Raw genomic sequence first — 55,125 nt, 5'->3', positions numbered from 1 at the left:
TTCGATATCATCCGCAACACCCCACCGGGCAAAGGCGGCGAGATCCAGATCACCGACGCACTGATGCAGCAGGCACAGAACGGCTGCGTGATTGCCTACAAGTTCAAGGGCCAGCGTTTCGACTGCGGCGGCGCCGAAGGCTACATCGACGCCACCAACTTCTGCTTCGAGAACTACTACAAGACCGGCAAGGCTTACTGATAAGCCCCTGCAGGTCGACGAGCCACCCTTCGGGGTGGCTTTTTTGTTTGTGGCGGCCAACGGCGGTATGCTGAGCGCCAGCCAAGGAGACTGAATACATGGCCTACGATTTTGATCTGTTCGTGATTGGTGCCGGGTCCGGTGGTGTGCGAGCGGCACGCTTCGCAGCGGGCTTTGGTGCAAAAGTGGCGGTGGCCGAGAGCCGCTACCTGGGTGGTACCTGCGTCAACGTCGGTTGCGTGCCCAAGAAGTTGCTGGTGTATGGCGCCCACGTCGCTGATGAGCTGGAGCAGGCTGCCGGCTACGGCTGGTCCCTGGAAGAGGGCCACTTCGACTGGGGTACCCTGATCGCCAACAAGAACCGCGAAATCGAGCGCCTCAACGGCATCTATCGCAACCTGCTGGTCAACAGCGGCGTGACCTTGCTGGAAGGCCATGCACGCATCACCGGCGCCAACGAAGTGGAAGTGCAAGGCCAGCGCTACAGCGCCGGGCACATCCTCATCGCCACCGGTGGCTGGCCACAGGTGCCGGACATCCCGGGCAAGGAACTGGCCATCACCTCCAACGAGGCGTTCTACCTCAAAGAACTGCCACGCCGGGTGCTGGTGGTGGGGGGCGGCTACATCGCGGTCGAGTTCGCCGGCATTTTCCAGGGCCTGGGCGCCGCCACCACGTTGCTTTACCGCGGCGAGATGTTCCTGCGCGGCTTCGACGGCTCGGTGCGTACCCACCTGAAGGAAGAACTGGAAAAACGCGGCATGGACTTGCAGTTCAATGCCGATATCCAGCGCATCGAGCAGCTTGAGGACGGCAGCCTGAAGGCCACGCTCAAGGATGGCCGCGAGATGCTCACCGATTGTGTGTTCTACGCCACCGGCCGACGCCCGATGCTCGACAACCTGGGCCTGGAGAACACCGGTGTGGAGTTGGACGCCCGCGGTTATATCCGCGTCGACGAGCAGTACCAGACCACCGCCCCGTCGATCCTGGCCATTGGCGATGTGATTGGCCGCGTGCAGCTCACCCCGGTCGCCCTGGCCGAAGGCATGGCCGTGGCGCGGCGCCTGTTCAAACCCGAGCAGTACCGCCCGGTGGATTACCAGAACATCCCCACCGCGGTGTTCAGCCAGCCACCGATCGGTACCGTGGGCCTGACTGAAGAGCAGGCGCTGGAAGCCGGGCACAAGGTGCAGGTCTTCGAGAGCCGCTTCCGCGCCATGAAGCTGACCCTCACCGACATCCAGGAAAAGACCCTGATGAAGCTGGTGGTGGACGCCGAGACCGACAAGGTGCTGGGCTGCCACATGGTCGGCCCTGATGCCGGCGAGATCATCCAGGGGTTGGGTGTTGCCCTGAAGGCAGGCGCTACCAAGCAGCAGTTCGACGAGACCATTGGCGTGCACCCGACGGCGGCGGAAGAGTTCGTCACCATGCGGACCGTTACGCGCTAAACCTCACGGACCCCATCGCCGGCAAGCCGGCTCTCACAGGTACGGCCCAGCTCTCAAGCTCGGCGCCGTACCTGTGTGTGCTGGTTTGCCAGCGATAAGGCTGTTGAATGCTTGCGCAATCCTTTGCTCAGCCCAATCCCTTCTATTAATAAACCTCGCTTATAGCCAAAACCAATCGCAAGCATGAGGTTTGCCAATGAGCCTTCGTGGCGACCAGCGGTTAGGATTCTCTCCGTCAACTGATTTCAACCCCATGAAGGAGCGTCTCTCATGCCTATCATCAACAGCCAGGTCAAACCGTTCAACGCCACCGCCTTCCACAACGGCGAATTCGTTCAGGTAAGCGAAGCCGACCTGAAGGGCAAGTGGTCTGTCGTGTTCTTCTACCCGGCCGACTTCACTTTCGTCTGCCCGACCGAGCTGGGTGACCTTGCTGACAACTACGCCGAGTTCCAGAAGCTGGGCGTGGAAATCTACGGTGTGTCCACCGACACCCACTTCACCCACAAAGCGTGGCACGACACTTCCGACACCATCAGCAAGATCAAGTACCCGCTGATCGGTGACCCGACCCATGTCATCTCGCGCAACTTCGACGTGCTGATCGAAGAAGCCGGTATGGCCGACCGCGGTACCTTCGTGATCAACCCGGAAGGCCAGATCAAGATCGTCGAAATCAACGACGGTGGTGTAGGCCGCGACGCCAGCGAGCTGCTGCGCAAGGTCAAGGCTGCCCAGTACATCGCCGCTCACCCAGGCGAAGTCTGCCCGGCCAAGTGGAAAGAAGGCGAAGCTACCCTCGCGCCATCCCTGGACCTGGTCGGCAAAATCTAAGACCGTGCGCCAGTCGTGGGCGGTGAGCAGCCGCCAAAGCTGAAGTACTCACTGCCCCGCCAAACGCCCGGGCGCTATTGCCTGGGCGTTTTTGTATCCGAAGATTGAAAAAGGAATCGCCCGTATGTTGGACGCCACGCTTAAATCGCAACTGAAAACCTACCTGGAGCGGGTCACCCAGCCGATCGAGATCGTTGCTTCCCTCGACGACGGCGCGAAGTCCCGCGAATTGCACGACCTGCTGGTGGAAATTGCCAGCCTGTCGAACCTCATTACCTTGAGCGCGGACGGTACTGACGCCCGTCGGCCGTCGTTCTCGCTCAACCGCCCGGGCGCTGACATCAGCCTGCGTTTTGCCGGCATCCCCATGGGCCACGAATTCACCTCCCTGGTGCTGGCGCTGCTGCAAGTCGGCGGCCACCCCTCCAAGGCCAGCGCCGAAGTGATCGAGCAGATCCAGGCCTTGGAAGGCGAGTTCACCTTCGAGACCTATTTCTCGCTGTCGTGCCAGAACTGCCCGGACGTGGTCCAGGCGCTGAACCTGATGGCGGTGCTCAACCCGAACGTACGCCACGTGGCCATCGACGGTGCGCTGTTCCAGGACGAAGTCGAGTCGCGCAAGATCATGGCCGTGCCCAGCATCTACCTGAACGGCGAAGTGTTCGGCCAGGGGCGCATGGGCCTTGAAGAAATCCTCGGCAAGATCGACACCAACGCCGGCGCCCGCCAGGCCGAGAAGATCAATGCCAAGGACGCCTTTGACGTGCTGGTGGTCGGCGGCGGCCCCGCCGGTGCTGCGGCTGCCATCTACGCAGCACGCAAAGGCATCCGTACCGGTGTCGCTGCCGAGCGTTTCGGCGGCCAGGTGCTCGATACCATGGCCATCGAGAACTTCATCTCGGTGCAGGAAACCGAAGGGCCGAAACTGGCAACTGCACTGGAAGAGCACGTCAAGCAGTACGACGTCGACATCATGAACCTGCAGCGCGGCGAAGCACTGATTCCGGCCACCGACGGCGGCCTGCACGAAGTACGCCTGGCCGGCGGCGCCTCGCTCAAAGCCAAGACCGTGATCCTCGCCACTGGCGCCCGCTGGCGCGAAATGAACGTGCCGGGTGAACAGGAATACCGCGCCCGTGGCGTGGCCTACTGCCCGCACTGCGATGGCCCGCTGTTCAAGGGCAAGCGTGTGGCGGTGATCGGTGGCGGCAACTCCGGCGTGGAAGCAGCCATTGACCTGGCTGGCATCGTCGCGCAGGTGACGTTGATCGAGTTCGACAGCCAGCTGCGTGCCGATGCCGTGCTGCAGCGCAAGCTTCACAGCATGCCGAACGTCAAGGTGATCACCAGCGCGCTGACCACCGAGGTGGTGGGCAATGGTGAGAAGGTGACCGGCTTGCGCTACAAGGTCCGCACCACCGACGAGCAGCATGAGCTGGCGCTGGAAGGTATCTTCGTGCAGATCGGCCTGTTGCCCAACACCGACTGGCTCAAGGGGACGATCGAGCTGTCGCCGCGTGGCGAGATCATCGTCGATGCCAAAGGTGCGACCAGCATCCCGGGCGTGTTCGCAGCCGGTGATGTGACCACCGTGCCGTACAAGCAGATCGTCATTGCGGTGGGTGAGGGTGCCAAGGCATCGCTGGCGGCCTTCGATCACCTGATCCGCACCTCGGCGCCGGCGTAAACCTGAAACCCGGGGGTGTCTATGCTTACTGCCGACACCCTCGGGAATTCAAGCCATGACCCTGATCAGCCGCGAACCCTGGTGGCTAGTGCCACCCCAGCCCGGGCAGCAGGAGCAGGACCTGCACTGGGGTTACCTGGAAATCTACGCAGACGGTCGTACCGTGTTCGTCGACCAGCGCCCCAGTGAGCGGGAAATGGCCGAGCGCAAAAGCTGCCGCAACTTCCCTGAACCGGAACACTGAGTGGCTTAGCCTTCAAGCTCGGCCAGGCGCGCCTCCAGCGCGGCAATCCGGGCCTCCAGGGCTTCGATCCTTTCTTCCGACACATTGCCGCCACTGTTGCGCGTCCCACCTTCCTGCTGGCGAGCGGCAAGAATCGCCTCGATTTCTGCCGGATCCCCCAGTGCATGGGTGTAGCGGTCTTCGCGCTGCCCGGCCTGGCGTGGCAGATGCAGTGCCAAACCACGCGAGATCAGGCGCTCCAGCTGGTGCTGGATCTGTTCGGTGTCATCGAAGTCGTGCAGGCGGTTGCTGCGCGTCAGCAGTTCGTTGAGGGTTTGCGGCCCGCGCAGGAACATCAGGCCCATCAGTATCAGCTGGGCCGGTACCAGCTCCAGGGCCTTGTCCACCCGGTGTTCCCAGCGGTCTGCGCGGCTGCCCATCTGCAGCCGGGTCATGCTCTGGCTTTCCAGGGCACGCAGCGCCTGGCCGACCTGGCCCTGGGACAGGTTCATCACCGGCTCACGGCTGGTCTTCTGGTTGCAGGCCAGCACCAGGGCATTGAGGGTCAGTGGGTAACTTTCAGGGCTGGTGGCCTGTTTTTCGATCAGCGCGCCGAGAATGCGGATCTCGGTACTGCTGAAGCGGCCTTCGTCTGCGGTTTGATTTTCTGACATGGCCAAGTCTCATTGCGAGGAAAAGGCCACTAGCGTAGGTAAAGCGCCTGGCTTAAGCAATCACTGCCCCATCGCCGGCAAGCCGGCGCCCACGATATGGATGGCGTCAAGGTTTGAAATCAAGCAACACAACCGCTTTCACGGGCACTGCACATGCCTTGAGTTCATGGCCAGTCTGTGGGCGCCGGCTTGCCGGCGAATGGGCCGCTACGCGGCCCTGGCTATCTCAAACACTACGGCGCTCTTGCGCCTGGCAGGCCGCCGCCGTGAACAGCACATCGGTCGAAGAATTCAGCGCAGTCTCTGCCGAATCCTGCAGCACGCCAATGATGAAGCCCACAGCAACCACCTGCATGGCAATCTCGCTTGGAATGCCGAACAGGCTGCATGCCAGCGGGATCAGCAGCAGCGAACCGCCAGCCACGCCCGACGCACCACAGGCGCAGACCGCCGCCACCATGCTCAGCAGCACCGCAGTAGGCAGGTCTACCGGGATGCCCAGCGTGTGCACGGCTGCCAGGGTCAGCACGGTGATTGTGATGGCCGCGCCCGCCATATTGATGGTCGCACCCAGCGGGATCGACACCGAGTAGGTGTCCTCATGCAGGCCCAGGCGCTCGGACAGTGCCAGGTTGACCGGAATGTTGGCCGCCGAGCTGCGGGTGAAGAAGGCCGTGATGCCACTTTCGCGCAGGCACAGCAGCGTCAATGGGTAAGGGTTGCGGCGGATCTTGCAGAACACGATCAGCGGGTTCATCACCAGCGCCACGAACAGCATGCAGCCGATCAGCACCCCCAGCAGGTGCAGGTAGCCAAGCAGGGCATCGAGGCCAGACTGGGCGAGTGTCGAACTGACCAGGCCGAAAATGCCCAGCGGGGCGAAGCGGATGACTACCCGCACGATCAGAGTTACGCCATTGGACAGGTCCTCGACCACGGTTCGGGTGGTTTCGCCGGCATGGCGCAGCGCCACGCCCAAACCAATGGCCCAGGTCAGCACACCAATGAAATTGGCGTTGAGCAGGGCGTTGATCGGGTTGTCGACGGCGCTCAGCACCAGGTTTTGCAGCACTTCACCAATGCCGCCAGGCGCGCTCAGGGTGACATCGCTGGCGCTCAGGGCAAGTTGCGAAGGGAACAGCATGCTGGCGACAACGGCCACCACCGCAGCCGAGAAGGTGCCCAGCAGGTACAGCCAGAGAATCGGGCGGATGTGGGTTTCCTGGCCATGGCGATGGTTGGCGATCGAGGCCATGACCAGAATGAACACCAGCACCGGCGCGACTGCTTTCAGGGCGCTGACGAACACCTTGCCGAGAAAGCCCAGGTCGAGGGCGATGGCTGGCGCAAGCAAGGCCAGGACAATACCGGCGATCAGGCCGATGACGATCTGGGTCACCAGGCTGGTGCGGTTGAGGACGCGAAGGAGGGGGGACATGTGCTGCGCTATCTCGGTATCTTGAAAGGGCGTGACTTTACCATAGACCTTGGTAGGGTCGTCCCGGCCTGTTTGCGCTCACCAATGGAACAGCTCCCGACGCGCCCCCTCGGTAATGGCCACGATCCCGGGGTGCTTGACCTTGCGCTCAACCGAAATGGCATAGAACGACTCGTGCACCGCCTCGGTCTGCCCGATCAGCTCCACCCCGTACTGGCGGCACACTTCCTCGGCAATCACACTGGGAGCCACGAAGATACCGCTGCCCGACTGGCCGAATGCCTGCATCAAGGCGCTGTCGTCGAATTCGCCGATTATCCGCGGTTGCACCTGCTGCTCGCCAAGCCAGCGCAGCAGCCGGCTGCGCACTACCGTTTCCTGGCCCGGGATCAGCAATGGTGCATCGTGCAGGCAGCCAGGAAAGACGCCAGCGTGGCGTTGGGCCAAGGCTTTTGTAGCAAAGAAGCTCAAGCCGCATTCCCCGAGCTTCTGGCTGTAACCCTTGATATCCAGGTGGTTGGGCATCGGGCTGTCGGATATCACCAGGTCCAGGCGCTGGATCGCCAGGTCTGCCAGCAGGCGTTCGAGTTTGTCCTCACGGCAGTTGATGCGCAGCACATCGTCCAGCTCCATGGTGGGCGCGAGCAGGCGATAGACGATCGATTTGGGCACCACGTCGGCAACCCCCACGCGAAACAGGATCTGCTCCTGCGGGCCGGCGCGCAGCATGGCCTCCAGTTCACCGCCGATCTGGAACATCTGCTCGGCGTAGATCAAGGTCTGGCGACCGGTTTCGGTCAGCTCCAGCTGCCGCCCGACCCGTTGGAACAGCTCAAGGCCGTAGGTCTGCTCGAACAGGCTGATCTGACCGCTGATGGTCTGCGGGGTCAGGTTCAGTTGCTCACTGGCGCGGGCGATGCTGCCGGTCTTGGCCACGGCCCAGAAATAGTGAAGCTGTCGATAGTTGAGCATCACCGCGTTCCCGATTCGTAAAAACCGAAGTATAACCGCTGAAAATACGAATTTTCCTGATGTATCGGCATCTTTAGAATTCGACGCCATCAGGCGCATTGCGCGCCGTCGGGATATCGACAAGCGAGGACCCCATGCTGCAATTCAAATCCATTGGCACACCCTTGGTGCTAGCCTTGGCACTGATGAGCCTGGCAGGCTGCGACCAGGCCGAGAAATCTGCCCAGCAGATGCTCGACCAGGCCGCCAAATCGGCCAAGCAGGCCATCGATGACACCAACGAAGCGGCGCAGCAGGCGCTGAGCGACGCTATCGGCACCGAAGGGCAGAAGCCCAAGGACGCCGACCAGCAAGACAAAACCCAGGACATCTGATCCAGAAACGTTGCAGGACTGAAAAATGGAATATTTGCTGGAACTCGCCGCAAGCCCCACCGCCTGGGTAGCCCTTGCCACACTGGTGGCCATGGAAGTCGTACTGGGCATCGATAACCTGATCTTCATCTCGATCCTGACCAACAAATTACCGGTCGAATACCGTTCCAAGGCACGCCGTATCGGTATCAGCATGGCCTTGATCATGCGTTTGGCGCTGCTCAGCACGGTGGCGTGGATCGTTCAGCTGACCGACCCGGTATTCGAAGTGTTCGGTAATGCCTTCTCCTGGAAGGACGTGATCCTGATTGCCGGTGGCCTGTTCCTGCTGTGGAAAGCGACCAAGGAAATCCACGAAAACGTCGACCCGCACGGCGCCAAGGAAGAAGCCAAGGTGTCCTCCACGGTTACCCTGGGCTTCGCGGCCGCGATCTTCCAGATCCTGCTGCTGGACATCGTGTTCTCGGTTGACAGCATCATCACCGCTGTGGGCATGACCGAGCACCTGCCGATCATGATCATTGCCGTGATCACTGCCGTGATCGTCATGATGGTGGCCGCTGACCCGTTGGCGAACTTCATCAACGACAACCCGACCGTGGTCATGTTGGCCCTGGGCTTCCTGATCATGATCGGCATGACCCTGATCGCCGAAGGTTTCGGTGCCCATGTGCCAAAAGGTTATGTGTATGCAGCGATGGCCTTCTCTACGGCGATCGAAGTGCTCAACATCCTGGCCCGCCGGGCACGGATGAAGCGCGAAGCGACCGAAGGCTGATTCATGGCGGGGGCGCTTTGCGCCCCATTCGCCGGCGGGCCCCTTCCAGGAAGGGGGCAACTGACGCTTACTGCGCTTCGACCTTGCGCGGCGCCATGAAGTACAACCACACCAGTGCAATGAAATACATCGCCGGGATCATGGTGAACAGCACTGCGTAGTTGTTATTGGTAACCGTCAGCACGGTGCCGACGATCTGCGTCATGAACATGCCGCCAATGGCCGCACACATGCTGCCAAAGCCGAACACCGTGCTTATCAGGTGCTTGGGCGTGTAATCCATCAGCAGGCTCCATATGTTCGCCGTCCAGGCCTGGTGCGCGCCGACCGCCACGGCAATGGCAAGCACCGCTACCCACAGGCCACTGGCGTTGGCGGCGAAGGTCACGCTGATCATGGTGCAGGCGAAGATCAGCATCGATATCAGGCGTGCCCGTATGGCGCGTACGCCACGGCCTATCAGCCAGGACGAAAGGATGCCGCCGCCAATGCTGCCGAAGTCGGCCGTGAGCCAGATCAGGATCAGCGGGATGCCCATCTGGGTCACGCTGATGCCCAGGTTGTACTGCTGGTTGAGAAAAGGTGGCAGCCAGTACAGGTAGAACCAGAACACCGGTGCGGTGATCGCGAATGCCACGGCGAAGGCCCAGGTGCCGCGCATGCGCAGGATGCGGCTGAAGGGCACACGTACCGCCTCAGGCTCGGCTTCGCGCTGGATGTACTCCAGTTCGCTCTGGCGCACAGTCGGGTGCTCTTCAGGGTTGAAGTATTTCAAGCCCCAGAACACCACCCAGACCAGGCCCAGGCAACCCATGGCGATAAAGGCGGCCTGCCAGCCCCAGGCCGCCAGGATCACTGGCAGCAGCGCCGGGGTGATCATCGCGCCAACGTTGGTACCGGCGTTGAACAGCCCCGTGGCAATGGCCCTTTCACCCGCGGGGAACCACAGTCGTGTGGTCTTCACACAAGCCGGATAATTGGCGGCTTCGGTCAGGCCGAGGATGAAGCGGCAGACCATGAAGCCTGCGGCCGATGTGGCCAGGCCATGGGCTCCGGTGGCCAGGCTCCAGAGCAGTACCGCCATGAAAAATGCACGTTTTACGCCGATTTTGTCGATCAACCGGCCCTGCAACAGGAAGCCGATGGCGTAACCCACCTGGAACCAGAAGTTGATGTTGGCGTAGTCCATCGCCGTCCAGCTCATGTCCTTGGCCAGCATGGGCTGCATGATGCCGAGGGCGGCGCGGTCGATGTAGTTCAGTGTGGTGGCGAAGAACACCAGGGCGAGCATGCCCCAGCGCGTCTTGCCGACAGCAAAGGCGTCGCGAATCTTGCTGCCCATGGAAGCATGGGGAATAGGAGGCATGGCCGATGTACCTGTTTCTTGAAATTGTAATGAGCTGCTGGATGCTTCTGGCCCGCGGGTTTGGCTCAAGGCAGTGAGCACCCGCAAGGCCGTGGCATGGTGAGCAGTGAAGCAAGGACGGTCAATGCCAGAAAACGCGCTACCGTTCGATAACCGAACGATTGCCGTCCGTCATTATTTTGCGTGAAAGACTCGATATCTCTACATAAAGTTGTACATGAAAATATACTTGTACAATATTTGAGTATTCCGGTCTCCAGAGTATGGCCATGCGAAGCACTGTCACAGCCCTCAACCTGTTCGTGCTTGCCGTTGCGCTTGCCGTCATGCCACCCGCCGTGGCGGACTGGCGGCCAGCGGTGCCCGAGGCGCGCAGCGTCGGCAGCGGTGAGTTCACCTGGTTTGGCCTGCGTGTCTACACCGCCCGTTTGTGGAGCGCAGGCTCGCCGCAGGGCTGGAGTGAGCCTTTTGCCCTGGACCTTCTCTACCACCGGAGGTTGTCACGCGAGGCGCTGGTGCAGGCCAGTCTGGATGAAATGCGTCGTCTGAGCGACCGCCCTTTGCCCGAGGCCACGCTTGAGCGTTGGGAGCAAGCGATGAACGAGGCGTTCGTCGATGTGCGCCCGGGCATGCGCATCACCGGGGTGTACCTGCCGGGGCAGGGCTCCCGGTTCTATGTTGATGGTCAACTGCGTCGCGAAATCGCCGACCCGGCGTTTGCCAGGGCATTTTTTGCCATCTGGCTGGACCCGCGGGCCCGGGACCCCGAATTGCGCCAGCGCCTGCTCGGCCTGGCCGGTAATGATCAAGGAGATTGAACATGCGAAGAGTGTTGCTATTGGTCGGCTGCCTGCTGCTGGGCAGTTGCGGCAATGTCGAGGTCGACCATTACGCCCGTGAAAAGCCGGCGCTGGACCTGGTCACGTTCTTCTCCGTGCCGGTGCAGGCCTGGGGCATGTTCCAGAATCGCTCGGGGGAAGTGGTCAAACGCTTTGATGTGCGCATCGACAGCCGCCGCGAAGGTGACCGGCTGATTCTTGACGAGCACTTCGTGTACAGCGACGGTACGCGCCAGCGGCGCATCTGGACTCTGACCCCGGACGGCCCCGGGCGCTGGCGTGGTCGTGCGGGCGATGTGATCGGCGAAGCCCGCGGCGAGGTGGCGGGCAACGCCCTGCACTGGCGCTACCGCCTGGACCTGCCGGTCGACGGCCGGCATTGGGAAATGGACATCGATGACTGGATGTACCTGATGGATGAGGACACCCTGATCAACCGTTCGAGCATGCGCAAACTGGGTGTGGAGGTCGGGCAGATCACCCTGTTTTTCCGCCGCCTGCCAAAGGCCTTGCCGTGACTCAGGCCGCTCTCGCGAGCCGTAGCATCAACGGAAATGCCACCGCCCAGATCGGTGCCAGCAGCAGCGCGGTAGGCAGGGGACCCATTGGTAGTTCCACCCCGGCCAGCCGCGCCCCCGCCAGGTAGGCCAACGGCCCACCGAACAGTCCAAGCAGCCCTCCTAGCCACAGCGGGTGGGCAGCCCAGGCCAGGCTGTGGCGCAACCCGCTTGCCAGCACCAGCCACATCAGGGCCAGCCAGCCGGGCAGCGGCCATTGGGCAAAAGCAAATACCCCCAGTGCCCCCAGCAGGCTGTCCAGCAGACAACCTGCAAGCCCTATCGCCAGCAGCGCACGCAGTTCTGCGCGCCGCTCATGGCAATAACCCAGGTGCAGCGCCAAGCCTATCGGCACCAGGGCAAGCAGCCAGGGCGTGTGGGCGCCGAGTACACACACCCACCAGCCAGCCTGCAACCACACTGCATTGGCGATAAGCCAGGTACGTGACATGTTCAGGCACCTGGCAAAGGCGCCCGACGGGCTTGCGGCGCGGCCCACAGCAGTTGCGCCACGCCAATGGCACGTTCCTCGAAGCCGCCCTGGCAGTAACACAGGTAGAACTCCCACAGGCGCTGGAAGGTTTCGTCGTAACCCAGTTCCTTGAGTGCCGTGCGCGCCTGGCGCAGGTTATCGCGCCAATGGCGCAAGGTGCGCGCATAGTCCTGGCCAAAGTCCTCCATATGCACCAGGTTCAACCCGGTCTTGCGGCTGGCGGTGTCCAGCAGCACGCTCAGTGATGGCAGCGCACCGCCTGGGAATATGTAGCGCTGGATGAAATCCACCGAGCGCCGCGCCTGGGCGTAACGTTGATCGCGAATGGTGATGGCCTGCAGCAGCATCAGGCCATCCTCCTTGAGCAGTGCGGCACACTGGCGGAAGTAAGTGGGCAGGTAACGGTGGCCGACGGCCTCGATCATCTCGATCGAAACCAGCTTGTCGAAGCGCCCGCTCAGGTCGCGGTAGTCCTCGCGCAGCACCGTGATGCGTTGCGTAAGGCCCAGCGCTTGCACCCGTTGCAGGGTGTGGGCGTACTGCGCCTCGGACAGCGTCGTGGTGGTGACGCGGCAGCCATACCGGGTGGCAGCATGGATGGCCAGGCTGCCCCAGCCGGTGCCGATTTCCAGCAGGTGTTCGTGGGGTTTGAGCTCGAGCTTCTGGCAGATGCGTTCAAGCTTGTTCAGTTGCGCCTGCTCCAGGGTTTGCTCGGCGCTCTCGAACTGCGCCGCCGAGTACATCATGGTTGGGTCGAGCAGGCGTTCGAACAAGGCGTTGCCCAGGTCGTAATGGGCCAGGATGTTGCGCCGTGAACCGCGTCGGCTATTGCGGTTGAGCCGGTGCAGCAGGTGCAGGGCCGGGCGTGCCAGGCGTGCCAGCCCGCCCTCCATGGCATCGAGCACCTCAAGGTTGGCGACGAACACACGGGTGACTGCGGCCAGGTCGGGTGTGCGCCAGTAGCCATGGATATAGCCTTCCCCGGCGCCGATCGAGCCGTTACTGGCGACCAGGCTCCAGGCGGCCTCGTCAACGATTTCGACCTGGGCGTGCAGAGCACTGCCGGCTTCACCGAAGGTCCACTGACGATCGTTGCAGATCACCCGCAAACTGCCGCGGGCCAAGCGGCGCAACTGGGCCAGCACGGCCGTCCTGGCCAGGTTGCCAAGCAGTGGTGTCAGGCCGGTGGACTTGCTAACGCTCAGGGTGGGCTCGGTCATCATCTAACTCCTTGGAGGCGGCTTGGCCCAGGCTCAGGTTACCCAGGCTGGCGCTATGGTCGTGGATGGGCGTGCGCTTGAGCAGCAGCTGCAAGGCCTGCCAGTAGATGGCTGCTACGGTGCGCAGGCTCATCCAGGGGAAACTCAGGATATGGCGGTGCAGAGCGGCGCGATCCAGCGGCCCGCGTTGCAGCGCGAGGTCGGCATCGAACACCTTTTGCCCCTCGCGCCAGTTCTCCATGTGCACGTGTACGCGCCGCGCATCGAGCAGAAAACGCAGGCGGTACTCCATGTCCAGGGGCATGAACGGCGACACATGGAACGCCTTGGCCACGCAAAACCCGGTAGACAGGCCGTCTTGCACCGGCAACACGTAGTGAAAGCGCTCGCGCCATGGCGTGTTGCGCACCTCCAGCAGGATCGCCTGCAACTGGCCGGCGGGGTCGTGGCAGAAGTAGACACTCACCGGGTTGAACGAAAGGCCCCAGCAGCGCGGCTGGGTTAGCAGGTGCACGGCGCCTTCAGGCGTTTGCCCGGTGGCCTGGCCGACCAATTGCCGAGCGGCCTGGGCCAATGGCATGCCATTGCGGGTCAGCGCTGGCAGGTAATCGCTTTCGCGCCAGCTCAGCGGCGCCAGTCGCGACCGCCCCAGCCAGCGGCTGAGGCTGAGCAGGCGGGGTTGCTCGTCCAGGTCCAGGTAGAACATGCCGATCCGATAGCGGAAGGCATGCTGGCGCGGGGTCAGGCGCCTATGGCTGACCCAGCCGTGGCACAGGCTGCTGATCACAAGCTTTCCCCAAAAAACTCAGCCACTTTCAAGGCGCTGACCACGCCGTCCTCGTGGAAGCCGTTGGCCCAGTAGGCGCCGCAGAAGTAGCTGTGCTGTCGGCCCTGCAATTCAGCTTGTCTGGCCTGGGCTGCGAGGGCGACGAGGCTGTACTGCGGGTGCGCGTAGTTGAAGCGGGCGAGGATCTGCGTCGGGTCCACCAGTGCGGTCTGGTTCAGGCTCACGCAGAAGGTCACCGGCGCTTCGATACCTTGCAGGATGTTCATCGCGTAGGTCAGCGCGGCCGGTGCCTGCTGCGGGCCGCCGAGGCGGTAGTTCCAACTGGCCCAGGCTTTGCGCCGGGTTGGCAGCAGGCGGGTGTCGGTGTGCAGCACCACGTCGTTGCTGGCGTAGGTGATGGCGCCGAGTATTGCGCGCTCATCGGCACTGGGCGCCTCCAGCAAGGCCAAAGCCTGGTCGCTGTGGCAGGCGAACACCACATTATCGAAGCGCTCGCTGCCGGCCGCGCTGAACACGGTCACGCCGCCTTCGTCACGGCTGACACGGTCAACCGGGCAGTTGAGGCGGATGCGCTCGGCGAATGGCTTGCACAACGGCGCCAGGTAACTGCGTGAACCACCCTCGATCACCCGCCATTGCGGGCGGTTGCTCACCGAGAGAAGGCCGTGGTTACGGCAAAAGCGCACGAAGAACTGCAGCGGAAAACCGAGCATGTCGGCGCGTGACATCGACCAGATAGCCGAGCCCATCGGCACGATGTAGTGGTCGATGAAGCGCTGGCCATAGCCCTGCGTCTGCAGGTAGCCACCCAGGGTGGTGGCTTCGTCGATACGCTGGCTGTCCAGGTCGGCAAGGACCTTGCGGTTGAAGCGCAGGATATCGCGCAGCATGCCCCAGAAGCCTGGCGATAACAGGTTGCTGCGCTGGGCGAACAGCGTGTTGAGGTCATGGCCGTTGTATTCGAAACCGCTACGCGGGTCATGCACCGAAAAGCTCATTTCGGTGGGCCTGGAGGCCACCTTGAGCTGGTCGAGCAGGCGGATGAAGTGCGGGTAGGTCCAGTCGTTGAATACGATAAAACCGGTATCCACTGCGTACTGCCGGCCACCCCATTGGACATCGACGGTATGGGTGTGGCCACCGACCCAGTCGGCGGCCTCGAACACAGTGACTTCATGCCGCCGAGAGAGCAGATAGGCACAGGTGAGGCCGGCAATACCGCTGCCGATGATTGCGATGCGCATGTCTGTTTCAGTCCTGTTGCTTGCGTGCCAGGCGCTGGCCTAGCTTCAGTCGCCAGCGCACCGGCATTGCGCCCAGCAGGCGCAGTACCAGAGTGAATACGCCGGGGAAGTTGATTTCTAGCGGGCGCTTGGGCAAACGCACGGCAATGTGCCTGGCGGCGCGTTCTGCACTCCAGATCTGGGGCATGGGAAAGTCATTGCGGCGGGTCAATGGCGTATCGACAAAGCCAGGGCTGATTAGCGTGACATCGATGCCCTCGTTGACCAGATCGATGCGCAGCGACTCGATCAGGTAGCGCACGGCCGCTTTGGAGGCACCGTAGGCCCCGGCACGGGGCAGCGCCAGCCAGGACACCGAGCTGCCGATCACCACCAGGTGCGGGCGTTGGCCACGGCGCAGCAAGGGCAGGGCAGCGTGCAGGCAGTGACTGACGCCGATCAGGTTGGTGCGCACCACGCGCTCGACCAGCTCTGGGTCGAAATGACCCGGCTCCAGGTATTCACAGGTGCCTGCATTGAGAATCACCAGGTCGAGCGCGCCCCAGCTGCGTTCGATGTGCGCGGCAACATCAGCGACCTGCCGAGGGTCACTGATATCGCCGATGGCCAGCAACGTCTGCTGGGGAAACTGCGCAGTCAGCGGCGCCAGGTTTTCGGCCTGCCGGCCACCCAGCGCAACCTGATGCCCCTGTTCAAGCAGCTGTTGCGCCAGCGCGGCGCCGATGCCGCTGCTGGCACCGGTCAGCCAGCAGCGGCTCATGCCAGCCGCCCCTTGAGCCAACGCACAGCGCTGCCTACTACTGGCACATGCTCGTAAAGCAGTGCACCGACGTCGAAGTAGTCTTGATGAAAGTGCACGCGTTCGTGCCAGCGAAGGTGGCTGCAACCCTGCAGGCTGATCAGGCGCCCGTTGGCCAGGCGTGGGTGGCGAAAATGCAGGGTCCAGCGAATGTAACCGTGGCCCGGTTGGACCTCGTCGGTACCCTCGAAGGCGTAACGCACCTCCTGGGTGTTGGCGTAGAGCTCAGCGAAGTAGGCACGCAGGTCGCTCAGCCCGTCGATCTTGTGCAGTGGGTCGCGGAAGGTGACATCCTCGCTGTACAAGTCACCCAAGCGGTCGAGGTTGTCCGCATCGAGGCTGGCAAAGCGTTCGGCGAAAGTTTGCAGGTAGCTGGACATGCGCGGCCCTGTACAAAAATGGTTTCTTGTACAGGTATAGTCGATCCCGCTGCATAAAGCTATACAGGGTCATAATTTTGTACAGTTTTGCGCGGGGGTGTCAGCTGTCCCTGTCATCCAGTTGTCGCCGCAATTGGGCGACCTCCGCTTCCAGCTCTCGTACTCTCTCCTCGGCGAACACCTGGGCCGTGACATCACGCTGTATGCCAATGTAATACGTCAATTGATCGGCCTCGTTTCGTATCGGCGAAATCGACAGTTCATTCCAGAACAGGCTGCCGTCCTTGCGGTAATTGCGCAGCACCTGGCAGCACGGGCGCCCGTCCAGGATGGCCTGGCGAATGGCATCAAGCGCTTCCTGGTCATGGTCCTGGCCCTGCAGGAAGCGGCAATCCTGATAGAGGATGTCATCGGCCGCGTAGCCGGTCAGGCGCTCGAAGGCGGGGTTGACGTAGATGAGGATGCTGTCGTTTCCTTCCTGCTCGGCAATGACGATGCCGTCGTTGGACGCCTCGACCATCAATTGCAGGAGTTTTGCGTCGATCATGGGGCCTCCTCGAAGTGGTTGCGTATGCTTATGCGCAGCTTAGCCTGCATGCAGCTATAGGTTTAGTATGTGTAACCGTCCTGATGACCCGCCGCAATGAACGAAGCGACCTTCACCGACCTGTTGCCAATGCGTGACGTTGTCAGCCTGACCGGGGTCAACCCGGTGACCTTGCGTGCCTGGGAGCGTCGTCATGGCCTGATCCGCCCGCAGCGCACCGAGGGCGGCCATCGCCTGTACACCGCACAGGATGTCCAGCACATCCGCGACATACTGCGCTGGACCGCCAGTGGCCTGCCGATCGGCAAAGTCAGCGAAATGCTGGCCAGACGGCGAGACGCATACGAGCAAACGGTTGAACCGGCTGCTGATGGCTTTGCCGCGTGGCGTGCTGCCGTGCTACGTGCAACCCAGACGTTCGATGGCCAGGCGCTCGAGGGTATTCACGGGCAGCTGTTCACCCTGTTCCCCAAAACCACGGTGTTGCTCGACGTACTGATGCCTGTGTGGCGCACATTACAGTCGGGCAGCTCTTACGGCCAGCGTAGCCAGTGGCTGTTTCTCGATGCCTTTCTGCGCGCCCGGTTGCTGTTGCGCCTGCAGTTGAACCAGGCCAGCGCCCCGCGCGTGCTGTTGGCCGGTACCGGGGGCAGTGCTGAGCTTGAACTGCTGTGCCACGGCTTGCTGCTGAGCGGTGAGCAGCAGCGTATCGACGTGCTGAGCAGCGAACAACCACTTGAGGAGTTGCCACTGCTGTGTGCAGCCATTGCGCCTGCCGCGCTGGTGGTTCTGGTGCAGCCCCCAGTGAGCAGTGGCCTGGCAGATCGTCTGCGCGCCTTGCAGATGGATATCGCCTGCCCATTGGCGCTGCTGGGTGATGGCCTGGCCGAGTCGGCCACTGCACTGAAGGGAATTCCGCTGAGGCTGTTGGAGGGGCGGGGTGGCGAGGCAGGCGCGATGCTCAATGCCTTGCTCAGGGGGGCGCTGGAGCTCTCGACCACCCAGCCTGCAGAAGGGGAGCAAAGCGCTGAGCAACCCCTCTAGCCGGCTTTGGCTGCTTGCTGGCTCAGCCTGGCGCAGATCACATCGACCAATGCGGCTACTTTAGGAAGCGACTGCCGGCTTTTCAGCCATGCAACGTTGATAGGCAGGCCGATGGTGCTCAGCTCAGGCAGGATCTGGACCAGCGTGCCAGCGTCAAGATGTTCCTGCACCAGCCAGGAGGGCAATTGGGCCACCCCCAGCCCGGCCAGCACCATGGCAAGCTGGCCTTCTGCGTTGCCGATTGCAATACGGCCCGAGACCACGCGCTGCTCGCTGTCACTGGCATGAGCGCCCGGGAAGTGCAGCGGATACACACCGCCGTCGGTCCTGCCGTAAAGCACGCACCCGTGCTCATGAAGGTCCCGTTCGGTTTCAGGCACGCCCCGTCTTTGCAGATAACCTGGTGCTGCGCAAAAGATGTGCTGCTGGATGCCAATCAGCCGCCGCTCTACACCCTGGGGCCAGGTCTGCGGCCCGCCAATGCGCACCAGGATGTCGATGTCATGCTCGATGGGATCGACGAAGCGGTCCGTGAGCGTGATGTGTGGCATCAGCAGTTCATGCTCGGCAATGAACTCGATGAGTAGCGGTAGTACCCGCAGTTTGCCGTATGACGCCGGCAGGTCAATGCGCACCCGGCCGCAGGGCTCGGTCTGGGCACTGTGCATTTGCATTTCGGCCTCTTCCAGGCTGGCCAGGATCTGCTTGCAGGTCTGGTAGTAATTGGCCCCCGTATCGGTCAGTGCCAGGCGCCGTGTGGTGCGTGCGAAGAGCTTCATGTTCAGGCGCTGCTCCAGCCGCGCCACGCTTTTGCTGACTGCGGAGGTGGTCAGGCTCATGCGTTCGGCCGCAGCAGTGAAGCTTCCGGCCTCTGCCACGCAAATGAAAACCGCAATGCCCTTCAAGCGTTGTTCACTGAGCAATGGCGCCTCCAACTGTTGAATAAATTTCTTAAGTATCCTTGCTTAAATACCCAAGATGATAATTTTATTCCAGTATAACCTCCTGCTCCATTTTCCTGTTCTGGAGTATTCGCTCATGCATGCCAACCCTGCGTCCCTGTCGGGGGCAGCAGATGCCCGTGCAGGCACCAGCATTCTGATCCTCACGATGGCGGCGTTCGCGGTGCTGACCACCGAATTCATCATTCTCGGCATCTTGCCCGGGCTCGCCCGGGATCTGGGTATTACTGTGCCCAAAGCGGGTCAGTTGGTCACCGTGTTCGCCTTTACCGTGATGCTTGTCGGGCCGTTTCTCACCGCTGCGATATCCCACTGGGATCGCAAAAAGGTGTTTCTCGGGGTCCTGCTGATCTTCGCCGCATCCAATGCGCTGTCGGCGGTCGCTACTGACTTCTGGACCATGGCATTGTCGCGCATCCTGGCTGCTGCGACGCTTCCCGTGTTCTGGGGTACCGCCAGTGAATCGGCAGCCCAGCTGGCGGGTAAAGGCAATGAAGGCAAGGCGGTCGCCCGGGTCTATCTGGGCATCACGGCGGCGTTCGTGTTCGGCATTCCCTTGGGCACACTGGCAGCCGATGCGCTCGGCTGGCGGGGCACCTTCTGGTTGATCTCGGGCCTTTGCCTGGTCATTGCGCTGCTGATGTGGGTGTTCCTGCCACAGTTGCCAGAGGCCCCCACAAGGGCGGGCGGCGAACGCCAGACGGTCATCCTGCGGGATCCGAAGTTCGTCTTCCACGTCGCGCTCTCGGTGGTGGTGTTCACTGCCATGTTCAGCGCATACACCTACCTGGCTGACATGCTCGAGCGCCTTGCCCATGTGCCCAGCGCGCAGGTCGGCTGGTGGCTGATGGGCTTCGGTGCGGTGGGCATGATTGGCAATGCCATCGGCGGGCGGCTGGTCGACCGCAGCCCGCTTGGCGCGACCATCGTGTTGTTGACGGTGCTGGGCGCCGGCATGGCGGGTGCACCACCCGCGGTCGATACGCTGTGGTTGCTGGTTGTGGCCCTGGCCGCGTGGGGTATTGCGTATACCGCGTTGTTCCCTGTTTGCCAGGTGCGCGTGATGATCGCAGGCGCCAAAGCGCAGGCCCTCGCCGGCACGCTGAACGTCTCTGCGGCGAACGCGGGCATCGGGTTGGGCGCTGTGATTGGCGGCGTCACCATTGAGCAGTTGGGGCTGGCGGCGCTGGGCTGGGTGGGTGCGCTGATTGCAGTGCTGGCGGTGGGCTTGTCACTGCTGTTGTGGATGGCAAGCGATCGGTCCGGTAATGCTGCTAAACGCGCTCGCGCAACGGCACCCGCGCCAGTGAAAGAAAGCTGAGGTTGAACACGGTCTACTCAAGAGCATATCGATATACCCTTTAATTCTTTGTTTACTGAGCCCGCCTGCTTTCAACTAGCGCCTTTTTGAGCGAGCGATACTCAGTGGAGCACTGCGAAGTAGTCGTCATCGGGCTTGGTGCCATGGGGGCCGCCACCGTTTATCAATTGGCCAAGGCGGGCGTGGATGTGGTGGGGGTCGATCGCTACCACCCACCGCATACCTTTGGCTCGAGCCACGGTGATACGCGCATTACCCGGCTTTCCGTAGGCGAGGGTGCCCAGTATGTTCCCATCGTGAAGAGGGCTCAGCAAATCTGGCGTGAACTTGAGGCGCTGTCTGGCGAATCGTTGTTCGAGCAGTCCGGTTTGCTGGCACTGACCTCCAGTCCCGACTTCGATCTGGACGATATAAGCGATTTCACCCTGCGCACCATAGGCCTGGCCCAAGCCTACGGAATCGAGCACGAAGTGCTTGGCGCTGCACAGATCCGTCAGCGCTTCCCGCAATTTGCCAACGTGCGCGACGATGCGATCGGCTACTTCGAGCCCGGTGGCGGTTTCGTGCGCCCCGAACGGTGCATCGACGCGCAGTTGCGCCTGGCAGTGCAACACGGGGCAACGCTGCACACAGGTGAAACGGTTACTCAGATCAGCTCGGATGAAAGCGGCGTCACGGTCTGCACCAACCTGCGTACGTTAAAGGCCCGCAAACTGGTGTTCAGTGCCGGCAACTGGGCGGGTGGTTTGTTGGGCGAGCCGTTCGACCGTTTGCTGCGTGTCTACCGGCAGAAGCTTTTCTGGTTCGAGCTCGAAGCCGAGGCGGGCCTTGAGGGTGCATCGCCAACGTTCATCCTGACCCATGGGCGCGGGGACGACAAAATCAATTACGGTTTCCCTGCGCTGCCGGGTGAGGGCAGCCTGAAAATCGCCACGGCCCAATACCACACGGCATCGCTGCCCGACCTGCTGGACCGGACCGTGAGCGCGGCAGAAGAGCGCGAGATGTACGAGTTGCAAGTACAAGGCCGTATCGCCGGGGTGACCGACAAGGTCGTCAAGTCTGCCGTTTGTGCCTACACCGTCACTGCAGATCGCCACTTCATTATCGACGAACACCCTGCGCTGAAGCACACCTTGGTGGTGTCAGCGTGCTCTGGCCATGGTTTCAAACACTCCGCCGCCTTGGGCGAGGCATTCGCCCAGTGGTGCATCCGGGGCTCGACCGACCTCGATCTTTCATCGTTCACCCTCCAACGATTCCAAGGAAAACTCTCGTGAAGCGCATTGCACTTTCGCTGGCTCTGCTGGCTGCCACGCTCGGTACTGCACAGGCTGAAACGCTCAAGATCGCTGTGGTGCCTGTGCCTCACGCCGAGATTCTGGAGTTCCTCAAACCTGAGCTGGCCAAGCAGGGGGTCGAGCTGGATATAAAGGTCTTCACTGACTATATCCAGCCTGACCGCCAGGTAGACGAGGGCCGGCTGGATGCCAACTACTTCCAGAGCAAGCCCTACTACGAGGCGTACAAGAAAGACCGGCCCAATAGCGACCAGGTACCGGTTGTTGCTGTACACATCGAACCGTTCGGGGCCTACTCAAGCAAGGTCAAATCTGTGGCCGAGTTGCAGGACGGCGCCATCGTTGCAATTCCCAACGACCCCACCAACTCCGGGCGCGCACTGCTACTGATTGCCAAGCAGGGGCTGATCACGCTCAAGGACCCTGGCAATATCATGGCGACCGCCGCTGACATCACCAGCAATCCGAAGCATCTGAAGTTCAAGGAACTTGAAGCCGCCATGCTGCCGCGCGTCCTTGGTCAGGTGGACCTGGCGCTGATCAATGCCAACTACGCGCTGGAGGCCAAGCTTGAGCCGCACAAGGATGCGTTGTTCATCGAAAGCTCGGAATCGCCGTACGCCAACTACCTGTATGTACGCAGGGACAAGGCTAACGACCCGGCTGTACAGAAGCTTGGGGCATTGTTGAATTCGCCTCAGGTGAAGCAGTTCATCCTGGATCGCTACCACGGCGATGTTGTGCCGGCGTTCTGATTTTTGGCCTTTGGGGATTGCTGTGGCGTCCACCTCCCGATATCCCGCCCCCGGACAATCCGTTAAAAACCTGACTCTTGAGTAACCCCAACCGATCAACGGTTCGGCCACTTCTCCAGCAAAATGGAAACAAACTTCTCTGCCGCTGGTGAAAGCGAGGCCCCACGTCGATACACCAGCCCGAGCGTGCGTGTCACCTCGGGCTCCATCAGCGGAATGCTCACCAGCGTTGGATGGTCGGCAGCCGGCATGGCCAGGCTTGGCATGGCCGACACCCCCAGCCCGGCTTCGACCATGCCCAGCGAGGTGGAAAGGTGCTGCACCTCATAGAACCACTTCGGCCGCCAGCTAAGCCCGGACAGCGCATGGTCCAGCAACATGCGGTTGCCACTGAGGCGGCCGACGCCGATGAGCCGGTAATCGGCAAGCTCTGTCCAGGTGACCGAAGCGCGATCGGCCAGCTCGTGGTCGCGCCGGCAGGCCAGCACGAAACGCTCCTGCACCAGCGACACGAACTCGATATCCGGATGCTGGCCGCTCATCATGTTGATGCCGAAATCGGCTTCGCCGCGCAGCACCGCCTCCAGCCCCTCGTTGGCACTGAGGTCCAGCAGCCGAATACGGATTTTCGGGTACTGCTCGTTGTAGTCACGAATCACCGAGGGCAAGAAGTAGAACGCGGCGGTTGGGATGCAGGCCAGGGTCACCTGGCCGGTCTGGCGCTCTGCAAGTTCGCGAATGCTCAGGATCGAATCTTCAAAATCATCCAGCAGGCGCCTGGCCTTGGGCAGAAAATCGCGGCCGACGGTGGTCAGGCTCACGCGACGGGTGGTCCGCTCGAGCAGGGGCGTTCCCAGACCCTCCTCGAGCTTTTTTATCCGCCGGCTCAACGCAGGTTGCGAGAGGTGCAGCACCTCAGCCGCCTCGTGAAAGCTGCCAAGTTCGGCGATTTTCACGAAAGATCTTATGTCTTGCAGCTCATATTCCATGATGCGTTCCTAAGGGGATTCACCGCTTTATTGTTTTGTTAAACGCAATAATAGCTACGATATTTGCATTGGATCGATTTATCAATCTTTGTCACTCTTGTGTCCAGAACATCAATTTCCCCAATTGATCAACAAGAGTCAGTAGTCATGCAACGAATTCCTTGTGTGCTCATGCGCGGCGGTACCTCCAAAGGCCCGTTCTTTCATGCGTGGGATCTGCCAGCCAATGTGGTCGAGCGCGACGAGCTGCTGATCAACCTGATGGGCTCCGGTCACGAGCTTGAGATCGACGGCATCGGCGGTGGCAGCCCGCAGACGAGCAAGGTGGCCATCATCAGCCCTTCGCTGCATGCCGACGCCGACGTCGACTACCTGTTCGTGCAAGTGATGGTTGCCCAGCGCCGCGTCGATACCGCCCCCAACTGCGGCAACATGCTGTGTGCCGTCGGCCCTTTCGCCATCGAGCAAGGGCTGGTCAAGGGCAATGACGGCAAGACCCTGGTGCGTATCCGCAACCTCAACACCAACACTTTCGTCAATTCGCTGGTGGAGACACCCGGCGGCATCGTGCGCTACGAAGGGCGTACGGCGATCGACGGCGTGCCGGGCACTGCCGCCCCGGTTCACCTGACTTTCCTCGATGCCGTGGGTAGCAAGACCGGCAAGCTGTTCCCGACGGGGCAGGCCAAGGATGTGATCGACGGTATTCCCGTGACCTGCATCGACATGGCCATGCCCATGATGATCGTCGATGCCGCGCAACTGGGCGTAACGGGGTCGGAAACCCCAGCGCAACTGGATGCGAACACGGCCCTGCTGCAGCGCCTGGAAGCCCTGCGCCTGAAAGCGGGCAAGGCCATGGGCCTGGGCGACGTCAGCGGCATGGTGATCCCAAAGCCCGTGCTGATATCGGCACCACGCTTTGACGGTACGCTGCAGGTCCGGTATTTCATGCCGCACAACTGCCACCGGGCGCTGGCCATCACAGGGTCCATCGGGCTGGCAACTGCCTGCGTCAGCCCAGGCACTGTCGTGATGGACATGCTCGGTGATGCTGCCGAAGCACTCACCCAAGTACGCCTGGAACATCCCAGCGGCGGTATCGATGTCGCGCTTTCGCGCGGCGGCCCTGATGGCCAGACCATTCAGGCCTCGGTGGTACGAACTGCCCGCAGGCTGTTCTCCGGTTTTGTATACGCCCCTGGTTTTCAGCGTATGGCCGGTTGAAACCCGGCCTGGCGTCAAACCGTGGTAACCCAGGCAACAAAGCGCATCCGCACAATTTCAACAATGGGTGATGCCTCATGAAGATCGCAAAATCACTGTACTTCCAGATTCTCTGCGCCGTCGTGCTGGGCGTAGTGGTCGGACATTTCTGGGCGCAACAGGCCGTTGCGCTCAAACCGCTGGGCGATGCCTTCATCAAGCTGATCAAGATGATGATCGCGCCTGTCGTGTTCTGCACCATTGTCACCGGGATTGCCGGCATGACCGACAAGCGTTCGCTGGGGCGCTTGATGAGCAAGACCTTGCTCCTGTTCCTGGGGTTGACCGTTGTCAGCCTGATCATCGGCCTTGCGGCGGTCTACCTTTTCCGTCCCGGCGAGGGCATGAACATCGACCCCGCCACCCTCAGCACCGAGGGGCTCAGCCAGTATGCGGCGTCGGCGGCGAAACTGAGCGTGGTCGACTTTTTCATGCACATCATTCCCGATACCTTTATCGGCGCATTCAACAAAGGCGAAGTGCTGCCGGTGCTGTTCATCGCGGTACTCAGCGGTTTTGCCCTGTCCTCGATGGGTGAGAAGAGCAAGCCAGTGCTGGATGTGCTCGAATCCGCGTCGGCCATGGTGTTTCGCATTTTTGGCTACCTGATGCGCTTCGCGCCGATCGGTGCGTTCGGTGCCCTGGCCTTTACCGTAGGCCAGTACGGCATCAGCTCGCTTGGCGCCCTGGCGAAGCTGGTAGGCACCTTGTACATCGCCTGCGCCTTCTTCGTCATCGTCGTGCTCGGTGGCATCTGCCGCGCGCATGGTTTCAGCCTGTGGAAACTGCTGCGTTATTTCCGTGAGGAGTTTCTGGTGGTGCTCGGTACTTCTTCTACCGAGCCGGTGTTGCCGCGCATGCTGGAGAAACTGGAAAAACTGGGCTGCAAAAAAGGGGTGGTGGGGCTGGTGCTGCCCACCGGTTACTCCTTCAACCTGGACGGCACGGCGATCTACCTGTCACTGGCGGCCATCTTCATCGCCCAGGCGTGCAACATCGACCTGACCTTGGGGCAGACCATCACCATGCTCGCCATCATGCTGCTGTCTTCCAAGGGCGCTGCCGGTGTGACCGGGAGTGGCTTCGTAGCCCTTGCCTCGACCCTGACCGTCATCCACGACATCCCGTTGGCAGGCTTGGCGCTGCTGATCGGCGTCGATCGTTTCATGTCCGAGGCGCGCGCCCTGACCAGCCTGGCCAGCAATGCAGTTGCCACCGTGGTGGTCTCGCTTTCGGAAAATGCCTGTGAGCGGGATACCTTGATGCGCACCCTGAACGGAGAGCGTGAGCCGCTCGCCGGGCAGGCCGCGCCAACAGCGCCCAGTTGGCCTGCAGAGCCCCGTCATCACGGCTGATCATCACCCGTAACACCCTTCGTTGACTTGAACCCCGCTCAGCATCACTGTGATGCCGAGTGGGGCAGGGGGCCGCCTGCGCGCCAGATGGCCACGCCGTAGAATAAAAACAAGAGAACCCAATCATGCTCGCATTGCTTGGCCTGATCATGGTGGTGACCTTCACCTACCTCATCATGAGTAAACGGCTGTCGCCGATCGTTGCGCTCACCGTAGTCCCCATCGTGTTCGCCGTGATCGGCGGGTTTGCGCCGACAACCGGCAAGATGATGCTCGACGGCCTGAAGATGGTTGCCCCGTCGGCTGCACTGCTGTTGTTCGCCATTCTGTTCTTTGGCCTGATGATCGACGCAGGGCTGTTCGATCCGCTGATCCGCAAGATTCTCAAACGCGTCAATGGCGACCCGATCAAGATCGCCATCGGCACTGCACTGCTTTCGCTGCTGGTGGCGCTCGATGGTGATGGCACTACCACCTACATGATCACCTGTGCGGCCATGTTGCCGCTGTACAAGCGCATCGGCATGAACCCGATGATCCTGGCAACGGTGGCGATGCTTTCGCTGAGCATCATGAGTGGCCTGAGCCCATGGGGCGGGCCGGCGACACGGGCCATCGCCGCGCTGGGGCTCGATGCGACCGAGTACTTCATCCCGATGTTGCCGACCATGATCGGTGGGGCTGCCTGGGTAGTCTTCACCGCGTTCCTGCTGGGCCGTGCCGAACGCAAACGCATCGGCAACATCAAGCTCGAATCCGGTGGCGGCAATTGCTACATCAAGGCGATTCTCGAGGACACGCCGCACAAGCGTCCGCGGCTTGCCTACGTCAACCTGTTGCTGGTGGTGGCGGTGATGATCGCGCTGGTCCTGGGCGTGATGCACGCAGCGATCCTGTTCATGATCGGTTTTGTCGCTGCCTTGATGATCAACTACCCGCAACTCGAGGTGCAGAAAGAGCGCATCCTGGCCCACTCCGGCAACGCCATGACGGTCGTGCTGCTGGTGTTTGCCGCAGGGATTTTCGCCGGCATCTTCTCCGGCACGAAGATGGTCGATGCGCTGGCGCAGACACTGGTGGACTGGATTCCGCAGTCCTGGGGCCACTGGTTCCCGTTGGTGGTGGCGATCACCAGCATGCCGCTGACGTTCGTCCTGTCCAATGATGCCTACTACTTTGGCGTAGTCCCGATCCTGGCCAACGCGGCTGCCGCCTACGGCATCGACCCGGTCGAGATCGCCCGCGCTTCGGTGCTCGGCCAGCCGGTGCACCTGATGAGCCCTCTGGTGGCCTCGACCCTGTTGCTGGTGGGCATGGTCGACCGCGATATCGGCGACTTTCAGAAGGCCACCGTCAAATGGGCGGTGCTCACCTCGCTGGTGATCACCGCGCTGGCCCTGCTCACCGGTGCCTTGTCCTTCTTCGTCTGATTGGCCCTGGGCGCCGCCTGGCGCCCGCTTTCTACTCATTCAAAAACAACAACAGAGTACCGAACATGTCCCCAACTGCTCTGCGTGTGGCGGCCGCCTGTGGCCTGCTCTGCGGCTGCCTGCCTGTTGCCGGCGCTGCCGGTTTTGTCGATGACGGCAAGCTCAAACTGCAACTGCGCAACGTTTATTTCAACGAGAATTTCCGCGACGAGCAGGGTATGAGCGCCCGCGCCGCCGCCACCGCCAAAAGCGAGCGAACCGAGTGGGCGCAAGGCTTCCTGCTCGACTATCAGTCGGGCTTTACCCAAGGCACGCTGGGCCTGGGGCTCGATGCGATGGGGCTCTTGGGGGTCAGGCTGGACTCCGGCCGTGGCCGCAGCGGTACGGGCCTGTTGCCGGTGCATGACGACGGTCGCGCCGCCCAAGAGTTCGCCAGTGCCGGGGTAACGGCCAAGGCCCGCCTGGGTAGTACGGTAGTCAAGCACGGTACCTTGCTGCCCAAGACCCCCGTACTGGTCTACAACGATGCCCGAGTACTGCCGCAGACCTACCAGGGTACGCAGCTGACGAGTACCGATATCGAGGGGCTGACGCTCACTGCCGGGCATCTGGACCGGTTCAAGCAACGCGACTCGTCCAACAGTTCCGGCTTGTACCTGGACGGTTATGGCGGCGCCGAGTCTGGCGACTTCAGCTTCGCCGGCGCCGACTACGCGTTCAGCAAGCACTTGCGCTTGAGCTACTTCCACGGTCAGCTCGAGCATTTCTACCGCCAGGACTTTGCCGGCCTGGTACATGACCTTGCGCTGGCCGGCGGGGTGCTGACCACCGACCTGCGGTATTTCACCAGCCGTGACAGCGGCGCGGCGTACGGCGGCAGCATCGACAACGACATGTTCAGCGCACAGGTGTCCTACGCCCATTCAGGGCACACCTTCGGCGCCGGGTATCAGGTGCTGGACGGTGAAGCCGGCCTGCCGTACATCAGTGGTGCCACGGTGTATTCGTTCAGCAACGTTGGCATCGGCAAGTTCATCGAGGAAGAAGAAAAGACCTGGATGGCAAGCTATGCCTACAACTTTGCCGCCGCAGGCGTGCCTGGGCTGACCTTCATGACACGCTACCTGAGCGGCGACAACGGTCGCTCCGGGGCGCAGGGGTTGAGTGAATGGGAGCGTGACGCCGAGCTTGCGTATGTGGTGCAGGGCGGGGCACTCAAAGGGCTGGGGGTACGGCTGCGCAACTATGTCTACAGGTCTGACTATTCCCGCGGTCGGGACAGCAACCGCCTCTACCTGACCTATGACATTGCCATCTGGTGAAACTGGCCTGTAAACGCCAGTGCCTGGGGCAATGCACAAACGGTTTCCGGCGTTTGTCCGATGCCAGCCAAATTCGTTATGGCCGGCATCGGAAACTGGTATTACATCCGCCCGCGCCTGGCTGTTTAGCATCGTCGATGTCTTCCTGTCGACGAGAACAACAACGTGAACCTTGGAAAGATCATTACCCGCAGTGCCCGCTACTGGCCGGACCACACTGCCGTGGCAGACGGCCAGACGCGCCTGACCTATGCCCAGCTGGAACGGCGCAGCAACCGCCTGGCCTCGGGGCTGGGCGCACTGGGCGTTGCCAGCGGTGAACATGTGGCGATCCTGGCTGCCAACCGCGTGGAGCTGGTAGAGGCAGAGGTGGCGCTGTACAAGGCGGCGATGGTCAAGGTGCCGATCAACGCGCGGTTGTCGCTGGATGAAGTGGTACGGGTGCTGGAAGACTCCTGCAGCGTTGCGCTGATCACCGATGCCACCTTCGCCCAGGCGCTGGCTGAACGACGCGCGGCCTTGCCGATGTTGCGCCAGGTGATCGCGCTGGAAGGCGAGGGCGGTGACCTGGGTTATGCCGCGCTGCTTGAGCGCGGCAGCGAGGCACCGTGTAGCCTGGACCCTGCCGACGACGCCTTGGCAGTGCTGCATTACACCTCCGGCAGCTCCGGTGTACTCAAGGCGGCCATGTTGTCGTTTGGCAACCGCAAGGCGCTGGTCCGCAAGAGCATCGCCAGCCCCACGCGGCGTTCAGGCCCTGACGATGTGATGGCCCATGTGGGGCCGATCACCCATGCCAGCGGCATGCAGATCATGCCGCTGCTGGCGGTGGGCGCCTGCAACCTGCTGCTCGACCGCTACGACGATCGCCTGTTGCTGGAGGCCATCGAACGTGAGCGGGTGACGCGGCTGTTCCTGGTACCGGCCATGATCAACCGGCTGGTCAATTATCCCGACGTCGAGCGCTTCGACCTGTCCAGCCTCAAACTGGTCATGTATGGCGCCGCGCCCATGGCCCCGGCCCTGGTGAAAAAGGCCATCGAACTGTTCGGGCCGATTCTCGTGCAAGGTTATGGTGCCGGCGAAACCTGTTCGCTGGTCACGGTACTGACCGAGCAGGACCACCTGATCGAAGACGGCAACTACCAGCGCCTGGCCTCTTGCGGGCGCTGCTATTTCGAAACCGACCTGCGGGTGGTGAACGAGGCATTCGAGGATGTGGCACCGGGCGAGATCGGCGAAATCGTGGTCAAGGGGCCGGACATCATGCAGGGCTACTGGCGCGCGCCGGCGCTCACCGCCGAAGTCATGCGCGACGGCTACTACCTGACCGGCGACCTGGCCACGGTCGATGCGCAGGGTTACGTGTTCATCGTCGACCGCAAGAAGGAAATGATCATTTCCGGGGGCTTCAACGTGTACCCCAGCGAAGTGGAGCAGGTGATCTACGGCTTCCCTGAAGTGTTCGAGGTGGCAGTGGTCGGCGTGCCTGACGAGCAGTGGGGTGAAGCGGTGCGCGCTGTGGTGGTGCTCAAGCCCGGCGCACAGCTTGACGCCGCCGAGCTCATCGAGCGCTGCGGCCGCGCACTGGCCGGTTTCAAGAAGCCGCGCGGCGTGGATTTTGTCACCGAACTGCCGAAAAACCCCAATGGCAAGGTGGTCCGCCGCCTGGTCCGGGAAGCCTACTGGCAACACAGCGATCGTCGTATCTGATCAGGGAGCATGACCATGTATCAACCGAGTGCAAAAGCTGCGCAGATCATCGAAGCCATCGAAGGGTTCGTCCGCGACCAGGTTCGCCCGCTGGAGCAGGAAATGCAGCTGGACTGGGCGCGCCCACACCCTCAGGCGGTCTTGCGGCAAGTATGGAAACGCTCCAGCGAGCAGGGCCTTTACACCCTCATGCTGCCTGAGGCCATGGGTGGTGCAGGTTTGAGCGTGGCTGACCTGTGCGCCGTGAAGGAAGCCACGGTACTGACCGGCTCGATGCTGGCCCCGCATGTATTGGGTGAGCTGTCCGGGCCGCCGCGGGTGGGCCACCTGCTCAAAGTGGCCAGCCCCTATCAGGTGGAGCATTTCCTGCAGCCGGTGTGCCGCGCCGAGAAAGCCGTGTGCTTCGCCCTGACCGAGGCCGAGGCAGGTTCGGACGCCACTGCCATCCGCACCCAGGCGCGCCGCGACGGTGATCACTACGTGCTGAGCGGCAGCAAACGCTACATCTCTGGTGCCACTTACGCCGACCTGGCGGTGTTGCTGGCCGTGACCGGGCCCGGGCAGGGCGCGCAGGGCATTTCGGCGTTCTTCGTCGACCTCAAGGCGCCGGGCGTGCGTGTCGAAAGCGACTATGCGGTGATGTCCGGTGGTGGGGCTCATGGCGACATCGTGCTGGATGAGGTGCGCGTGCCAGCGGCCAACCTGATTGGCGAGGAGGGCCAAGGGTTCAAGCTGGCCATGGGGCGCATTACCCTCAACCGGCTGCTGCATTGCCCGACCTTGCTGGGCATGGCCGGCCTGGCCCTGAACCTGTCGATCGAGCATGCCCGTAGCCGCAAGCAGTTCGGCCAGCCGATCGCCATGTTCCAGGCGGTCAACCATATGATCGCCGACATGGCCACCGAGCTGCATGCAGCACGCAGTATGGTCTACGCCACGGCGCAGGTGAACGATGCTGGCGGCGATATCCGTACCCAGGCGCCGATGTGCAAGCTGTTCGTCTCCGAGGCCGCATTCCGCATTGCCGACAAGGCCGTGCAGGTGCATGGCGGTGCCGGGTTGATGCAGGGCCACCCGGTGGAATGGATTTTCCGTGCCACCCGAATGATGCGCATCCTGACCGGTACCAGTGAAATCCAGCGCAACACCATCGCCAAAGGCGTGCTGATGCCCGCGTGACCCTCGGGCCGCCGCTGCGGCGGCCTTTTGTTACATTCCACAACAATAACAAGAGTAATCGCCATGACTGTGGATGCTTCCCTGCCCAACCCCCGTACGGCCTGGATGGTGGCCGTGCTGCTGGCCTTGCTGATGCTGGTCAATTTTCTCGATAAGGTGGTGATCGGCCTGGTCGCGGTGCCGATGAGTGCCGAACTGGGCCTGACGGCGACCGAGTTCGGGCTCATTGGCGGTGCTTTGCACTGGTTTTTCGCCCTGTCCGCCGTGGTCGGAGGCTTCATGGCCAACCGGCGCCCCACTCGCACACTGCTATTGGGCATGGGCCTGTTCTGGGCGGTGATCCAGTTGCCGATGCTGTTCGCCACTTCACTGTGGGCCATCGTTGCCTGCCGCGTGCTGCTGGGCATCGGTGAGGGGCCGGCATCGCCGGTCGCCACCCATGCGCTGTACAAGTGGTTCCCCAATGACCGTCGCAACCTGCCTGTGGCGCTGCTGCATGCCGGTAGCGCCATGGGGCTGCTGGTGGCTGGCGCGATGATCCCCTGGGTCAGCCTGCACTACGGCTGGCGCACCAACTTCATCATCCTTTCGCTGATCGGCCTGGTGTGGTGCCTGTTGTGGTGGCGGCTGGGGCAGGAGGGCACCCTTGAGCGCCTGCGCGCCAGCCAGCTCAAGAGCGATGAGCAGGCCATACCGTATCGCAAGCTGCTGAGTGACCCCAGCGTGATGGGCAACTACCTCTGCCACTTCGCCGCCAACTGGTCGCTGGCCCTGACGCTGACCTGGGTGCCCAGTTATCTGCAGGTCGGCCTGGGCATCGACCCCCTGCAGACGGGGCGGATCTTCGTGATGTTCGTGGTGGTGACCACGCCGTTGAGCCTGTTGATGGCCTGGTTGTCACAACGCCTGATGCGCCGTGGCGTATCGTCGCGCGTGGCGCGCGGCGTATTCGTCTCGCTGTGCCTGATACTTGCCGGGCTGCTGTCTGCGTCGCTGGTGTTGCCAGGCCTGAGCACCGCCGTGCGGGTTGGCGCACTGACTTTAAGTGGCGGGCTGGCACTGGTCATGTACTCCGTGGGGCCGGCCATGCTCGCCGAGTTCACCCCGACGGCCCAGCGGGGCGGGGTGCTTGCGATCGGTAACGGTATCGCTTCGCTGGCCGGCCTGGCTGCGCCAGTGATAACCGGGGTGCTGGTGCAAGGCGCAGGCGCCGAGCACCCTGCAGGGTATGCCCAGGGCTTTCTGGTCTGTGGCGCCGTACTGGTCGTGGCCGGGCTGGCGGGCCTGGTGACCTTGAACCCGCAGCGCACCCTGAAGCGCCTGGGTGAACCGGTTGCGGTCGAGCATGGCGTGCCGGCGCGCTCTCAGACAGCCAGCTGAACCCCCGGCACCGACCCGAGCGGCGCGTCATCGCCGCCGATCAGCTCACCACGCCAACGGCCGCCGAGTACCAGTTCGATCAGCAGCCCGCGCACCAGGTCGTGCAAGCAGCCTGCGGCAAACGACAGGGGCTTGTGCCGTGAGTGCGCCAGGGCAATGGTGCGGCTGATGCGTGGCTCGACGATGAGCCGTGCCTGCGTAGGTTCCAGCAGCTCGCACAGCGGCGGCCAGTTGCTGATGGTCGCCGCTAGCCCTGCGCGCACCAGGCTGGCGATGCCGGGTGCCGACTGCTGCTCGTAGGCGGCCGCCAACGGCACGCCGGCTTCCATGGCCGCCTGTTCGATGCGCCGGCGCAGGTGCAGTGCCTTTGGTGGCAGCACCAGCCCCGTGGCGGCGGCTTCAGCCAGGGTAATGGTGTCGGCGGCGCCTGCTGCTGAAGGGCCGACCCAGTACAGCGCCTCGGTAAAGATCGCCTCGGCTTCGACATGTTCAAGCTCCTCGGCGTTGGGCACCACGCCGAAGTCAACCTTGCCCAGTTCGATGGCCTGGCCACCGTTGCGGCTCAGGCCATCCCACACGGTCAAGGTCACACCGGGGAAGCGCTGTTCGGCACGCTTGAGGATTTCCGGCAGCAGCAGGTCTGCGGCAGTGGCCGGAATGGAAATGGCGACATGCCCCTTGGGGTCACCGCGGCTTGATTTGAGCTCGTCCTTCACCGAATCGAGTTTCTGCACCACCTGGCGGGCCACCTCGTAAAGCTGCCGCCCGGCGTCGGTCAGAACGATGCCGTCGTGCTGGCGGTCGAGCAACTGCATTTCCAGTTCACTCTCCAGCAGGCCGATCTGCCTGCTTAGCGCCGGCTGGGCGATGTAGGCGCGACGCGCGGCCGAGGAGAAACTGCCGGCTTCGACGATTGCGATCAGGTAGCGGAGCTGTTTGAGGGTCATCGCAGCGGTTCCAAGGGTATGCCGAACTGATATGGCACGTATCCGAACACGTTATTTGTGGGGTTCGAAGCGTGGCTCCTAGTATCACCCGGAAAGGGCGTGCCAAGGCAAGCCCGCCCGGCCAGGTCAGCCAACAACAACAAGAGGCCAAACCCATGAAACCTGTCGCCCTGCTGCGAAGCATTCTGTTCGTCAATGCCAGCCTGCTGGCCCTTCACCTTGGCGCCACGCCACTCACGCCACTGCCCCCGCAGCTGACACCCGTGGGTGCCGAGCGTGCACCCAGCAGTGATGGCCGCATACCGGCCTGGAGCGGGGGGCTGCAACCGGGGCAGGTCTCGCTGGCGGTCAACGGCACGCCACTGGACCCCTACGCCGATGAGCAGCCGCTGTACACCATCACTGCGCAGAACTACCCGCACTATCGCGAGCAGCTCACGGCAGGCCAGGTGGCGCTGTTCGAGCGTTACCCCAGCTCTTTTCGCCTGCCGGTCTACCCGTCGCACCGCAGTGTCGCGGTGCCCGCTCGGGTGAGCGAGTGGGCCAGGCACAACGCCGCCAGCGCCCATCTGGTCAATGACGGCAACGGCGTGCAGGGTTTTGCCGGGGTACTGGCGTTTCCGCTGCCACGCAATGGCCTGCAGGTACTGTGGAACCACCTGACGCGGCCACGCAACGGCAGTTACAGCTTGGCGTCGGACAGCATCACCCCGCGTCGTGATGGTCGCTTCGTCATGTTCAGCGCGCAGCAAACCTTCGCCCGGCCCGATGTGCTGCCCGGCGGCCAGGCAAGCAACGTACTGTATTACCTGAGCTACCGCATGACCGCGCCATCGCGCCTGGCAGGTGATGCCTTGGTGTTGCACGAAACCCTCGACCAGGTCGCCCAGCCGCGCCTGTCGTGGTTGTACAGCAGCAGCCAGCGGCGCGTCAGGCGCGCGCCTGCAGTGGCCTATGACAACATCAGCCCGGGCACTGCCGGGCTGCGCACCGCCGACAGCCGCGACATGTTCAACGGTGCCCCCGACCTTTACCACTGGACCCTGGTCGGCAAAAAAAACCTGCACGTACCCTACAACAGTTATCGCCTGGCTTCGCCACAGCTCAGCTACACCGCGCTGATCGGCCAAGGCCACGTCAACCCGCAGCCAACACGCTACGAATTGCACCGGGTATGGGAGCTGGTCGGTACCCTCAAACCTGGGGCCGAGCACATCTATGCCAGCCGCCGCTATTACCTGGACGAGGACAGCTGGGCCATCGTCGAGGCAGACTTCTTCGACCACCAAGGGCGGCTGTGGCGCACGGCCCAGGCGCACAGTTACTACCATGTCACCGGGCAGGCACTGGTCAACGCCATGGAGGTGATCTACGACCTGCGCAGCGGGCGTTACCAACTGTCGGGCCTGACCAACGAGCAACCCAAGCCGTTCACCTTCGATCTGCGCACCAGCGCTTCGTACTTCTCACCTGGGGCGCTGCGCAGCCAAGGGCTGCGTTGAGCACCCAGGGCCACACACAGGACAGCCGATGAGTTCCGATCACCATTACAGCGCCTGGGAGCGCTGGTTGCTGGGGCCTGGCAAGCCACCTGACCCGCGCTTCACCCTGGCCAATGAACGCACCTTTCTGGCATGGCTACGCACCGCCCTGGCACTGCTGGGTGGTGCCATTGCCCTTGAAACCTTTGCCGCGCATGCCTGGCCACAGTCCGGGCGCCTGGCCATGGAGTTCGCGTTGCTGCTGGCGAGCCTGCTGGTAAGCCTGGGGGCTGGGTGGCGCTGGCTGGTGGTGGAACGCGCACTGCGTCGCGATGCGCCATTGCCGCTGCCACGGCTGGTACCGCTGCTGAGCGTGGCCTGCGCGCTGGCCTGCGCGGCACTGGTGCCGCTGTTATGGGGGCGTTGGCATGGCTGACGGCACTGTCGACACCGGTTTGCAGGCCGAGCGTACGGTGTTGGCCTGGCGACGAACACAGTTGTCTTTACTGGTGCTGGCTTGCCTGGCATGGCGCGGCGGCATGGAGGCTGTGGCGGGCGCGGCAGTGTTGTTGGCGCTGCTGGGCAGGGTACGCGAACGCGCCATCTACCGCCGCGGCCTGGCCATGTTGCGCAGCGAGCGCGGCTGGGCAGCTGCGCGCACCGTACCGCTGACTGCATTACTGGTGGCCGGGTTGGTGCTAGGGGTGTGGTTGCGCCGCACTGCTTAGCGCGGCGCTATTGCGTGCTCAGGGCGTGACGATATTGAAGCGCCCGTCAGGCTCATCCAGCCCAGCCATGAAGCGCATGAACTTCATGCGCTCACCGCTGATGTCGATACCTCCCGCTTTGGCTTCCTTGAGAAAACCGGTCTGCTTCAGGGCGATGCGGTCCAGGGTGGCCTTGCTCATGTTGATCTGCACATCCGCTTTGGCGTGTTGCGCGTGATCGCGGTGGGTGAGCACGCCGTTGCGCAGGGTAAGGGCGTAGGTTTCGTTCAGGTCGGTGAAGCGCCAGTTGATGGTCAGGTCCTGCTCTGCCGCCTTGGCTGCATCGACGCGCACACCCAGGTAGTCGAAGAACAGCGTCGGGGTCAGTGCGCGTACCAGGTCGTCGGCGCTGCCGCCTTTGCTGGCACCGGCCGCTACGCCGTTGCGCAGTTCCTGCGCACCGGTCAGGTAAGCGTTGCGCCAGGTGGCGTTCTCGCTCTGGTAGCCCAGTTGCTCCAGGGCATCGGCTTGCAGGTCACGTGCAGCGCTGTTGTCCGGCTGGGCGAACACCAGGTGCCGGGTGAGCTCCGCCACCCAGCGGTAGTCACCCTTGCCGTACGCCTCGCGCGCCAGTGTCAGCACCCGCTCGCTGCCGCCCAGCGCCGCCACGTAGCGCTGGCCTGCCTCGCTTGGCGGCAAGGGGTTTAGGGTCGCCGGGTTGCCGTCGTAGAAGCCCATGTAGCGCTGATACACCGCCCGCACGTTGTGACTGAGCGAGCCGTAGTAGTCGCGGCTGTACCATTTGCTGGCCAGCCGGGGTGGCAGCGAGGTCAGTTCGGCCGCAATCTCGGTAGGGGTCAGGCCGCGGTTGAGCAGGCGCAGCGTCTGGCTGTCGAGGAAGGCGTACATGTCGCGCTGATCGGCCAGGTACTCACGGATCGCCGCGCCGCCCCAGGTTGGCCAATGGTGCTGGGCGAACACCACCTCGGCCTGATCGCCGTAGCGCAGCAGCGACTGGTCCAGGTAGTGCGCCCAGACCTTGGCATCGCGCACCTGTGCGCCACGCAGGGTCAGTATGTTGTGCTGCACATGGGAGGCGTTTTCGGCCATGCACAGGGCTTTGAACGCAGGGAACCACAGGTTCATCTCGGCGGGTGCTTCAGTGCCGGGCGTGAGCTGGAACTCGATATCGACGCCGTCGATACGCAGGGTTTCGAACGGTTTTTCGATCAGCCGAGTCGGGGCGATAAGGCTGACTGTGGCATTGGCCGGCACACCCTTGCCCAGCCCCGCGTCAACCTGGCCGCGTGGCCCGCGTGGCAGCGGCGCACCATACATGTACTGCGCCCGGCGCTTCATCGCCGGCCCGGCCAGTACGTTCTCGCTGATGGCATGTTCGAAGAAACCTTGAGGGGCAATGACCTGGACCTTGCCGGCCTTTACGTCGGCCTCGTCGACCACCCCGCGCACGCCGCCGAAATGATCGACGTGTGGGTGGGTGTAGATCACCGCCACCACCGGGCGTTGCGGGCGATGCCTGAAGTACATGGCCAGCCCGGCCCGGGCGGTCTCGACCGACAGCAGCGGGTCCATCACGATCAGCCCGTGCTCGCCTTCGATCAAGGTCATGTTGGCCAGGTCCAGGCCGCGTACCTGGTAGATGCGGTCGGTGACCTTGAACAACCCGGCGATGGTATTGAGTTGGGCGATGCGCCACAGGCTGGGGTTGACCGTTGCCGGTGCCTCGCCCTTGAGGAAGGCGTAGCGCTGCAGGTCCCAGACCGTTTTGCCATCGGCATTGAGCACCGCCTGGTCGACGCTTTCCAGCAGGCCGCGGCGGGCGTTGTCGAAGTCAGCCCGGTCGTCGAAGGGCAGGCGCTGCAGCCATTGCTGGTTGCTTTGGCGCGTCAGGTCGGTGGCATCGTTGGCCGGCGCCTGGGCAAGCACCGCGGAGGGCAGGGCGAGGGCCAGCAGGGTGGGCAGGTAGCGTAGGCGCATGGGGTGGTCCTTGTTGTTATGGGGGCAACCACTCTAAGGACAGAGGTTGCCGGCAAACCAATACCACTCTTGCATGGGTGGCCATACCTGAATGCGATGGCTCAGCCGCTGCGAATGTCCATGATGCGCGCTACCAGCCAGGCCAGTGCCGGGTCGTGCTGACGGTGGGCAAGGTACACCAGTTCAAGCTCGAAGGGCTCCAGGGCGAAAGGCAGGTCAAAGACCTGCAAGGGCAGTAGCTGGGCGAAATGGCGGGCCAGTGCGGTGGGCAAGACCACGCACAGGTCGGAGCTGGCGGCCAGGTGCGCGGCCTGCAGGTAATTGGGCGTGGTGTAGGCAATGCGCCGCGCCAGGCCCTGTTCGGCCAGCCACTGGTCGACCATGCCCCGGGTCTGGCCGCCGTGTACCCATAAGTGACGCAAGCCCAGGAAGGCTTGCAGATCGAGCGCGCCATCGACCTCTGGGTGCCCCTGGCGCACCGCCACGTGCAGGGTTTCGCTGCGCCAGTGGCGGCGCTCGTAGCGCGCCGGCACATCGTCGAAGCGCCCCAGCACCAGGTCGAGTTCACCACGGTCGAGGGCATCGGCCGGCAGGTTGGGTGCCAGGTGCAGCACATCCACGCGCAAGTGCGGCGCCTGGGTTTGCAGGGTGGCGAGCAACCTGGGCATGCACAATTGTTCGGCAAAGTCGGTCAGGGCAATGCGCAGTTGCCTGTGGCTGCGGCCCGGGTCGAAGCTGTCGCCGGCGCCGAGCGTCTGCTCGATCTGTTGCAGCGCCGCGCGAATCGGCCCTTCCAGGGCCAGGGCGCGTGGGGTAGGGCGCATGCGTCGGCCAACCCGCACCAGCAGCGGATCACCGAGCACGTCGCGCAGGCGCGCCAAGGCGTTGCTCACTGTAGGCTGGGTCAGGGCCAGACGCTCGGCAGCGCGTGACACGTTCTGTTCACGCAGCAGCATGTCCAGCACGCGCAGCAAGTTGAGATCGAAGTTGGATATATTCATGTGAAAAATACATGGGATGGAAAATTAGAATTTCAAAAATAGTAGGCGCCTGACTAGGGTGAGGGCAATGCCTTCACCTACCGAATCAGGAGTGTCACGCGTGAGTACTTCCTACAACGTTCAGCAGACGGCCGTGATCGGGGCCGGGACCATGGGCCGCGGCATCGTCATCAGCCTGGCCCGTGCCGGGCTGCCTGTGCTGTGGCTGGACAACGACCCCAGCGCCACCGAGGCAGGCCTTGCCATGCTCGCGCAGACTTGGGCCCAGCAGGTCGGCAAAGGCCGTATCGACCAGGCCCAGGCCGATGCCTGCCTGGCGCGGGTGCGGCAGGTAACGGCCTACACCGAGCTGGCCGAGGCCGACCTGGTGATTGAAGCGGTGTACGAAAACCTGGCGCTCAAGCAAGAGATCTTCCGCGCCCTGGACAGCACGCTCAAGCCTGAAGCGATCCTGGCCAGCAATACCTCGGCGCTGGACATCGATGCCATCGCCGCCGTCACCGGGCGGCCTGAACAGGTGTTGGGGCTGCACTTTTTCAGCCCGGCGCATGTGATGAAGCTGCTGGAGGTGGTGCGCGGGCAGCTTACCGCGCCCGCAGTGCTGGACGCGGCTGTGGCGCTGGGCCAGCGCATGGGCAAGGAGGTGGTGGTGGCAGGCAACTGCCCCGGTTTCATCGGCAACCGCATGCTGCGTACCTATGTCGCCGAGGCCCGGCAGTTGCTGCTCGAGGGCGCCACACCGCGGCAGGTGGACGAGGCGCTTCAGGGGTTCGGCTTTGCCATGGGCCCGTTCCGCATGTATGACGTGGTCGGCATCGACCTGGAGTGGCGCGCACGTCAACTGGCCGGGGAGGGGATGGATGCCCCGTTGGTCCAGGTCGACAATGCTTTGTGCGCGCTCGGCCGTTTCGGGCAGAAGGTTGGCCAGGGCTATTACCGTTACGCACCCGGCAGCCGCGAAGCCTTGCATGACCCCGAGGTCGATGCCTTGGTGCTCAAGATCGCTCAGGACCTGGGTGTGCGTCGGCGTGCGATCGACGACGAAGAGATCCGTGAGCGCTGCCTGCTGGCGCTGGTCAATGAAGGGGCGAAGATTCTCGAACAGGGCATAGCCGGTGGTAGCCAGGACATCGATCGGGTTTACCTGCATGGCTACGGCTTCCCGGCAGAGACGGGCGGGCCGATGTGCTGGGCCGATCGACAAGGGCTGGGGATGCTGCTGGCAAGGTTGGAGCGGCTGCAAGGCCTGTTTGGCGAACATTGGCGCCCGGCTGGTCTTTTGATGCGGCTGGCGGCGGCTGGCAAACAGCTGGCTGACGTGAGCGAGGGCCGCGCATGAACTACCGAGCCCCCCTGCGTGACATGCAGTTCGTCCTGCATGAAGTCTTCGATGTGACGCAACATTGCGCCCGCCTGGGCAACGGCCTGGACCGTGAAACCATCGATGGCATCCTTGAACAAGGCGCCCGCTTTGCCAGCGAGGTGGTGGCCCCGCTCAATCGCCAGGGCGACGAGCAGGGCTGCCGCCTGGAGCAGGGGCAGGTGCTGACCCCCGAAGGCTTCCGCCAGGCCTACCGGCTGTATGTCGAGCAGGGCTGGGGCGGCATGACCGGCCCGGCCGAGCACGATGGCCAGGGCCTGCCGCAGATGGTTGCAGCCTGCTTTCACGAAATGCTGATGAGCGCCTCGCTGGCGTTTCGTATCTATTCGGGCCTCACCGAGGGTGCTGTGCTTGCCCTGCACCGGCATGGCAGCCCGGCGCTCAAGCGCGACTACCTGGGCAAACTGGTCAGCGGCGAGTGGGCCGGCACCATGTGCCTGACCGAGCCGCAGGCTGGCACCGACCTGGCGCTGCTGCGTACCCGTGCCGAGCCGCAAGGCGATGGCAGCTATCGCATCAGTGGCAGCAAGATCTTCATCAGCGGCGGCGACCAGGACCTGACCGACAACATCATCCACCTGGTGCTGGCCCGCCTGCCCGATGCGCCGGCCGGAGTGCGCGGCATCAGCCTGTTCCTGGTGCCCAAGTTCGAGTGCGCGGCTGACGGTGGACCGGGCGTGCCCAACGCGCTGGGCTGCGGTGCCCTCGAGCACAAGATGGGCATCAAGGGGGCTGCCACCTGCGTGATGAACTTCGACGGCGCCCGCGGCTGGCTGGTGGGTGAGGCCAACCAGGGCCTGGCCTGCATGTTCACCATGATGAACGATGCGCGCTTTCAGGTGGGGCTGCAGGGGCTGGGCATTGCCGAAGCCGCGTTCCAGGGCGGCCTGACCTATGCCCGCGAGCGCTTGCAGTCGCGCAGCCTGGCCGGCCCGGTGGCGCCCGAGCGCAGCGCCGACCCGATCATCTGCCACCCTGATGTGCGGCGCATGCTGCTCACCCAGAAGACCCTCAGCGAGGGCTGCCGGATGCTGGCGGCCTACGCTGCCCAGGCGCTCGACCTGGAGCAGGGTGCGGCGCAGCCTGAAGTGCAGGCCGCCGCCGGGCGTCGGGCAGCGCTGCTGATTCCGGTGGTCAAGGCCTTCCTCACCGATGTCGGCCAGGAGGTCGCCAGCCTGGGCGTGCAGCTGTATGGCGGCCATGGCTACATTCGCGAGTGGGGCATGGAGCAGTTGATGCGCGACAGCCGGATCACCCAGCTGTATGAGGGTACCAATGGCATCCAGGCCTTGGACCTTGTGCGCCGCAAGGTACTGGCCGACGGCGGCGAGCAGCTGCGCCTGTTGATCGATGAACTGCTGGAGGCGGCGCACGAGTGCCGCGCAGATGACCTGACAGGGATGGCCGAGGCAGTGACCCTGCGCTTGCAGGAGTGGCGCAACCTGAGCGCCGAGGTGCTCGACGCATGCCGCTGCGACCCCCAGGAAATTGGAGCGGTGTCGGTCGATTTTCTTGCCTATTCAGGCTATGTGCTGCTGGCTGCGTTGTGGCTGCGGGCGGCCGAGCGGGCCAGTGCGGCACTGGCCGTCGGCAGCGGCGACAGCGCGTTCTACCAGGCCAAGTTGCACGCAGCGGACTTTTACTGGCGGCGCATCCTGCCGCGCGCAAGTGCCCACTGTGAGGCGTTGCGTGGCGGCGCCCAATGCCTGATGAGCCTGGATGAAGCGCACTTCGCCTTCTGATCGCTGTGCCGTTCACCCACAAGAACAAAAGGAACATGAACATGCAGCCATTCAGTTTTGCCACCACCGCCCAGCTGCTCTGTGAACCGGGCGCCGCTGGCCGCCTGGCCCAGCTGTGCCAGCAACGCGGCGTGCGCCGTGTGCTGATCGTCACCGACCCCGGTATCGTCAGCCTGGGGATGCTTGACGATGTACTGCCTGGCTTCACCCAGGCGAACCTGAGCGCGGCGATTTTCAGTGACGTCAGCGCCGACCCCAGCCATGCCTGCGTGCTGGCTGCCGTCTGCCGGGCCCGGCATATCGGTGCCGAGCTGATTGTCGGTTTCGGTGGCGGCAGCTCCATGGACGTCGCCAAACTGGTGGCGCTGCTGGCCCACCCAGGGTGCGACCAGACCCTGGAGGCGGTGTATGGCATTGACCAGGCCAAGGGCCAGCGCCTACCCCTGATCCAGGTGCCCACCACCGCCGGCACCGGTTCGGAGGTCACGCCCATTGCCGTGATCACCACCGGCGAGTGCGCCAAGATGGCGGTGATTTCACCGCTGCTGCTGCCTGACCTTGCGCTGCTCGATGCCGAGCGCACCCTGGGCCTGCCACCGGCGATCACCGCCGCCACGGGCATCGACGCGATGGTCCATGCCATCGAAGCCAGCACCAGCAAGTTCAAACGCAACCCACTGTCCAGCTTGCTGGCTCGCGAGGCCTTGACACTGCTGGCAGGCAACCTCGACCAGGCGGTGCACAACGGCGGTAATCTGCAGGCCCGTCAGGCCATGCTGCTGGGGGCCTGCCTGGCCGGCCAGGCGTTCGCCAACGCACCGGTGGCTGCGGTGCACGCCTTGGCCTACCCGCTGGGGGCGCGTTTTCACGTACCGCACGGGCTGGCCAATGCCTTGGTGCTGCCGCATGTTATGCGCTTCAACCGTAGCGAGGCATTCGCCGACTACGCGGCGCTGGCGCCGGCGCTGTTGGGCGAGCGGCTGGTGCCTGGCGGCCCCCATGAGTTGTGCAGCCAGTTCATTGCCGAGCTGGAGCAATTGGCACCACGCTGCGGCTTGCCGAGCCGGTTGCGTGATGTCGGCGTGCCCCGCCACAGCTTGCAACAGCTTGCTGAAGAGGCCCTGCAGCAGCAGCGCCTGCTGGTGAACAACCCGCGCAAGGTCACCCTCGCCGATGCCGTCGAACTTTACCAGGCGGCGTTCTGATCATGGCCAGGGAACGCCCGCTACGCGGCGCCTATCGCCACTTCCAGCCGATCACCACGCGCTGGCACGACAACGACCTGTATGGGCATGTGAACAATGTCGTCTACTACGGGTTTTTTGACAGCGCCGTGAACACCTGGCTGATCGAGCATGCCGGTCTGGATATCCACCGCGACCCGGTCGTGGCCTATGTGGCCGGGTCTGCTTGTGACTACTTCGCCGCGGTCGCCTTTCCGCAACGCATCGAAGTGGGTATCGCGGTCACGGGCACAGGTAACAGCTCGGTGCACTACGCGCTGGCCGTGTTCGTCGAGGGCGAGCCTGAAGCGTGCGCAGCCGGTCGCTTTACCCATGTGTTCGTTGACCGTCGTGAGCAGCGCGCGGTTGCCATACCAGGCAAGGTGCGCAGGGCCTTGGAACTGTTGGCTGTTTGAGGTCATCTGGGGGCGCTCGATTGACGCCCCCCCACCCCAGTCAGGCCCCCGAACGCCTCGCCCAACTTCCGCCCAGGCCATAACAATCCGGCATGGCACTGATCCGAAGACGCTATTTGTGAGCCCGCTTTCACTGCCCCGATAATCCACATTACCGATACCGCCAGCCTGGGCGGCCGGTACCTCATCTGTGGTACCCCACCTTTCACTCTCGAATAAAACAACAAGAGGTTAAGAGTGAGCGTATACATCCATTTCTGCCGGCGCCAAGCGCCGCTGGCGGCTCTATGCTGCCTGCTCGCCACCCCGGCGGCTGCCCTGCAATTCCAGGCCGGCCCGCTCGAAGGCCGCTTCGATACGGCGCTTTCGTTCGGCACCGCCGTCAGTACAGCCAACCCCGACAAGCAACTGTTGCAGGCCGCCAACAGTAATGACGGCCGGCGGAACTACCGCTCGGGTGATGTGTTCTCGGCCATTTTCAAAGCAACCCATGACCTGGAACTGCAGCGGGACAACGTTGGGGTGTTTCTGCGCGGCACCTACTGGTATGACACGGTGCAACGCGACCACAGCCAGCGTGCTGTCGACATCGACGACCACAACCGCCAGGCATCGGCCAAAACCGCCGCAGCGGAACTGCTCGATGCGTTTGCCTATGCCCTCTACGACATCGACGGTGAGCCCGGCTCAGTGCGCCTTGGCAATCAGGTGGTGAACTGGGGCGAAAGCCTCTTCATTCAGGGTGGCCTGAACGTGATCAGCCCGTTCAATCAGGCCGCACTGCGCCGGCCAGGCTCGGAAGTCAAAGACGCGCTGGCGCCGGTCAACCTGTTGTATGTCACGCAAAACATCAACCAGGCCCTGTCATTCGACGCCTTCTACCAACTGGACTGGGAGCAGACCCGGCTGGACAACTGTGCGACCTTCTTCTCCGGCAATGACTTCATGCCCGAGGGCTGCCAAGGCCTGGATGTCGGTGGGCAGATGGTCACCAACCCGGGGGTTTCCCAAGCGCTGGCGTCCATGGGCGTGACGCTTGCCGATGAGGGCGTGCGCGTGCCGCGCGGGGCCGACCAGGATGCGCGCAATGGAGGCCAATGGGGTTTTGCCTTGCACTGGTATGTCCAGTCGCTGGATACCGAGTTTGGCCTGTTCGCGGCCAACTACCACAGCCGCTCTCCCTACCTGGGTACCGTCAGCAGCCGCTACTTCGCCAATACCGGTTTTGCCAGGGACTTGTGCGGCAACATTGGCGTGCCCCTGTCCGGCTGCGGTGCCTTCCTGGCTTCGAGCGCGGGGCAGACCTTGGCCGGCGCCCTGCGCATGGGAACCTCGCAGTACCTGGCGCAGTACCCTGAGGATATCCGGCTCTACGGCATCACCTTCGCCACCACCCTGCACAACGGTACCGCTGTGCAGGGGGAGTTGAGTCACCGCCCCAACCAGCCGGTGCAGCTCAACGGCAACGATGTACTGCAGTCGCTGCTCAACGCCCCGGGCCGCAGCCCGCTCAACGCCGAAGGCCTGCGCCCTTCGACCGACGATACGTTGTTCGACGGTTATCGACGCAAAGAGGTGACCCAGGCCCAAGTGTCGGCAGTGCAAGCGTTCAGCCAGGTCATGGGGGCCAACCAGCTGCTGTTGATGGGGGAGGTGGGCGCAACCTATGTGGGTGGGCTCGAGGGGCGTTTCGGGCCGCGCTATGGCCGCTCCGGGGCCTACGGCAACGGCGAGCTGGCCGACAACAGCCTTTGCCAGGCAATTTCGAAAAGCCCTGGCGACTGCAACGGCGAAGGGTTCGTCACGCCGTTTTCCTGGGGCTACCGCCTGCGCGCGACCTGGAGCTATCAGAACCTGGTCCCGGGCGTGGACATCCGTCCCAACCTGGCCTGGTCCCACGATGTGAAAGGCTATTCGCCTGCCGACGGCTCGGGCTTCAATGAAGGCTCGCGCTCGATCAGCCTGGGCGTCGACGTGGCGCTGGCCAGCAAGTACTGGGCAAGCCTTGCCTACACCGATTATCTCGATGGCGATTACGGCACCCGCGGCGACCGCGACTATGTGGCATTCAGCGTGGGCGCCAACTTCTAGACCAACCCAGGAGCAAGACAATGTCCAAACGCAGCATGCACGCTTCACCCGCCAACCTGCCGGCCATCGCTCTGATGCTGGCCAGTACACTTGCCCCGGGCATGGCCAGCAGCGCACCGGCAGAGCAGGGCGTGATGCAAGGGTTTCCACCCGCACCGCAGTTGCGCGTGAACCAGGCCAACGCGTTCCAGCCACCTTACCTGCGCTGGTCCATGCGCCACGCCCGCGAGGTTTCGCCGACCCGGGGCATCGGCCGCGCTTCCACACCGTTAGCCTTGCCAGCAGGCACCGAGCTGCCACTGGACCAGGTGGCGTTCAATGCCGGCGAGCAGCCCCTGACGTTGGCGAGCTACCTGCAACAGACCAGCACTGACGGGCTTATCGTGCTGCACCGTGGCCAGGTGGTGTACGAGCGTTATCTGGAGGGCTTCCAACCCGGCCAGCCGCATATCTGGGCCTCGATGACCAAGTCGGTGACTGGCCTGATCGCCGCCCAACTGATCGCCGAAGGCACGCTGGACCCGCAACGTACACTGGCGCATTACGTGCCGGAACTCAGCGGCACGCCGTTTGGCGAGGCGACGGTGCAAGCCAACCTCGACATGCAGGTGGCTGTGGAGTACCCGCCGCAAGTGCCGCCGGACCTTGGGCTGTTTGCCGCTACCGGGTTGATACCTCGGGCCGAGGGCATGCCGGGGGATATCTACAGTTTCCTCCAGCACGCACGAAAGGCGTCCGGCTCAGGCGCCAAACCGTTGTTCTTCTACCAGAACGGCTCACCCGAAGCGTTGGCCTGGGCGCTGCGGCGCATCACCGGGCTGAACTGGGCCCAACTGGTTGAACAACGTATCTGGTCACGCTTTGCCCAGGACGATGCCTATGTTCAAGTCGACCCGCTCGGTACCGAGATGGCCAGCGGCGGTATCAGCTGCAACCTGCGCGACAGCGCGCGCTTCGCCGAACGGGTGCGTCGTGAGCTGGCCCGTGACGTCAAGGATGACAGTTTCAATCAAGCGGTGCGCAGCACTTTCCAGCCCGCCGACCCGGCGTTGTTTGCCCAAGGCAACCTTGCCCCCGGCCGCCCGGGCTACGCTTATCGCAACTACTGGTTCCAGAAAAACGATGGCGACGGCTCAGTCGAGGCCAGCGGGCGCTTCGGCCAGAAAATCTATATCAACCCGCGCCGCGAAGTGGTGATCGTCAAGCTCTCGGCCACTGCCGACCAGGCCCGGCGCGCCACCCGTGCCGACGGTGAGGCGAAAGTCACTGCGCGCGTGGTGGACTCGCCGGCGACGTTCAACGGCATGGTCACTGCGGTGTTGGCGGCGCTGCCGGGTTGAGCGGTGTGGGGCGCCTGGCAAACCGTTATCATGCCTGCCATGTTGATGTGCTGTTCAACGCCCTATACCAGCTTCACTGCGCCGGAGATGCGACATGAACATTGATTGGATCAACTTCACACCTTGGAGTGCTTTGGGGGGAGGGGCCTTGATCGGGCTGGCCGCCAGCCTGTTCATTCTGGCCAATGGTCGCATCGCCGGCATCAGCGGCCTGCTTGCAGGTGTGATGCAATGGGGCAGTGAGGGCTGGGGCGAGAAGGCGCTGTTTCTTCTCGGCCTGCTGATCGCGCCATTGGTGTGGGGGCTGTTCGCCGTGCTGCCGGAAATCGAGATCGACACCTCGTGGCCGGCGTTGGTGATTGCCGGGCTGCTGGTTGGCCTTGGGACACGGTACGGCTCAGGCTGTACCAGTGGCCACGGTGTGTGTGGAGTCTCGCGCTTGTCACCCCGTTCAATCGTGGCCACGGTGTGCTTCATGGCCAGCGGTTTTGCGACCGTGTACGTCATCCGCCATGCGCTGGGGGCCTGAGAATGAGCAAGTTGACAGCTTTTTTCGCCGGCTTGATCTTTGGTCTTGGCCTGTTGTTGGCAGGCATGGCGAACCCCGCCAAGGTGTTGGCTTTTCTCGATGTGGCCGGGGCCTGGGATCCGTCACTCGCACTGGTGATGGCAGGGGCCATCGCGGTGGCGGCTGCTCCGCTGAACTGGGCACGCAAACACAAGCGGTCGTTGCTTGGCGCCCCCATGCAGATACCTGTGAAAAGGGAGCTGGACGCCCGCCTGATCGGTGGCAGCCTGGTGTTTGGCGTAGGCTGGGGCATTGCCGGCATCTGCCCGGGGCCTGCGGTCGCCATCTCGCTTACCGGGCACTGGCAGGTACTGGTATTCGTAGTGGCAATGCTGGCGGGGATGTATGCGTTCACTGTGCTGCAGGGGCGGCGTACGTCCTGATGGCAGGCTCGCCACCTGTTTGAATCGACTGAGTCATGAAAAGGAAGACAGGCAAATGGATATCCGTTGCACTTCACTGGGCGAAGTCCGCCAGTACATCGATGAAATAGACCGCTCTCTCGTTTCGCTTCTCGCCAAACGGGGAATGCTCGTGGCTCAGGCCGCGAGCTTCAAAAAAACCACCGACGACGTGCGTGCGCCTGCGCGGGTCGAAGAAGTCATCGACAAGGTCCGTGCAATGGCGGACGAAACCGGTGCCTCGGCAGAGGTTGTGGAACAGGTTTACCGTGCCATGATTTCTGCGTTCATTGCCCAGGAACTGGATACCCACGCCAAGCTTGTCGCCCAAGGATCGGACTGTTAGTCAGGATCAAGGCAAGCAGCCTGATCTACCTCATCATGGTCTGAGTCACGTGGGTCAACTGGGCGATGTGTTCGTCATCGTTAAGCAGCGTGCCCAGTCGTTGATAATTTTGCGCGCGGGAACCTTTCTTGAGGCGCTCAGTCTGAGCCGAGCCCTTCAATTGGCATTACTGCCGACATCCCTCCTGAGCCGTTCGCCCATGCGCCACGCTGCCCGCTGCTCCGCCATTTTTTCGCTTTGCCTCATCCCCTTGCTCTCCCTGTTCGTCAGCCCCGTCCATGCCAGCGGGGAAAGGCAACTGGTAGAGGCCATCAACGACTACCGCGCCCAACCGCAGCGCTGCCAGAGACGTTTGGTTCAGGTGTCGACGCCGCTGGTCCTAAAGTCGACGCTGGCGTTGCCTGCCGGCTATAGCGGTGGTTTGCGGGAAGGGTTGAAGGCTGTCGGCTACCAGGCGGTGAAGGTGCGGGCCATCCGCCTGGTCGGCGCCCGGGATGCCGAGGAGGCCTTTGACATGCTGCGCAGCGACTACTGCGCTGCCTTGCTCGATAGCCAGTTTGCCGATATTGGTATCAGTCGCGACCGGAACGTGTGGCGGGTAGTGTTGGCGCGCCCCTTGCTCGATGCCCAGCTCGGCAATGGTCAATCCGTTGGCAAAGCGTTGCTGGCACAGGTCAACGCAGCACGGTCGAAGCCGCGTCTGTGTGGCCGCCAGCGCTTCGCCGCTGCACGTCCGGTGGCCTGGAATACCGCCCTGGGCGCGGCGGCGCAGCGACACAGTCGGGCGATGGCGAACGCCAATTTCTTCGCGCACCGCGACCCCAACGGCGATCTACCGGCAGACCGGGCGCGCGATGCCGGGTACCGTGGGCGCCAGATCGGCGAGAATATTGCTGCCGGGCAGGGGGCTGCAAGCAAGGCGATGGCAGGCTGGCTGGCCAGTCCCGGGCATTGTGCCAATCTGATGAACCCGATGTTTACCCAGGTAGGTGCTGCTTTTGCCGCGAACTCGCGTAGCGATGAGGGTGTGTACTGGACGATGCTGTTCGGCGCGCCTTGAAAGAGCGCGCGCCCTGGGGGCAAATTCACCTACGGTAGGTGCTGGGGCCAGGATGATGGCTTAGCTCGCCATCACTTCGTCGATCGCCTGCTCAAGGGTGCTGACCGTGCGCTCGATATTGTGCAGTTTTTCGAGCCCGAACAGACCGATGCGGAAGGTCTGGAAATCGGCGGGTTCGTCGCATTGCAACGGCACTCCGGCGGCGATCTGTAGGCCGTGGTCGGCAAATTTCTTACCGGTCTTGATACCCGCATCGTCGGTGTAGCTCACCACTACGCCAGGGGCCTGAAAACCGGCAGCAGCCACGCTTTTGATGCCTTTGCGGGTCAACATGGTGCGCACCCGATCGCCCAGAGCCTGTTGTTCGCCGCGGACCTTATCGAAACCGTAGGCCTGCATCTCGTTCATCACGTCGTTGAATCGCGCGAGCGAGTCGCTGGGCATGGTCGCATGGTAGGCATGCCCGCCCTGTTCGTAGGCCTGCATGATCTGAAGCCACTTTTTCAGGTCGCAGGCAAAGCTGCTGCTACGCGTCTGCTCCACGCGCTCCAGGGCCAACGCGCTGAACATCACCAAGGCACAGCAAGGGGAGGCGCTCCAGCCTTTCTGCGGTGCGCTGATCAGCAAGTCCACTGCACATTTCTGCATATCAACCCAAAGCGTGCCGGAGGCGATGCAGTCCAGCACGAACAAGCCACCCACTTCATGCACGGCGTCGCCGACTGCCCGGACGTATTCGTCGGGCAGGATAATCCCTGATGAGGTTTCAACGTGGGGGGCGAAGACCATCTGCGGCTTCTGCGCCTTGATGGCTGCCAGGACTTCGTCAAGAGGTGGTGGGGCGTAAGCCGCTTGGCGACCCGTGTCTATCGGCCGGGCTTTCAGCACCGTTGTGGCTGCCGGAATGTTGCCCATCTCAAGGATCTGGCTCCAGCGATAACTGAACCAGCCGTTGCGTATCACCAAGCATTTCTGGCCGGTGGCAAACTGCCGTGCCACCGCTTCCATGCCGAAAGTGCCGCTCCCTGGTACCACCGCAACAGCCTGGGCGTTGTAGACCTGTTTCAGGGTCTTGGAAATGTTTTTCATCACGCCTTGAAATGCCTGTGACATGTGATTGAGCGAGCGGTCGGTGTAGACCACCGAGTACTCGACCAGCCCCTCAGGATCAATACTGGGATAAAGCGTTGACATAGGTGACTCCTTTGGCATGGATGTCAGTGGTATCGACCCCGCCCCAAGCTTTGGCAAATGACAGGACGGGGCGGGACTGATGTGGCGTCAGTTAAACGGCAGTTACCACCATAGCTTGGGGAAGGCACATTGCGATGCGCCAAGCTGTAATTCTTCAGGATTGAGGTCTCAGCATGGAATGTTACTTCGTGCCGCCACGAGCAGAGATGCAGCAGCGATTAGCCGCGTAGTTCTAGCCGCCCTGCGTGAGTCAAATTCACAGGACTACCCGCCTGATGTGATCGTTAAGGATTAGCCCAGACTATCTATGCTCATCGCCTCGATCTGGGGCTGCAACTGCAACGCTTGCGCTCTTGGCGTGATGAAAGCTGGCAGCGTTGCCGCCGGCTGCTCCTGTTAGAGCGGTAGGCATTTACGGATGACGTTGGTATTGATGCCGTGGCTGGTGGCGAGACTGGAGTTCGCCGTACGCCTACCCGGTTACAGATGTCTGTTACGGGCCGACAGCAGTCGGTCGCGACTGACCGCTGTCGACCCAAAGCGGACGGTCACAACAGACAGCAATCGGCGAGGAGCGGTCGGTCTGGCCTTAAGTAAATGCGTCCCTTTTTTTACGAACTCAAAGATCCCTCAGCATTAACCACTGCTCCTGGCCCCAGGCCTCAAAACACTCCTGCACATGCCATCCACGCTTGGCGTAGTAGTCGCTGCGATCATGGGTGTGCAAGTACAGCCGTGTCGTGCCTTTAGCCTTTGCTGCGGCGCAGATGCCTTCTATCAGTTGTTCCGCCAGGCCTCGCTTTCTTGCCTGCGGGGCGATAAAGACACAGGCGAGCCAGGGGCCCAGTTCCGGGCGTTCGGCGAAATCGTTGGCGGCAAGTGTGGCACCGCCGAGTAGCTGATCATTCTCCAGGGCGATCAAGCATTGCCAGTTGCCGTTGCCCTGGCCTTCGGCAAACTCGCACTGCCATTCTGTCAATGGCTGTTCAATGAATTCGTAAGCAAACTGTCGATGCAGCCACTGAGCCAGGGTGTTGCTGTGTTGCATATGATCGCGCAGCCAAACCAGGCGAGGCATGTGGGGTTCTCCTTATCCATTTGTGATCAGTACGCACATGTGGCCGCAGGCAAGGAATACGGTCAAGTGAAACGCGCGATTCCGATCAGCTCGGAAAGGGTGCGGATTTATTTATAGGACGAACTGGCAGCTTCTGGGCGGTTTTCTGCCATTCGCCACCGGCAGCTATGGGGCGACAGCAGCCGGTCGCAGACTGACTGCTATCGACGCGCTATACCTGTGCGAGCCGCGCTTGCCGGCGATGGGCCGCGAAGCGGCCCCGGTTACAGATGTCCGCCATAGTCGGGCTGTTCAGCCCTTAGTGCATCATGCCCAGCTCGGCATCATCCATCAGTGCTTTGGCCAACGCACTCAGGTAGTGCGAAGCCCAGATCAGCTGTGGTTTATCTTCCATCAAGCCTTCGATGGTCAGGTCCCGCACATAGCCCATCAGCTCTGAAGCCTGTTCGCGGGCATTCTGGCAAGGGATGCCCGCTTCGATGCGAAACAGTGGGTGGGTCTGGTTTTCACCCTGGTAGAACGTGGTCTTGCCGACAGTGACTTTGGTGTCGTCTGGGGTCATTGCGTATTCTCCCTGAAGGTTTAGGGCCTGGGCGAACGTCATGACGGGCAACCCGCCTTTAGCTCAGCACCGGTCTCACGCAGCGCGCTGTGCGTATGGGCTTGCCGGCGATAGCGCCCACCCAGGCAAAACAGGCTTAACGGCCTAGTGCAGGGTGCGCGGCTCGGGCGGCATCTGTAGCTGGATCAGGGCTGATTCGAGCAGTACGCGTAGCGACTCGAGCTCATGCATCGAGGCCATCATCAGAACCGAGGCGGGCGTTCTGGGCTGTAGCGAAACAGCCTGCTGCGCCACGCTTTGCGCGCACAGGGCGAACTCCGCAGCCTGGATGATCGTGTCTTCGAGGGAGTGGTGGTTGTGGGGTGGATCGGGGACCATTTTGAGCATTGCATAGTACCTTCAATTAGGCGGTCACCTATCCGCTGTCAAACAGAAGGGTGGCAGCTGTACATGGGTTGACAGACCGGCGGACTATGCAAGTTCCGGCGCACGCAAGCGTGCCCGCACGTACAGCCGCCATTGAAGGCAAGCCGTATGCATAATACCGTCGCGGCCTGTCAAAGCCGATCGCTGAACAACAGCGACCCGCCGAGACTAGAATGCAGCCCAAGCGACCGCAACGGAAAAAGTGCGGCGAGAGTATGTTTGGGAAATGGACTACAAGGAAGAGGGAAAATCTGATTTCTTGGTGTTTCCAGCGCTCAACATGCGGGGTATTGATCGGTCTATGTCAACCGATCTCGTGATGAATCGATGTTACTGAAACGACGGCCATCCGGCGCTGCTGGCGCTGGACGTCACCACCCTGGCAGGCGGTCAGCCGATCGTGGTCGACGGGAAGGTGATCGGTGCGGTGGGCGTGAGCACCCCGGTATGGGCCCACGATGATCCGATCTCGCAAGCTGTTGTGGTGTCTCACTCAGCGCAACGCAGCCGGTCGAGCCGTTAACGCTACGCTGTAGTGGATCACCGAAAGATCGATAGCGGTCACCCCTGACTGCTATCGATAGCTGCCCATGGTAGTGGGCTGCTGGCGAACGCCGAAGTACTCCATTTCGTCAGACGTGATGCCGTGTTTTTAGAATTTCACTGTGTAATCTACATTGACTCTCGTTTCGTTGTCGTCTCTGAAGGTTGCCGCTGAGCTCAGATCGTTTCGGTAAAATGCATGCCGGACGCGAAACGCTAAATCTCTGGCTGGTCCAGACTGTACGACGTAAGAAAGCTCCAGGTCTTTCGAAGACTCTGTAAGGTCGCTGCCTCCGAGATGGGGCAAATCAATATTCGTTCCCCTTAGATAGCGGATCATGCCCGTGAGCCCCGGAATACCCATCGCCACAAAGTTGTAATCGTATCGCAGAAGCATTGTGCGTTCTTTGGGGTTCACGAAATCCGCGCTCATGGTCCCATCACTCAGAACGACAGGCTCGCCTCCAGCGAGATAGGCGAAGGCCGTATCTCCGGTTTGATACATGTAGCCCACTCCAAACGTATGCCCACCCGTTTGGTAGCTCAGGGTCAGGCCGGCATTAAGGTTGTCTACTTTGCCAGCCTCTGCACGCCCGTTCTCTCGGCTGTCGAACACTCGCAACTCCGTTTTCAACTTACCCCGCCCAGCTGCAATAGAATGAATACCTCCAATGAAGTCCTGCTCATAGATATTTTCAAGATTTGCGTGGTAATAACGCGCTGTGAAATTTTCTGAAACGCGGTATTCGCCACCCAGGTAGTCGAAGCGATCAGAGAATACGCCAGGCTTGAACCGTCCGTTCGGTGAAGCCATTGCGATGAGCTGGTTGTTTGTCGAGTCCCGAAGGTTGACTCGATCCATCCGCCCGGCCTGTAACGTGAGGTGCTCAATCTCTGAGCTCGTTATTGACGCGCCCCTGAAAGTTTGAGGCAGGAGGCGTGCAGGGCTAGCAGTGATCACGGGAAGTGCGGGAAGTTGCGTGCCTACTGAAAGGTTCGTTTGTGAGAATCGAGCTTTCACCGCAACGCCGAGTTCAGAGTACGCGTCTTGTGCTCTGCGCGTCTGTGGATCTATAGGCAGCAGTTGGGTGCCCGATCGTTCAGGTGACGAATCAAGTTTCACCCCAAGCATCCCTGTGAGATCCAGGCCCAAGCCTACGGGGCCATCGGTGTAGCCAGAGTTCGCTTTGATAATGAAGCCTTGAGCCCATTCACGAACTGCCGAAACGGATGAGTCCCCTTTGTAATCTCGATCGAGATAGTAATTCCGGGTGGTCAGGGCAACCGTACTGTCTTCAAAAAAAGCTGCTGAAACAACAGTGCTCATGCAAAGCGATGGCACGCCTAGCGCAAACAGCGGCAAGCAATCGGCAAAACGTCGCATCGGATTTACCTTCTTGTTTTGGTTTTTTGGTATTTCAGAGGCTTGTGGCAGCGTGTAGTGCTTTGGGTGGAGTTATTCTCAGCAGGGCGACAGCTATAGCGGCGAGAACGAACGTCATTGCGAACACCATGTACAAATCAGAAGGGGTCCATTGCGCGTCGATCAGACGTCCAGCTACAAGAGGGGAGGCAATTGCTCCCGCACGACCGATGCCGATACCCCAACCCAAGCCAGTCACACGCTGGCTAGCGTCGTATATGGAAGGTGTCACCGCGTAAAGCCCCGCCACATGTTGCCGCTGACCGAAAACTGACCCAGTAGAGGCTGTTCTGCCGACTGAAAACTGACCCAG

The 55,125-nt window shown here is 62.4% G+C and carries 55 protein-coding genes and 1 pseudogene (1 of these 56 only partly in view); 35 read left to right on the top strand and 21 right to left on the bottom strand.

Going from position 1 to position 55,125, the window contains the following annotated elements:
* From galU to ACEWE8_RS21060, 5 genes are all read left to right on the top strand, one after another.
* Positions 1-201, top strand: the 3' portion of a protein-coding gene (gene galU, locus ACEWE8_RS21080; RefSeq protein ID WP_012315035.1) for a UTP--glucose-1-phosphate uridylyltransferase GalU. 639 nt of this gene lie to the left of the window's left edge; 201 of the gene's 840 nt are visible here — the last part of the coding sequence; the start codon falls outside the window, past its left edge; it ends in the stop codon at positions 199-201.
* A gap of 98 nt (positions 202-299) precedes the next feature.
* On the top strand, positions 300-1,655 hold the full coding sequence (gorA, locus tag ACEWE8_RS21075; RefSeq protein ID WP_367904099.1) for a glutathione-disulfide reductase: 1,356 nt from the start codon (positions 300-302) through the stop codon (positions 1,653-1,655).
* A gap of 270 nt (positions 1,656-1,925) precedes the next feature.
* A complete protein-coding gene (gene ahpC, locus ACEWE8_RS21070) occupies positions 1,926-2,489 on the top strand; it encodes an alkyl hydroperoxide reductase subunit C (RefSeq protein ID WP_012315033.1) in 564 nt (187 codons plus the stop codon).
* Positions 2,490-2,613: 124 nt separating this feature from the next.
* Positions 2,614-4,176, top strand: coding sequence for an alkyl hydroperoxide reductase subunit F (ahpF, locus tag ACEWE8_RS21065; RefSeq protein WP_046785738.1), 1,563 nt, complete (start codon positions 2,614-2,616; stop codon positions 4,174-4,176).
* A 55-nt stretch (positions 4,177-4,231) separates the two neighbouring features.
* Positions 4,232-4,420, top strand: a complete 189-nt coding sequence (locus ACEWE8_RS21060) for a hypothetical protein (RefSeq protein ID WP_046785739.1) — start codon at positions 4,232-4,234, stop codon at positions 4,418-4,420.
* Between the two features lie 5 nt (positions 4,421-4,425).
* On the opposite strand, the gene ACEWE8_RS21055 is transcribed toward ACEWE8_RS21060, so the two are convergent.
* The 3 genes from ACEWE8_RS21055 to nhaR form a co-directional block, all read right to left on the bottom strand.
* The gene (locus ACEWE8_RS21055; protein ID WP_046785740.1) at positions 4,426-5,073 is read right to left on the bottom strand and encodes a YceH family protein; all 648 of its coding nucleotides are present in this window, start codon (positions 5,071-5,073) and stop codon (positions 4,426-4,428) included.
* A gap of 226 nt (positions 5,074-5,299) precedes the next feature.
* The gene (sstT, locus tag ACEWE8_RS21050; protein ID WP_046785741.1) at positions 5,300-6,511 is read right to left on the bottom strand and encodes a serine/threonine transporter SstT; all 1,212 of its coding nucleotides are present in this window, start codon (positions 6,509-6,511) and stop codon (positions 5,300-5,302) included.
* 78 nt (positions 6,512-6,589) lie between these two features.
* Positions 6,590-7,483 carry a transcriptional activator NhaR gene (nhaR, locus tag ACEWE8_RS21045; protein WP_046785742.1) on the bottom strand — a complete coding sequence of 298 codons (894 nt, stop codon included), beginning with the start codon at positions 7,481-7,483 and terminating at the stop codon, positions 6,590-6,592.
* A gap of 134 nt (positions 7,484-7,617) precedes the next feature.
* On the opposite strand from nhaR, the gene ACEWE8_RS21040 reads away from it, so the two are divergent.
* Positions 7,618-7,857, top strand: coding sequence for a hypothetical protein (locus ACEWE8_RS21040; protein WP_012315027.1), 240 nt, complete (start codon positions 7,618-7,620; stop codon positions 7,855-7,857).
* 25 nt (positions 7,858-7,882) lie between these two features.
* Complete coding sequence (locus tag ACEWE8_RS21035; RefSeq protein WP_012315026.1) at positions 7,883-8,635, top strand: TerC family protein; 753 nt, start codon at positions 7,883-7,885, stop codon at positions 8,633-8,635.
* A 67-nt stretch (positions 8,636-8,702) separates the two neighbouring features.
* Here the strand turns inward: ACEWE8_RS21035 and ACEWE8_RS21030 are convergent, their stop codons facing one another.
* A complete protein-coding gene (locus tag ACEWE8_RS21030; RefSeq protein WP_046785743.1) occupies positions 8,703-10,001 on the bottom strand; it encodes an MFS transporter in 1,299 nt (432 codons plus the stop codon).
* Between the two features lie 263 nt (positions 10,002-10,264).
* Between ACEWE8_RS21030 and ACEWE8_RS21025 the strand changes: the two genes are divergently transcribed.
* Together ACEWE8_RS21025 and ACEWE8_RS21020 are read left to right on the top strand one after the other, a co-directional pair.
* Positions 10,265-10,819, top strand: coding sequence for a chalcone isomerase family protein (locus ACEWE8_RS21025; RefSeq protein ID WP_046785744.1), 555 nt, complete (start codon positions 10,265-10,267; stop codon positions 10,817-10,819).
* A 2-nt stretch (positions 10,820-10,821) separates the two neighbouring features.
* The gene (locus ACEWE8_RS21020; protein WP_046785745.1) at positions 10,822-11,358 is read left to right on the top strand and encodes a DUF3833 domain-containing protein; all 537 of its coding nucleotides are present in this window, start codon (positions 10,822-10,824) and stop codon (positions 11,356-11,358) included.
* 1 nt (position 11,359) lies between these two features.
* Here the strand turns inward: ACEWE8_RS21020 and ACEWE8_RS21015 are convergent, their stop codons facing one another.
* The 7 genes from ACEWE8_RS21015 to ACEWE8_RS20985 form a co-directional block, all read right to left on the bottom strand.
* The gene (locus tag ACEWE8_RS21015) at positions 11,360-11,848 is read right to left on the bottom strand and encodes a DUF2878 domain-containing protein (RefSeq protein ID WP_046785746.1); all 489 of its coding nucleotides are present in this window, start codon (positions 11,846-11,848) and stop codon (positions 11,360-11,362) included.
* Between the two features lie 2 nt (positions 11,849-11,850).
* The gene (locus ACEWE8_RS21010) at positions 11,851-13,110 is read right to left on the bottom strand and encodes a cyclopropane-fatty-acyl-phospholipid synthase family protein (protein ID WP_046785747.1); all 1,260 of its coding nucleotides are present in this window, start codon (positions 13,108-13,110) and stop codon (positions 11,851-11,853) included.
* The gene (locus ACEWE8_RS21005; RefSeq protein WP_046785748.1) at positions 13,085-13,897 is read right to left on the bottom strand and encodes a DUF1365 domain-containing protein; all 813 of its coding nucleotides are present in this window, start codon (positions 13,895-13,897) and stop codon (positions 13,085-13,087) included. The genes ACEWE8_RS21010 and ACEWE8_RS21005 overlap by 26 nt, the downstream gene beginning before the upstream one ends.
* Positions 13,894-15,141, bottom strand: coding sequence for an NAD(P)/FAD-dependent oxidoreductase (locus tag ACEWE8_RS21000; protein WP_046785749.1), 1,248 nt, complete (start codon positions 15,139-15,141; stop codon positions 13,894-13,896). Before ACEWE8_RS21000 ends, ACEWE8_RS21005 begins: the two co-directional genes overlap by 4 nt.
* 7 nt (positions 15,142-15,148) lie before the next feature.
* Positions 15,149-15,901: an SDR family oxidoreductase gene (locus tag ACEWE8_RS20995; RefSeq protein ID WP_046785750.1), complete on the bottom strand. Its 753-nt coding sequence runs from the start codon at positions 15,899-15,901 to the stop codon at positions 15,149-15,151.
* A complete protein-coding gene (locus ACEWE8_RS20990; protein ID WP_395589363.1) occupies positions 15,898-16,320 on the bottom strand; it encodes a nuclear transport factor 2 family protein in 423 nt (140 codons plus the stop codon). The genes ACEWE8_RS20995 and ACEWE8_RS20990 overlap by 4 nt, the downstream gene beginning before the upstream one ends.
* Positions 16,321-16,420: 100 nt before the next feature.
* Positions 16,421-16,867 (bottom strand): PAS domain S-box protein, encoded by a 447-nt coding sequence (locus tag ACEWE8_RS20985; protein WP_046785752.1) that lies wholly within the window; start codon positions 16,865-16,867, stop codon positions 16,421-16,423.
* Between the two features lie 96 nt (positions 16,868-16,963).
* Here ACEWE8_RS20985 and ACEWE8_RS20980 point away from each other — a divergent pair, with 96 nt between their 5' ends.
* On the top strand, positions 16,964-17,911 hold the full coding sequence (locus tag ACEWE8_RS20980; RefSeq protein ID WP_046785753.1) for a MerR family transcriptional regulator: 948 nt from the start codon (positions 16,964-16,966) through the stop codon (positions 17,909-17,911).
* On the opposite strand, the gene ACEWE8_RS20975 is transcribed toward ACEWE8_RS20980, so the two are convergent.
* Positions 17,908-18,834 carry a LysR family transcriptional regulator gene (locus ACEWE8_RS20975; RefSeq protein WP_046785754.1) on the bottom strand — a complete coding sequence of 309 codons (927 nt, stop codon included), beginning with the start codon at positions 18,832-18,834 and terminating at the stop codon, positions 17,908-17,910. The genes ACEWE8_RS20980 and ACEWE8_RS20975 overlap by 4 nt on opposite strands.
* A gap of 115 nt (positions 18,835-18,949) precedes the next feature.
* On the opposite strand from ACEWE8_RS20975, the gene ACEWE8_RS20970 reads away from it, so the two are divergent.
* From ACEWE8_RS20970 to ACEWE8_RS20960, 3 genes are all read left to right on the top strand, one after another.
* On the top strand, positions 18,950-20,194 hold the full coding sequence (locus tag ACEWE8_RS20970; protein ID WP_046785755.1) for an MFS transporter: 1,245 nt from the start codon (positions 18,950-18,952) through the stop codon (positions 20,192-20,194).
* A 104-nt stretch (positions 20,195-20,298) separates the two neighbouring features.
* Positions 20,299-21,474, top strand: coding sequence for an N-methyl-L-tryptophan oxidase (gene solA, locus ACEWE8_RS20965; RefSeq protein ID WP_189339950.1), 1,176 nt, complete (start codon positions 20,299-20,301; stop codon positions 21,472-21,474).
* On the top strand, positions 21,471-22,250 hold the full coding sequence (locus tag ACEWE8_RS20960; protein ID WP_046785757.1) for a MetQ/NlpA family ABC transporter substrate-binding protein: 780 nt from the start codon (positions 21,471-21,473) through the stop codon (positions 22,248-22,250). The genes solA and ACEWE8_RS20960 overlap by 4 nt, the downstream gene beginning before the upstream one ends.
* A 95-nt stretch (positions 22,251-22,345) precedes the next feature.
* Here ACEWE8_RS20960 and ACEWE8_RS20955 read toward each other — a convergent pair whose 3' ends face one another.
* Positions 22,346-23,239 (bottom strand): LysR family transcriptional regulator, encoded by an 894-nt coding sequence (locus tag ACEWE8_RS20955; RefSeq protein WP_012315010.1) that lies wholly within the window; start codon positions 23,237-23,239, stop codon positions 22,346-22,348.
* Between the two features lie 147 nt (positions 23,240-23,386).
* Between ACEWE8_RS20955 and ACEWE8_RS20950 the strand changes: the two genes are divergently transcribed.
* The 7 genes from ACEWE8_RS20950 (at position 23,387) to ACEWE8_RS20920 (ending at position 32,884) form a co-directional block, all read left to right on the top strand.
* Positions 23,387-24,466 (top strand): 4-oxalomesaconate tautomerase, encoded by a 1,080-nt coding sequence (locus tag ACEWE8_RS20950; RefSeq protein ID WP_080952097.1) that lies wholly within the window; start codon positions 23,387-23,389, stop codon positions 24,464-24,466.
* A gap of 77 nt (positions 24,467-24,543) precedes the next feature.
* Positions 24,544-25,860, top strand: coding sequence for a dicarboxylate/amino acid:cation symporter (locus ACEWE8_RS20945; protein WP_046785759.1), 1,317 nt, complete (start codon positions 24,544-24,546; stop codon positions 25,858-25,860).
* 125 nt (positions 25,861-25,985) lie between these two features.
* Entirely contained in the window at positions 25,986-27,290 is a 1,305-nt protein-coding gene (locus ACEWE8_RS20940; RefSeq protein ID WP_012315007.1) for a CitMHS family transporter, read from the top strand.
* A gap of 65 nt (positions 27,291-27,355) precedes the next feature.
* A complete protein-coding gene (locus ACEWE8_RS20935; protein WP_046785760.1) occupies positions 27,356-28,612 on the top strand; it encodes an OprD family porin in 1,257 nt (418 codons plus the stop codon).
* A 165-nt stretch (positions 28,613-28,777) separates the two neighbouring features.
* Positions 28,778-30,325 carry an AMP-binding protein gene (locus ACEWE8_RS20930; RefSeq protein ID WP_046785761.1) on the top strand — a complete coding sequence of 516 codons (1,548 nt, stop codon included), beginning with the start codon at positions 28,778-28,780 and terminating at the stop codon, positions 30,323-30,325.
* A 15-nt stretch (positions 30,326-30,340) separates the two neighbouring features.
* On the top strand, positions 30,341-31,504 hold the full coding sequence (locus tag ACEWE8_RS20925) for an acyl-CoA dehydrogenase family protein (protein WP_046785762.1): 1,164 nt from the start codon (positions 30,341-30,343) through the stop codon (positions 31,502-31,504).
* A gap of 105 nt (positions 31,505-31,609) precedes the next feature.
* The gene (locus ACEWE8_RS20920; protein ID WP_189339958.1) at positions 31,610-32,884 is read left to right on the top strand and encodes an MFS transporter; all 1,275 of its coding nucleotides are present in this window, start codon (positions 31,610-31,612) and stop codon (positions 32,882-32,884) included.
* Here ACEWE8_RS20920 and ACEWE8_RS20915 read toward each other — a convergent pair.
* Positions 32,869-33,831: a LysR family transcriptional regulator gene (locus ACEWE8_RS20915; RefSeq protein WP_046785764.1), complete on the bottom strand. Its 963-nt coding sequence runs from the start codon at positions 33,829-33,831 to the stop codon at positions 32,869-32,871. The two genes, ACEWE8_RS20920 and ACEWE8_RS20915, sit on opposite strands and share 16 nt — an antisense overlap.
* 155 nt (positions 33,832-33,986) lie before the next feature.
* Between ACEWE8_RS20915 and ACEWE8_RS20910 the strand changes: the two genes are divergently transcribed.
* From ACEWE8_RS20910 to ACEWE8_RS20900, 3 genes are read left to right on the top strand one after another with little or no spacing between them, the layout of a single operon-like run.
* Complete coding sequence (locus ACEWE8_RS20910) at positions 33,987-35,333, top strand: DUF1329 domain-containing protein (protein ID WP_046785765.1); 1,347 nt, start codon at positions 33,987-33,989, stop codon at positions 35,331-35,333.
* Between the two features lie 28 nt (positions 35,334-35,361).
* Entirely contained in the window at positions 35,362-35,748 is a 387-nt protein-coding gene (locus ACEWE8_RS20905) for a YidH family protein (RefSeq protein ID WP_012314999.1), read from the top strand.
* Positions 35,741-36,040: a DUF202 domain-containing protein gene (locus tag ACEWE8_RS20900; protein ID WP_046785766.1), complete on the top strand. Its 300-nt coding sequence runs from the start codon at positions 35,741-35,743 to the stop codon at positions 36,038-36,040. The genes ACEWE8_RS20905 and ACEWE8_RS20900 overlap by 8 nt, the downstream gene beginning before the upstream one ends.
* An 18-nt stretch (positions 36,041-36,058) precedes the next feature.
* Here ACEWE8_RS20900 and ACEWE8_RS20895 read toward each other — a convergent pair whose 3' ends face one another.
* Positions 36,059-38,017 carry an alkyl/aryl-sulfatase gene (locus ACEWE8_RS20895; RefSeq protein ID WP_251962843.1) on the bottom strand — a complete coding sequence of 653 codons (1,959 nt, stop codon included), beginning with the start codon at positions 38,015-38,017 and terminating at the stop codon, positions 36,059-36,061.
* Between the two features lie 101 nt (positions 38,018-38,118).
* Positions 38,119-39,018, bottom strand: coding sequence for a LysR family transcriptional regulator (locus tag ACEWE8_RS20890; RefSeq protein ID WP_046785767.1), 900 nt, complete (start codon positions 39,016-39,018; stop codon positions 38,119-38,121).
* A gap of 100 nt (positions 39,019-39,118) precedes the next feature.
* Between ACEWE8_RS20890 and ACEWE8_RS20885 the strand changes: the two genes are divergently transcribed.
* The 10 genes from ACEWE8_RS20885 to ACEWE8_RS20840 all read left to right on the top strand — a co-directional run bounded on the left by ACEWE8_RS20885 (position 39,119) and on the right by ACEWE8_RS20840 (position 49,586).
* A complete protein-coding gene (locus tag ACEWE8_RS20885) occupies positions 39,119-40,357 on the top strand; it encodes a 3-hydroxyacyl-CoA dehydrogenase (RefSeq protein WP_046785768.1) in 1,239 nt (412 codons plus the stop codon).
* Entirely contained in the window at positions 40,354-42,141 is a 1,788-nt protein-coding gene (locus ACEWE8_RS20880) for an acyl-CoA dehydrogenase C-terminal domain-containing protein (RefSeq protein WP_046785769.1), read from the top strand. Before ACEWE8_RS20885 ends, ACEWE8_RS20880 begins: the two co-directional genes overlap by 4 nt.
* Before the next feature lie 41 nt (positions 42,142-42,182).
* Positions 42,183-43,346, top strand: a complete 1,164-nt coding sequence (locus tag ACEWE8_RS20875) for an iron-containing alcohol dehydrogenase (RefSeq protein WP_046785770.1) — start codon at positions 42,183-42,185, stop codon at positions 43,344-43,346.
* Between the two features lie 2 nt (positions 43,347-43,348).
* A complete protein-coding gene (locus ACEWE8_RS20870; protein ID WP_046785771.1) occupies positions 43,349-43,780 on the top strand; it encodes a thioesterase family protein in 432 nt (143 codons plus the stop codon).
* Between the two features lie 237 nt (positions 43,781-44,017).
* Positions 44,018-45,871, top strand: coding sequence for a DUF1302 domain-containing protein (locus ACEWE8_RS20865; RefSeq protein ID WP_046785772.1), 1,854 nt, complete (start codon positions 44,018-44,020; stop codon positions 45,869-45,871).
* 20 nt (positions 45,872-45,891) lie between these two features.
* Positions 45,892-47,211: a serine hydrolase gene (locus ACEWE8_RS20860; protein WP_046785773.1), complete on the top strand. Its 1,320-nt coding sequence runs from the start codon at positions 45,892-45,894 to the stop codon at positions 47,209-47,211.
* 94 nt (positions 47,212-47,305) lie between these two features.
* Entirely contained in the window at positions 47,306-47,740 is a 435-nt protein-coding gene (locus ACEWE8_RS20855) for a YeeE/YedE family protein (protein ID WP_046785774.1), read from the top strand.
* A gap of 2 nt (positions 47,741-47,742) precedes the next feature.
* Positions 47,743-48,162, top strand: coding sequence for a DUF6691 family protein (locus tag ACEWE8_RS20850; protein ID WP_046785775.1), 420 nt, complete (start codon positions 47,743-47,745; stop codon positions 48,160-48,162).
* A gap of 55 nt (positions 48,163-48,217) precedes the next feature.
* A complete protein-coding gene (locus ACEWE8_RS20845) occupies positions 48,218-48,526 on the top strand; it encodes a chorismate mutase (RefSeq protein WP_046785776.1) in 309 nt (102 codons plus the stop codon).
* A gap of 199 nt (positions 48,527-48,725) precedes the next feature.
* Positions 48,726-49,586, top strand: a complete 861-nt coding sequence (locus ACEWE8_RS20840; RefSeq protein WP_367904102.1) for a CAP domain-containing protein — start codon at positions 48,726-48,728, stop codon at positions 49,584-49,586.
* Positions 49,587-49,646: 60 nt separating this feature from the next.
* Here the strand turns inward: ACEWE8_RS20840 and ACEWE8_RS20835 are convergent, their stop codons facing one another.
* On the bottom strand, positions 49,647-50,780 hold the full coding sequence (locus ACEWE8_RS20835) for an aminotransferase class V-fold PLP-dependent enzyme (protein WP_046785778.1): 1,134 nt from the start codon (positions 50,778-50,780) through the stop codon (positions 49,647-49,649).
* Between the two features lie 178 nt (positions 50,781-50,958).
* On the opposite strand from ACEWE8_RS20835, the pseudogene ACEWE8_RS20830 reads away from it, so the two are divergent.
* Positions 50,959-51,069: pseudogene (locus tag ACEWE8_RS20830) on the top strand (GNAT family N-acetyltransferase); the annotation flags it as partial.
* A gap of 330 nt (positions 51,070-51,399) precedes the next feature.
* Here the strand turns inward: ACEWE8_RS20830 and ACEWE8_RS20825 are convergent.
* The 3 genes from ACEWE8_RS20825 to ACEWE8_RS20815 all read right to left on the bottom strand — a co-directional run bounded on the left by ACEWE8_RS20825 (position 51,400) and on the right by ACEWE8_RS20815 (position 52,807).
* Positions 51,400-51,858 carry a GNAT family N-acetyltransferase gene (locus ACEWE8_RS20825; protein ID WP_046785779.1) on the bottom strand — a complete coding sequence of 153 codons (459 nt, stop codon included), beginning with the start codon at positions 51,856-51,858 and terminating at the stop codon, positions 51,400-51,402.
* 298 nt (positions 51,859-52,156) lie between these two features.
* Positions 52,157-52,420: a DUF3077 domain-containing protein gene (locus tag ACEWE8_RS20820; protein ID WP_161872817.1), complete on the bottom strand. Its 264-nt coding sequence runs from the start codon at positions 52,418-52,420 to the stop codon at positions 52,157-52,159.
* A 144-nt stretch (positions 52,421-52,564) separates the two neighbouring features.
* Positions 52,565-52,807: a hypothetical protein gene (locus ACEWE8_RS20815; RefSeq protein ID WP_012314969.1), complete on the bottom strand. Its 243-nt coding sequence runs from the start codon at positions 52,805-52,807 to the stop codon at positions 52,565-52,567.
* A 394-nt stretch (positions 52,808-53,201) separates the two neighbouring features.
* On the opposite strand from ACEWE8_RS20815, the gene ACEWE8_RS20810 reads away from it, so the two are divergent.
* Positions 53,202-53,369: a heme-binding protein gene (locus ACEWE8_RS20810; protein WP_395589365.1), complete on the top strand. Its 168-nt coding sequence runs from the start codon at positions 53,202-53,204 to the stop codon at positions 53,367-53,369.
* Between the two features lie 129 nt (positions 53,370-53,498).
* Here the strand turns inward: ACEWE8_RS20810 and ACEWE8_RS20805 are convergent, their stop codons facing one another.
* The gene (locus tag ACEWE8_RS20805) at positions 53,499-54,773 is read right to left on the bottom strand and encodes an OprD family porin (RefSeq protein WP_367904251.1); all 1,275 of its coding nucleotides are present in this window, start codon (positions 54,771-54,773) and stop codon (positions 53,499-53,501) included.
* Between the last annotated feature and the right edge of the window lie 352 nt (positions 54,774-55,125).

It is taken from the genome of Pseudomonas sp. TR47, from assembly GCF_044143025.1.
Classification (GTDB): Bacteria; Pseudomonadota; Gammaproteobacteria; order Pseudomonadales; family Pseudomonadaceae; genus Aquipseudomonas; species Aquipseudomonas putida_E.
The sequence above is the reverse complement of the archived record's forward strand: the minus strand, read 5'-3'. Positions and strand labels throughout refer to the sequence as shown.

Excerpts from the sequence above, each read along its gene's own strand:
- gorA (WP_367904099.1), top strand. The coding sequence starts at position 300 with ATGGCCTACGATTTTGATCTGTTCGTGATTGGTGCCGGGTCCGGTGGT.
- ahpC (WP_012315033.1), top strand. The coding sequence starts at position 1,926 with ATGCCTATCATCAACAGCCAGGTCAAACCGTTCAACGCCACCGCCTTC.
- ahpF (WP_046785738.1), top strand. The coding sequence starts at position 2,614 with ATGTTGGACGCCACGCTTAAATCGCAACTGAAAACCTACCTGGAGCGG.
- ACEWE8_RS21060 (WP_046785739.1), top strand. The coding sequence starts at position 4,232 with ATGACCCTGATCAGCCGCGAACCCTGGTGGCTAGTGCCACCCCAGCCC.
- ACEWE8_RS21055 (WP_046785740.1), bottom strand. The coding sequence starts at position 5,073 with ATGTCAGAAAATCAAACCGCAGACGAAGGCCGCTTCAGCAGTACCGAG.
- sstT (WP_046785741.1), bottom strand. The coding sequence starts at position 6,511 with ATGTCCCCCCTCCTTCGCGTCCTCAACCGCACCAGCCTGGTGACCCAG.
- nhaR (WP_046785742.1), bottom strand. The coding sequence starts at position 7,483 with ATGCTCAACTATCGACAGCTTCACTATTTCTGGGCCGTGGCCAAGACC.
- ACEWE8_RS21040 (WP_012315027.1), top strand. The coding sequence starts at position 7,618 with ATGCTGCAATTCAAATCCATTGGCACACCCTTGGTGCTAGCCTTGGCA.
- ACEWE8_RS21035 (WP_012315026.1), top strand. The coding sequence starts at position 7,883 with ATGGAATATTTGCTGGAACTCGCCGCAAGCCCCACCGCCTGGGTAGCC.
- ACEWE8_RS21030 (WP_046785743.1), bottom strand. The coding sequence starts at position 10,001 with ATGCCTCCTATTCCCCATGCTTCCATGGGCAGCAAGATTCGCGACGCC.
- ACEWE8_RS21025 (WP_046785744.1), top strand. The coding sequence starts at position 10,265 with ATGGCCATGCGAAGCACTGTCACAGCCCTCAACCTGTTCGTGCTTGCC.
- ACEWE8_RS21020 (WP_046785745.1), top strand. The coding sequence starts at position 10,822 with ATGCGAAGAGTGTTGCTATTGGTCGGCTGCCTGCTGCTGGGCAGTTGC.
- ACEWE8_RS21015 (WP_046785746.1), bottom strand. The coding sequence starts at position 11,848 with ATGTCACGTACCTGGCTTATCGCCAATGCAGTGTGGTTGCAGGCTGGC.
- ACEWE8_RS21010 (WP_046785747.1), bottom strand. The coding sequence starts at position 13,110 with ATGACCGAGCCCACCCTGAGCGTTAGCAAGTCCACCGGCCTGACACCA.
- ACEWE8_RS21000 (WP_046785749.1), bottom strand. The coding sequence starts at position 15,141 with ATGCGCATCGCAATCATCGGCAGCGGTATTGCCGGCCTCACCTGTGCC.
- ACEWE8_RS20995 (WP_046785750.1), bottom strand. The coding sequence starts at position 15,901 with ATGAGCCGCTGCTGGCTGACCGGTGCCAGCAGCGGCATCGGCGCCGCG.
- ACEWE8_RS20990 (WP_395589363.1), bottom strand. The coding sequence starts at position 16,320 with ATGTCCAGCTACCTGCAAACTTTCGCCGAACGCTTTGCCAGCCTCGAT.
- ACEWE8_RS20985 (WP_046785752.1), bottom strand. The coding sequence starts at position 16,867 with ATGATCGACGCAAAACTCCTGCAATTGATGGTCGAGGCGTCCAACGAC.
- ACEWE8_RS20980 (WP_046785753.1), top strand. The coding sequence starts at position 16,964 with ATGAACGAAGCGACCTTCACCGACCTGTTGCCAATGCGTGACGTTGTC.
- ACEWE8_RS20970 (WP_046785755.1), top strand. The coding sequence starts at position 18,950 with ATGCATGCCAACCCTGCGTCCCTGTCGGGGGCAGCAGATGCCCGTGCA.
- ACEWE8_RS20955 (WP_012315010.1), bottom strand. The coding sequence starts at position 23,239 with ATGGAATATGAGCTGCAAGACATAAGATCTTTCGTGAAAATCGCCGAA.
- ACEWE8_RS20950 (WP_080952097.1), top strand. The coding sequence starts at position 23,387 with ATGCAACGAATTCCTTGTGTGCTCATGCGCGGCGGTACCTCCAAAGGC.
- ACEWE8_RS20945 (WP_046785759.1), top strand. The coding sequence starts at position 24,544 with ATGAAGATCGCAAAATCACTGTACTTCCAGATTCTCTGCGCCGTCGTG.
- ACEWE8_RS20940 (WP_012315007.1), top strand. The coding sequence starts at position 25,986 with ATGCTCGCATTGCTTGGCCTGATCATGGTGGTGACCTTCACCTACCTC.
- ACEWE8_RS20935 (WP_046785760.1), top strand. The coding sequence starts at position 27,356 with ATGTCCCCAACTGCTCTGCGTGTGGCGGCCGCCTGTGGCCTGCTCTGC.
- ACEWE8_RS20925 (WP_046785762.1), top strand. The coding sequence starts at position 30,341 with ATGTATCAACCGAGTGCAAAAGCTGCGCAGATCATCGAAGCCATCGAA.
- ACEWE8_RS20920 (WP_189339958.1), top strand. The coding sequence starts at position 31,610 with ATGGTGGCCGTGCTGCTGGCCTTGCTGATGCTGGTCAATTTTCTCGAT.
- ACEWE8_RS20915 (WP_046785764.1), bottom strand. The coding sequence starts at position 33,831 with ATGACCCTCAAACAGCTCCGCTACCTGATCGCAATCGTCGAAGCCGGC.
- ACEWE8_RS20910 (WP_046785765.1), top strand. The coding sequence starts at position 33,987 with ATGAAACCTGTCGCCCTGCTGCGAAGCATTCTGTTCGTCAATGCCAGC.
- ACEWE8_RS20905 (WP_012314999.1), top strand. The coding sequence starts at position 35,362 with ATGAGTTCCGATCACCATTACAGCGCCTGGGAGCGCTGGTTGCTGGGG.
- ACEWE8_RS20900 (WP_046785766.1), top strand. The coding sequence starts at position 35,741 with ATGGCTGACGGCACTGTCGACACCGGTTTGCAGGCCGAGCGTACGGTG.
- ACEWE8_RS20895 (WP_251962843.1), bottom strand. The coding sequence starts at position 38,017 with ATGCGCCTACGCTACCTGCCCACCCTGCTGGCCCTCGCCCTGCCCTCC.
- ACEWE8_RS20890 (WP_046785767.1), bottom strand. The coding sequence starts at position 39,018 with ATGAATATATCCAACTTCGATCTCAACTTGCTGCGCGTGCTGGACATG.
- ACEWE8_RS20880 (WP_046785769.1), top strand. The coding sequence starts at position 40,354 with ATGAACTACCGAGCCCCCCTGCGTGACATGCAGTTCGTCCTGCATGAA.
- ACEWE8_RS20875 (WP_046785770.1), top strand. The coding sequence starts at position 42,183 with ATGCAGCCATTCAGTTTTGCCACCACCGCCCAGCTGCTCTGTGAACCG.
- ACEWE8_RS20870 (WP_046785771.1), top strand. The coding sequence starts at position 43,349 with ATGGCCAGGGAACGCCCGCTACGCGGCGCCTATCGCCACTTCCAGCCG.
- ACEWE8_RS20860 (WP_046785773.1), top strand. The coding sequence starts at position 45,892 with ATGTCCAAACGCAGCATGCACGCTTCACCCGCCAACCTGCCGGCCATC.
- ACEWE8_RS20855 (WP_046785774.1), top strand. The coding sequence starts at position 47,306 with ATGAACATTGATTGGATCAACTTCACACCTTGGAGTGCTTTGGGGGGA.
- ACEWE8_RS20850 (WP_046785775.1), top strand. The coding sequence starts at position 47,743 with ATGAGCAAGTTGACAGCTTTTTTCGCCGGCTTGATCTTTGGTCTTGGC.
- ACEWE8_RS20845 (WP_046785776.1), top strand. The coding sequence starts at position 48,218 with ATGGATATCCGTTGCACTTCACTGGGCGAAGTCCGCCAGTACATCGAT.
- ACEWE8_RS20840 (WP_367904102.1), top strand. The coding sequence starts at position 48,726 with ATGCGCCACGCTGCCCGCTGCTCCGCCATTTTTTCGCTTTGCCTCATC.
- ACEWE8_RS20835 (WP_046785778.1), bottom strand. The coding sequence starts at position 50,780 with ATGTCAACGCTTTATCCCAGTATTGATCCTGAGGGGCTGGTCGAGTAC.
- ACEWE8_RS20825 (WP_046785779.1), bottom strand. The coding sequence starts at position 51,858 with ATGCCTCGCCTGGTTTGGCTGCGCGATCATATGCAACACAGCAACACC.
- ACEWE8_RS20820 (WP_161872817.1), bottom strand. The coding sequence starts at position 52,420 with ATGACCCCAGACGACACCAAAGTCACTGTCGGCAAGACCACGTTCTAC.
- ACEWE8_RS20815 (WP_012314969.1), bottom strand. The coding sequence starts at position 52,807 with ATGCTCAAAATGGTCCCCGATCCACCCCACAACCACCACTCCCTCGAA.
- ACEWE8_RS20805 (WP_367904251.1), bottom strand. The coding sequence starts at position 54,773 with ATGCGACGTTTTGCCGATTGCTTGCCGCTGTTTGCGCTAGGCGTGCCA.